The following is a 57,671-nucleotide window of genomic DNA, read 5'->3' as shown; positions in this document are numbered from 1 at the left end:
CGTGAAAATGTATTCTTTAAAAATCTTTGGCAGATCGATATCAGCCAATATTAGTTTTGAGTCGGTTTAGATTAAGGGGCCGTTTTAGGCGTTAAAATGGCTTTAGTCGTCACTAGCGCACGTTCGAGTGCCGCTGGGCTGTGGCCTAATTTATTCATTAAGCTGGCGCCTAACCACATGTGATACAACATTTCCGCGGTCGATTGCGGATCTTGCAGGGCGATTGATCTATCGGTTATGCCCGCTTGAACACAAGTCGTTAACCTGTCGATTATGCCGGCGGAACCTTTAAGTAAGGCAACACGCATGGCTTCGGATAAATCGGCCACTTCGGCACTGAGCTTTACGACGAGGCACTTTTGATCTACGCAGCCATCGGCTTGCACGTGCAACCATTGTTGCCAGTACTGCATCAAGCGTTGATAGCCCGTCAGCGTCGAGTCATTGAATAATGCGTCTAACTCTAACTGATATTTTTCAAAATAATCGGTTATGAGCGCTTCACCAAATTGTTCTTTGGATTTGAAGTAATGATAAAACGAGCCTTTAGGCACTTCGGCCGCCTGCAGCAGTAGGGATAAGCCGACGCTGGAGAAGCCTTTGCGTACGATCAGCTTATAGCCGATGTCGAGAATGTGCTGGCGAGTGGATTGAGTTTCAATTTTCATGGGGCGTAGCATAAATCAAATTAGACCGGTCGTCTAGTGTTGGTTTTATCGGCGACGTTAACACACTCGATTAGTCTGCTTTATTTTGTGAGTTTTAAGTCAGCCTATTTTGTTGAATAAAATAGCTGCTGAGCAAAACAGTTACAGACTAAAACAGCCAGATGGATAAAAATCAGACGGATAAAGCACTCGAATAGCCGGGTGGGACAACATACTCACAGTGCTGAGAAAATCTTCACTGTGAGCGTTCGATTAACCTGTGGTATTGAAACTTCCACTCAATCGAGATGATTAGAGGTAACTGCAGCAATATTCGGCAATGGCTGTATTGCGGATTTTGAAGCTGACATTGGCGGCAAGCTCAAATTGAGTGCCTGCTTCGAAGGTTTCCCAGGTCGAAGCCCCTGGAAGCAGGACTTCAAATGCACCACTGGTGACTTCCATAATTTCGCCCTGAGAAGTCGAGAATTCATATTCTCCAGGCAAGACCACACCCAATGTTTGTTTGCTACCATCGGCAAAAAATACGCTGCGGCTGGCAACTTTACCCTCAAAGTAGATATTAGCTTTTTTAGCGACTGATACTTGTTCAATTAAACCCATGAGTATTCCCCTATAAATGACTTAGATGTGAATTTATATGCATATTCGGTAAATTTCCATACATTATTTTCGGCGCAAGGGTTGGATAAGGTTTGCCCGTTCCATTGGTTAATTTACCTGTTGTCATTCTGTTTAACTGTTAGGGAGATTAACGAGATAGCGCAAAAAAATATGATTGTAAATTATATGGTTATATTAGGTTTGGCTGCAGTAATATTAAAATAAATTGTTTCGTTTTGTTTAGCGTAAATTCTTATCCTATAGTAAATCAAAATGGAATTTGTTATGACAAGGAGTCGTCCCATGGGTTTTACTCGTAAGATTCAGCTGATCAGCTTGTTAATTGTGCTATTGCCTCTGATAGTGGCGACAGCAATCGTCACTTACCTCGCTCGAAATGAGCTATTTACCGAAGCTCAATCGCGGCTTATCGCAGTGCGTGAGATAAAGCAGCGGCAGATTAGCGACATGTTTCAAGACTTCTCTTATAACTTACAGTCGGTGAGTGCCATTATTGCGAGTCAGCCAAATCTTGACTCCGTATCTGGGTTAGATCCAACCCTAAAATCCCTTAATAAACTTCTTGGTTTCTATGATCTTTTTATTATTAGGGACGATGGCAGCGTATTTTATACCGTAGCAAAGGAGCCGGATTATGGGACTAATTTGCGGACTGGCCCCTATCGTACTTCTGGATTGGCGCAATTATTTGAGCGGGCATTAGCCTCATCTGAGGTTGTGTTGCTGCAGGATTTTTCCGCGTATGCACCTTCAAATGGGCAGCCGGCGGCATTTATAGGTCAAGCGATTCAGTACAATCAACAGCGGCTAGTGGTTGCTGCACAGGTCTCTATCGAGCGAATTAATCGAGTCATGCAAATTCGAGAGGGTATGGGTGACACTGGTGAAACCTACCTTATCGGCCCAGATAATCGCATGCGTTCCGACTCGTTTCTTGATCCTGTTAAACGGACAGTTACAGCATCATTTGCAGGTTCTGTTGCCCATAATGGAGTCGATACTCTAGCTGTAAAAGCGGCATTGGCCGGTGAAAAAGGCGTAATGCAGCTATATGATTATAATGGTCATTTAGTAGTGTCGGCCTATTCTCCAGTGATAGAGATGGGGCTAAAGTGGGGGCTGATGGCCGAGATCGATGTCAGCGAGATAGCTGCGCCAGCTTATCGTATGCTGTACATAGGTTTAACTATCTGTGTGTTGTCCATAGTGCTTGCCATTGCTGCGGCTAAGTGTGTTACCCGCTTTGTGCTTACCCCCTTAGGCGGTGAGCCCGAGGATATGTGCCAGTTGACCAGTATGATCGCCTCTGGTGATTTGACCCATAGTTTGCCCCACGGGCATTCGGATAATCATCTTATGAGCTGGTTGGCGCGGATGCAGACTAAGCTCAAAGAAATTATCAGTCAGCTGGTGGGCGTTGGCCATGAACTCGAATCGGCAGCGGAGCAAAATTCTGCCGCCATGACCCAAGCCGATTGCAGTATTCAAATGCAGGCGAAAGAGACGGATATGCTCGCAACCGCAGTCGAAGAAATGAGTTATGCTGCGGCGGAAATTAGCGCTAACACCATGAAATCCTCCGATGAAGTGTCCGCCTGCACTCATTCGAGTGGCATTCTCTCGCAAAACCTGGCGAGTACCCGCCAAAGTTTGAAAATCACCTTAGACAGCTTCGCCACTATCCATCAACAGGTGGGCAGTCTGGAGGCTGATAGCCAAAAAATCGGCTCAGTATTGGCGGTGATTAATGCCATTGCCGAACAAACGAATCTGCTATCACTTAATGCGGCGATTGAGGCCGCGCGTGCGGGGGAGCATGGCCGTGGCTTTGCTGTGGTGGCCGATGAGGTGCGCCAATTAGCGGTTAAGGTTCAATTGGCGACTCAGGATATTGGCCAAGTGTTAAAAGGCATTCAGCAACAGTCTGGCGTGTTGGCGCAGCATAGTGTGACTTGTACAACCGAGGCATCCAAAACCGCGGAAGATGCCGATGGTATGCAAACCGCTGTGGATGATATCGCCCAACGCCTCGATACCTTAAGGGCTTTAATGATCCAAACGGCCACCGCTGCGGAGGAGCAAACAACAGTGTCGGCTACAATAGCGCAGGGGATCGCAGGCTTGAGTGTGGCGGCGGAGGAAAACAGTGCGGCGATCAGTCAAGTGGCTGCGAGTACGCGCAGTTTATTGGGTTTGGCCAACCAACTTGGTTTAACAACAGCGCAGTTTAAGGTGTAGGTTAGCTCTATACTCTATTTGCAGTGTTCTCACCATTTTGGTGCTGTAAATGTGACTGAGCTTGATGTTATATCCGCCAGAAATGGATTTCTGGCGGATATTTTTATCAGAACTTCAGTTGGTTATCCCATGAGTGATAATTAACGTTTACGCCAAATGGTCATTTCTGAAATGGAGTGCTGGAATTTACGTTTAGTTTCGCGGATCACAAAGGGAATCTCCTTCACCGCAACCAGCTCAAATTGGCCGATTAAGGTTTCGGTTAAGCCATCTAAGGTCGTAAAATTCTCACCTTTGATTTTAATACCTCCAAGCCATTTCTCCTTCGGGGTATAGTCCTCGAGCCAAGTGTATGGCGATGCGATGACCAGATAGCCTCCTTGATTTATCCTCTGGCCAATACTACCGAGAAAATGCTTAGGATCTTGTAATCTATCAATAAGATTCGAGGCATAAACTAAATCGTAACCTGTGTAGATTGGCTTTAGATTACAGGCATCTCCCTGCATAAAATTGACTTTTTTAGCCTCATTCTGGTAACCCAGTTTAGCTAGACTCGCACTCTTAAACTCCTGCAAGTCACCCTCTGTGCGAATGGTGTAGCGCTTCTCACCCTGTTCGGTCAGTGCGTAGGCCTGTTGAATAAAACGTGCCGAGAAGTCGATACCATCCACATGATCGAACACTTTTGCCAGCTCAAAACTGGCGCGTCCAACGGAGCAGCCAATATCGAGGGCTTTAGCTGTATGGCTGAGTTGAATTTCACTCAGGGCTTGCTGCACGCCATTCACGCAGAAGTTAGCGACACCGAAATATTCGGCGCCATAGTGAAATTCAAGGTATTGGGAAATCAGTTCATCGGTTTCGTACACGTTGACCTCGGCCATTTGGGCAGGATTTTGTAAGGACTCCACATAGCGAAAGCCCGCATGTTGATAGAAGTGACGCCGGAATGCATAGCGTGAGGAGGCAATCGCTTCATTCCCGGTGGAAATCCAAGAGCCGCCTTTGATGAGATTATGTTTACCGTCGAATGTCGGGGTCGAGAAATCGTCGTACAGCGGATGCACGGCAAAGCCGTTAAAGCCATCGATTGCGGTTTCAGTCCATTGCCAGACGTTGCCAATAATGTCGAAAAAACCATTATGTTCGAATCGATTGGTTGGGCAGGAGGAGGCGTAATAAGCCAAAGCAATATTGCCCGGCACTTCATGCCAATCGGGCGCATCGACGGGAATATTTTGCCGAAGAATGTACCATTCAGCCTCGGTGAGTAAACGAATGTTGCTTTGATTTTGCTGGGATTTCCAATTACAAAATGCCTTAGCTTCGAGCTGATTCACCTCCACAGGCCAATTTAAGGGGAGAGGCATTTCTGTTGTCAAATTGCGTTGCCACCATTTGCCCTCCCGCAGGCGCCAAAAGCGAGGCATGGTCGCCTGTGTATAGGCGAGCCAAGCTTGGCCTTCTTCACTCCAAAAATGCGCCGTTTGATATCCACCCGCCATAACGAAGGCGAGGTATTCTTGATTGGTGACTAAATACTTTGATGCCTTAAAATCGGCGACCTTAAAGGTTTTATTACCGTATTCGTTATCCCAACCATAGGTTTGATCCGATTCCTTTTTCCCTAGGGTGATTTTTTGCCCTGCCACGGCAATGAGCTGATTGGGTTCGGCTACGCCCGAGTCATGGCATTCTGGCCAGAGTGGGGTGGGAGCAACGTACTCGAGTGGCAGTTGACGTATGATGACGGAGGAGGTTTCTAAATGGATACGTTCATGCTCAATCCCCATCAAAATTATCCAGGCAGGACTCTCCTGAGTGATAGGTAATGGCAGTGGCATAGTGTCTATGACCCTGTTAACCACGTCTTTTACCTGTTGGCGGTATTGGCGAACATCCGACACGCTGGGCCACTGGTAATGGGTGTCATTTAAATCATCCCAGGACATCTCATCGACACCTATGGCAAACATCGACTCAAAGTGGTCATTAACTCGGACATCGAGGTATTTGCCGAGCATGAGTTTATTGATGTAAAACGTGGCCGTATGGCCAAAATAAAAGATCAGTGGATGGCGTAGCGGTTCGGCTTTTAGGTAGTAGGCGTCATCCTGCTGGATAAGATCAAACAGTGATTCGTACAGTGCCCAGGTCTGGTTAAAATATTGCTTTAGTGTTTGGCGTTTTTGCGCCTCATTATCACCCGTGAGTTTGAGGGATTGGGTGTTTTGCATGTTCGGCTTTTCCATAGGGCAAGCAAACTCCATATTTGTAGGCCTGCGATGCAAGCGTGGTAATGGCTGAATATACGCTCAAGCGAGATCTAGGATCACTGCACTAACCGCTGGCATTGTTTTATTGATGCGTTTTTCCAAACTAACAGAAAGAGCACGGGAGTCCAATGTTAGCGTCCGAGGTTGTGGCCTGAAGATATGACCTTGTTGTGCGGTCTTTTATTGCAATGTCAGAGGGCATAATTCGGGGCTCGGTATGGTAAAAATTATTTTATCCTTTAACAGTATTTTCTCTCTCTAGGTTAAGGCAGAATGATCCCGTCCGTAACATTATTATGCAGGATATAACGGGATGACAATGAACGCATTATGGATACCCGCCTGGTATGAACTTGATCCGTCGCTCGTAGTGGGCGTGACTGAGGAGTTTATATTTCATAAACCCGCGACTAACGAGGTATTAAGATTTTACAGCGGAGCTAAGGGTAACCCAGCCGTAAAGGCGACTGGGACAATTTCGGCCATACATCATAATGTCTTGGGGGACATAGAGAGTGTTGATGCACAGGGGCTTGATTATACGCTAGTTTTAAAGGATGGTCGCCGTCTGTTAGTGAATGCAGAGGAAGATCCTGGACTCATTTACGAGTGGGTTGATGAGAGTTGGCAACCCTCTGATATGGTGGTCGACGATTGGCAGTTAGCCGTAAAATTGACCTCCCTATCAGCATTGACGCCGATAGGTTAACTGGGTTGTCATTTTAAGGGGCAGTTAGGTTCCTCCACTGGGGTCTGCTGCTCCACCCGCTCCTTCAATAATAGCTATTCCCTTTTTATTGGCTCTACCTCAGCGTTATAAAACTCTAACGTATTCATGCTTCTTGGCAGAGCCGATATCGCCTTACCCCTCTATCCTCATCCTGATATGGCATTTCCTCTTAGCCCCGGATTGTCCCTTGGGGGATTTTGGTCTAGATTGAGAGCACTTCTTGTTTCTGAACTGGCGCTTTTTCTTTCCGCCCTCTGGAGCCGCGTAATGGCGAATATTTTGTTGGTTGCCAATCTTAACTGTGATCGGATCTTGTTACTTGATAAACCATTAAAAACAGGGGGTCGCTTCCATTATCAAGATGGTGGACAAAGGCTGGGCGGTGGCGGCGCCAATACCGGGCTTGGTCTAGTGTGGGCGGGTCATAGGGTCGCACTGGTTAGTCAGGTAGGTCGGGACAAAATGGGGGACTGGGTCATTGCCGAGGCGAGTACTCAGGGGCTCGATTGTCGTTTGGTGCAGCGCCGTCCGGGTAGTACCTGTGAAATGCTGCTCGTGATGACGCCCGACGGTGAGCGCACTATTATTCGCCCCCAAAGACCGATATTTGAATTATCAGTACCACCTAAATGGCAGCAGTGGGATGCACTGTATTTTAATACCTCGGCCGAGGGGACTGTCAGCTGGGCAAAAACGGCATTAGATCATTGCCTCGTCGTGGCGCAATTAGCTAAGGACGATAGGCCAAGGCCTTGCCATGTGCTATTGGCATCTGCGAGTGATATGCAGGGACGATGTGAGGCCGCATTTTGGGACTATGGTGTGAGTATTGCTGGAGATTCACTCCGTTACTTTGTGGTTACCGACGGCATTAATGGGGCCAAGGTATATACCCAAGATCAAGTGCAGCATGTCCCCGCCGTTCCCGCTAAGGTCGTCGATACCACAGGTGCCGGAGATGCCTATGCGGCAGGATTAATACATAGCTTGTGTCTGGGGCAGACGATTACCCAAGCCATGGCCGAAGGTGCTATCTGGGCAGCGTTTGCGGTGGCGACCGACAGCTCCATTCCCGGGGATGCACTGAAGCAATATTTAGAGACAAAAGACTCGGCTTAATATTTAAGGCTTGAGTCATCTTTCTGTCATTTAGGCTTGGTAGATTACCCTTAGTGACGAACAGCTTTGTCCTTTAACATTTTCAGTTTTACTCCCATTTTGTTGTTTCGCATGTTTTGCCCCGTTTCCTCAACGGGGCATTTTTTTACCCCAAAAAAGTGATCTCCCCCAATAACGCCAGTGTTGCTGAAATTCTGTGCGGCACTGACATAATTGCGTTAACATTTGTTCGGCTTAACTACTTAAAACAGTCAGCGGTTCAAAGTCGGGGCTTAGTTGCAAGTGTGTTGAAGCATTATCGTGCGTATGCCTTGTCGGCCATTGAAAAGGGAGTTACCTATGTTGTTGGTAAGCAAGTTATCTGGATTGTATTCAGGGTTAAATATCCAAGAGATTGAAGGGGTTTCGACAGGGATTAAGGGTAAGCAAGCAACAGAACAACTGATAGTGCATCTCGATCATGTCGAAGGTGATACCCAGGCCGATCCTAAACACCATGGTGGACTCGACCGCGTGCTGCATCATTTCCCCCGTGAACACTATGGTCAGTACCGCCGTTGGGATTTAATTACTCGGCTCGAAGATGCCCCCAGTATGGGGGAAAACATCAGCACAGTTGGGCTCAATGAAACCCAAGTGAATATTGGTGATGTCCTGCAGATTGGTCAGGTAAGAGTACAGGTCACTCAGCCCCGTTCACCCTGTTTTAAGTTAAACCTGCAGTTTGGCCACGGGGATTTTGCCTTGGCCATGCAGCAAAGCCAATTATGCGGCTGGTTCTATCGGGTACTCACTCCTGGGGTTGTTCAACTAGAGGATAAAATTGAATTGCTTGAGCGTCGAACCGATATCTGTGTGGCCGAGGCTATGTCTCTCTATTTCTCCCCCCACTTTGATGCCAGCGCCTATGATCGTCTCGCCTCCTGCGAAGGGTTAGCACAGAGCTGGGTTAATAGTCTGCAGCGCCGTTTAGCAACCCAAAGTGTCGAAGATTGGCAAATGCGTTTATATGGGCCAAGTGGTAAATAAGTATTTATATTCAAATGATAAAACAGGGATGACGTTATGATTGAACCCGTGACAAAGAGCGATAGAGATTTTGGATTACTCGTTTATGCATCGAGTTTTATGGGTTACTTAGTGCCGCTGGGCTCCATTTTGGGACCACTGATCATTTGGCTGATGAAACGCGAAGAGTCGGCATTTGTCGACCGATGTGGTCGCAGTTGTGTGAACTTTAAGCTGAGTTTGCTGATCTATGTGATTATCAGTATCGTGCTAGCGTTTATCGGCATTGGGTTTATCTTATTAATTGCGCTCGCTATTTTGGATCTTGTGTGCACAGTGCTTGGGATCATTAAAGCCAGTGAAGGGCAAGTGTATCGCTATCCATTCACCATTAAATTTATTTCCATGGATTAAGTATTAGTGAAAATAAAGAAAACGCCTTAGATGTCTCCATCTAAGGCGTTTTTTATGGGGTGGAATAAAGTGTTACACCTTAAACTTAGCCACTAAGGTATCTAAGCGGTGGGCTAACTGATTTAGGGCGAGACTCGCCTGTGCTGCGGCTTGGGCCGTGTTAGCCGTGCGTTGGGTGATATCGTTAATTTCAGTCACGTTACGGTTGATATCCTCCACCACAGTCGATTGCTCTTCCGTTGCGGCGGCCACTTGAATATTCATATCGCTGATTAACCCTATGCGGTCACTGATACCGACTAGGGATTGACTGGCTTCATCGACGGCTGCAACCCCTTCATGGGAACGGGTCCGGCTCTGGGCCATTGCCGCTACGGCGCGACTCGCCTCAGACTGCAGTTTGTTGATCATTCCTTGCACTTCGTTGGTGGAAGCCGCAGTACGCGATGCTAAATTGCGCACTTCATCGGCTACGACGGCAAAACCGCGTCCCGCTTCACCGGCACGGGCCGCTTCAATCGCAGCATTTAGCGCCAACAGATTCGTTTGCTCGGAAATGGCGCGGATCACATCTAAAATCCCCCCAATGGACTTAGTGTGAGTCGCAAGGGATTCGATCACTTCACCGACCTGCTCCACATCCTTAGACAGTTGATTAATGGTATCCCGTGCACGGGTGACGACCACTTGTCCGCTGCTGGATTCGGTATCGGCATCTTTAGCGGCAACGGCGGCTTGGGCGGCATTGCTGGCGATTTCATTCACCGTCGCTCCCATCTCATTGATAGCCGTGACCACCATCATAGTGCGATCTTTCTGCTCGTGGCTGTCTTCTAAGGTTTGCTGCGCCTGATTTGACACATCCTTAGCCGAAAAACCGAGTTGTTCGCTGGTTTGGGCAACTTCAATCACCGACTCTTGGATCTTGCTGATAAAGCTATTAAATCCTTGAGCTAACTGTGCAATTTCATCTTCGCCATTGACGGGCAAGCGTTGACGTAAATCACCTTCACCTTCACCAATATCACGGAACATGGTAGCGACTTGGGCAATAGGGCGGCTGACCGAACCTGCGACCACAATCGCCAGCATAATAAAGCCTGCGGCAATGATCAGGGTCCAAATAAGGATTTGGTAGGCGGCTTCTTGGAGTAGCGCAAATACCTCAGCCTCAGGGACTTGGGCGACCAAGTACCAGTCCATCGAAGGAATATAGCTACTGGCCACGAAGGTGTTTTCGCCATTGACTTCAATATCGATTAAATTGAAATCACTACGATTTAACAATGAACTTGAGTTAGCACCTGAGTACAAATTGTTGAGGCTGCTGTTACCAATCTGCTTTGGGTCTGGGTGAAGTTTCACTTCGCCCTTAGCATCGACCAAGTAAACAAACCCCGTATCTTCAATTTTAAAAGAACCGAGTAAGCGCACCATATCATCGAGGGATTTGGCTAGACCGACTAAGCCACGTCCATTGGGTTGCTGATAATTGATAAAGAGTTTTACCTCACCGTTAGCCTCGGTAAAGACGTTTAACATGCGTTCTTGACCACTGTCTCGATAGCCAAAAAACCAGCCGTCCTGTGCGGGGGTGAGCACGCGCAGAAATCCATCTTGGGTGTAATAAGCCGCAGTTTGTCTATCGGCGTAGGAAGCTTGGGCCAATTTATATTGACGGGTGATGTCCTTTAACTGTGCAACCACTTGGGGTTCTTGCTCCTGCGGGCGACCATTTTCGAGCCATTGCAGCAGCATACGGCTGTTAGCGAGTTGCTCTGCCGCATTCATTAAGCTGGAGATATCCAACTCAATTTTATTGCGTATTTGCATCATTAAGCTGGGCATTTCCGACCCGAGCATACGTTGTTGTACGACACTTTTAGCGCTACGTTGGCTCAATACGCCGACGAGTATGGTCGACAGTAGCACTGCAAATGTCACTGTCAGCAGGATCTTCTGCTTGATGGTGAGGTTATTCAATATCATAAATATCAATATGCCTGTGTTGGACGTTTGGAAATATCGGTCGACGCACTCTTGTACAATAGTGGTTATCGGACAGGAATGTTAAAAGTTGACCTTAGTCTAGGTCGATTGCCGAATAAAACAGCGTATCAAGATATTTATTTGGCCTAACCTGTTGGTCTTGCGGTAGATCTAATTATGTAGAGTATAGATGGAAATGAGTTGCTGATTGAACGCATGTGATTTTTATGGCGCAATTGTGACCAAAACGTGTCTTTTAAGCAAGCAAAAGTAAGGCGCTCATTTGAGCGCCTTGTTGATTACATATTGGGATAGTTTGGTCCGCCGCCGCCCTCGGGGGTAACCCAAGTGATGTTTTGGCTCGGATCTTTAATGTCGCAGGTTTTGCAGTGAATGCAGTTTTGCGCATTGATCACAAATTTAGGTTGGCCCGCTTCTTCGACGATCTCATACACGCCGGCTGGGCAGTAGCGCTGTGCCGGCTCATTAAACTGAGTCAGGTTTATGCCCAGTGGAATGCTGTTGTCTTTGAGGCGCAAATGGCAGGGCTGATCTTCCTCATGGAAAGTGCTCGACAGATAGACTGAAGACAGTTTGTCAAAGCTTAACTTGCCATCGGGTTTAGGATAATCAATCTTGCTGTATGCACTCACCGGCGCCATCTGCGCGTAATCTGGGTGTTCATCACGTAATGTGATAGGGAACTTACCCCCAAACCAGTTTTGATCTATGTAGTTGAAGGCGCCACCGAGGAAAGTGCCGAACTTGTGCATTGCGGGGCCAAAGTTGCGGGATTTATGCAATTCTTCGTATAGCCAGCTTTCTTCAAGGTGGGTTTGGTAACAGTCGAGATCTTTACCGCCTTCAACCCCTGCCATCATGGCTTTACCTAAGGTTTCTGCTGCAACGATACCGCTCTTCATCGCAGTGTGGGTGCCTTTGATTTTGGCGAAGTTTAAGGTGCCCGCATTGCAACCTATGATAAGACCGCCGGGGAAACTCATTTTAGGTAATGAGTTTAAGCCGCCCTTAGTAATAGCGCGGGCGCCATAGCTTAAACGCTCTCCACCGGTCAGATATTTCGCGATCACAGGGTGGGTTTTATAGCGCTGGAATTCATCGAAGGGGCTTAAGTGTGGATTTTTATAATTCAAATCAATAATCAGCCCGACCGCAATTTGGTTGTCTTCCATATGGTAGAGGAAACCACCGCCGGAGGCGCCATCGGTTAACGGCCAACCACCGGTATGCACGACTTTGCCTTGCTCGTGCTGCTCGGCGGGGACTTTCCAAATTTCTTTGAAGCCAAGACCGTAATGTTGCGGGGTTTTACCGTTATCTAGATGATATTTTTGAATAAGTTGTTTGCCTAAGTGGCCACGGCAACCCTCGGAAAATACGGTATATTTAGCGTGCAGTTCCATGCCAGGCATGTAACTGTCCTTAGGCTCACCATCGGCGCCGACGCCCATATCGCCAATTAAGATGCCTTTAACGCTATTATCGTCGTTAAATAGCAGTTCGCTCGCGGCAAAGCCGGGGAAAATTTCGACACCCAGTTCTTCGGCGCGATTAGCAAGCCAACGGGACAAATTGCCAACGCTGATAATGTAATTGCCTTCGTTGTGCATGGTTTTTGGCACAAGGGCATTCGGCATGGCTCGGCCTTCTGTGGCGGAGCTGAGCAGGTAGATTTCATCCTGGGTGACAGCGGTTTTCACTGGGGCATCTTTTTCACGCCAGTCGCTGAATAGTTCATCTAGCACCTTAGGTTCGAAGACTGCGCCCGATAGAATATGCGCGCCCACTTCGGAGCCTTTTTCTACCACACAGACAGTGATTTCTTTACCTGAATCCTGTGATATTTGCATTAATCGACACGCAGTAGCCAAGCCAGCAGGCCCTGCACCGACGATAACAACATCGAATTCCATTGATTCGCGTTCCATCAGTTCACCTCTTCCTTCGCGTTTCCCCGATTTTTATCGGGTGTTGTAGTTTGTAAACGGGCGTTTTATTGCTAATACCCACCTTACCTGAAAATAGGCCAAGGGCACAGTGGATAAACCTACTGTTTAGTCTAAATGAATACAAAACTTTGGGTGAGCACTGTCACAGATTATTCACGCCAAGGGGAACTCGGCTAATAAATACCTGTTTAGGGGTATAGCTAGGGACAACTTTCGGCCTATAATCACGGCTGACGGTTCTCCGAGCTTGCCGGCCTAAGTCAATTGATATGGCGGTGTAGCCGTGGTAATAATGCCACCGGGGTGAGTAAAGAAATGCTCTCACCTCCCACACTTGGAAAGGTGATCATGTCTCAATTACAAGACAGCTTTGGTCGAAAATTTCACTATTTACGGATGTCGGTTACTGACGTCTGCAACTTTAAATGTAGCTATTGCCTCCCCGATGGTTACCACCCCAATGGTAAGCCACACTTCTTATCTCTCAATGAGATAGAAAACTTAGTTTCCGCATTTAGCCAAGTGGGCACCCAAAAAATCCGCATTACCGGTGGCGAGCCTACGCTGCGCAAAGACTTTACCGACATTATTCGTGTCGTCGCTGATAATCCGCTCATTCATACCATTGCGACGACCACCAACGGCTATAGACTCGAAAAACATGCCAAAGAGTGGTTTGATGCCGGGTTACGACGTATCAATGTCTCGGTGGATAGCTTAGATCCTAAGATGTTTTATCAAATCACCGGTGAGAACAAGTTTGATGAAGTGATGCGGGGCATTGATGCCGCATTGTCGGCGGGTTTTGAGCGGGTAAAAATCAATGCAGTACTGCTTAAAGGTTTAAACGATAAAGATTTGCCGCGCTTTTTACATTGGATTAAACACACGCCAATCGACCTGCGGTTTATTGAATTGATGGAGACAGGTTTAGGCCGCGAGTATTTTCAGGCCCACCATCTAGCGGGTGCCGATATCAAGGCGCAGTTATTGGCGGACGGTTGGCAATTCGATGCCCCAAGCGCCTCCGATGGTCCTGCCCAAAATTTCAGCCACAGTGATTATAAGGGCCGCATTGGTTTGATCATGCCCTATGCCAATAATTTCTGTGCTACCTGTAATCGTTTGCGTGTATCGGCAAAGGGCAAATTGCATTTATGCCTCTTTACCGAGTCCGGTGTCGATTTGCGTGATCTACTGCAACATCCTGATCAACAAGCGGAATTAATTGAGCGCTTACACGGTCAGTTAGCCCAGAAGAAAGAAACCCATTATCTGCACCAAGGCATTACTGGGGTGACCCAACATCTTGCCTCTATTGGTGGCTAGGCGGATTTGCCCGCCTTAGCAATAATGTTGGCTTGAGCACTGCTAGTTGCCCCTTTCCCCGTGCCTTGATTAGGCTTCATTTTAAAGGAACGCTTTAATGAGCAATGTATTTACCCATATCAATGCCGATGGCAACGCCCATATGGTCGATGTGACCGAAAAGGCCGTCACCGAGCGTGAAGCCCACGCTGAAGCTTTTATCGAGATGGCGAGCACGACACTCGAGATGATCATGAGTGGTAGCCACCACAAGGGTGATGTGTTTGCGACCGCGCGGATCGCGGGAATTCAAGCGGCGAAAAAGACCTCAGATCTGATCCCTTTATGCCATCCACTGATGTTGACTAAGGTCGAGGTCGATTTAGAGGCGCAGCCCGAACATAACCGCGTGCGGATCACTAGCTTATGTAAATTATCCGGCAAAACCGGGGTTGAAATGGAGGCCCTCACTGCGGCCTCAGTGGCGGCACTTACTATTTACGATATGTGCAAAGCCGTGCAAAAAGATATGGTGATTTCCCAGGTTCGCCTGTTGGAAAAGCGCGGCGGTAAGTCTGGGCATTTTAAGGTTTAGCGGATCAAAAACGAGGGAAGATTATGATTAACGTGTTGTTTTTTGCCCAAGTTCGAGAGTTGTTGGGCACGGCCAAGTTAAGCATTGAGGCTAATGAGCAGATGCAAACCGCCGAAACATTACGCGCTGCGCTAGCGGCAACCGATGAAAAATGGGCCAAGGTATTAACCTCAGATAAGTTGCTGGTCGCGGTCAACCAAACCATTAGCCAATGGGATGCGCCCGTTAAAGACGGTGATGAAGTGGCCTTTTTCCCACCCGTTACAGGGGGTTGATATGCGTCTGTTACCCGCAGTTCGAGTGCAAGAGGTCGATTTTAGTGTTTCTGACGAATATCGCCAGTTAGCCCAAGACGATAGCGATGGTGCCGTCGTGACCTTTGTTGGCAAAGTGCGTGATTTTAACGATGGTGCCACAGTCACCGATCTCACCCTAGAGCATTATCCCGGCATGACCGAAGCTGTGCTGGAGCAAATCGTCACCGAGGCGCGTAGCCGCTGGCCGCTTAACAAAGTCACTGTCATCCACCGTGTCGGCACTATGGCCCTGGGTGAGCAAATTGTGTTTATTGGGGTGACGAGCGCCCATCGCAAAGCCGCCTTTGCCGCCTGTGAGTTTTTAATCGACTTTTTAAAAACCAAGGCGCCATTCTGGAAACTAGAAGCGGGTGAGCAAGGTAAAAATTGGGTTGAAGCAAAGGATGCCGATGAACAGGCGGCTAAGTTGTGGCAACACAAAGGCTAAATAACTGTTCTTAATTATGCTACATCGCAGGGTATCGCACGCAGGCACGCCATTAACTCTTCCCTGAGGGTTCCACCGCGCCATTCATGGCGCAGAGTGCCGGCTTGCCGATACCGTGCTTGTCACTATGAAGTGACTTACGATTCAAAACGGCCATTTAGCCGTGCGATAACGATACTCGTAGTAGCAACTAGCCAGTTCACAAACCGCGCGAATATTGCACTAAGGTGACCCAATGTCGAGTTTGACCCGTTTTTTCCATACCTTTGGTTTTGCAGTACTGTTTTGCTTAGCTGTCCTGCCATTGTCCAGTCGCGCGGCGGAGAAGTCCGCTGTTCCTGCCATTGCCGCCGCCTCGGATTTGCGTTTTGCCTTAGATGACATTAGCCAAAAATTTACCCATGATACTGGGCTAAAAGTAAAAATTTCCTATGGGTCATCGGGCAACTTTGCCACGCAAATCCAAAATGGTGCCCCCTATGAATTGTTTTTATCCGCGGATGAAAAATATATTCAGCAGCTACATAAAGCGGGTGTCGCCCGTGATGCTGGCGTGCTTTACGCCCAAGGGCAACTCGCCATTGTTGCACCTAAGGCGAGTAGTCTATCGCTTGACCCTGAGTTAAAGGGATTAGCACAAGCACTTATGGCTGGGGAAATCAGCCGTTTTGCCATCGCCAATCCTGACCATGCTCCCTATGGTGAGAGAGCGAAGGAAGCGTTGCAGTCAGTGCAGTTGTGGGATGCGATTCAGCCTAAACTGATCCTCGGGGAAAACGTGTCCCAAGCGGGTCAGTTTGCGATCAGCGGTTCAACCCAGGGCGGGATTATTGCGCTGTCTTTAGCTATGTCTCCTCAGTTTGCGAGCCATAGCCGATACGCGATAGTGCCAGCCACAATGCACAGCCCATTGTTTCAGCGTATGGTGTTAATGGTGAGTGCGGGTGACACCGCCGAGCGTTTCTATGACTATTTACAAACAGATAATGCTCGCCATATTTTGGCCGATTATGGTTTTTCACTGCCAGAGCAACCATGATGGATTGGCAGGCACTCTGGTTATCGGTCAAGCTGAGTGGGATTACGGTGTTAGTGCTGATCCCCTTAGCCATTCTCGCCGGGCGAGCCTTGGCCTATCGTCAGTTTGTCGGTAAGTCTTGGGTCGAGGCGCTGATTATGGTGCCCTTAGTGTTACCGCCGACCGTGATTGGTTATTACCTGCTGGTGGGGCTGGGTAGCCAGAGTTGGCTTGGCCAATGGATTGAGCAAGTCATTGGTCAGCAACTTGTGTTTCACTTTTCCGGGCTGGTTATCGCCTCCGTTTTAGTCAATATCCCCTTTGCGGTGCAGCCTATTCAGCGAGCCTTTGAAACTGTCCCCCACGATGTTCGTGACGCTGCCGCATGTTGTGGCATGAGTCGAATTAAAATTCTGCTTAAAATTGAATTGCCTATGGTGTGGCCGGGCGTGTTGACCGCGCTAGTCTTGTGCTTCTCCCATGTGCTTGGGGAATTTGGCGTAGTACTGATGATGGGCGGCAATATTGCGGGTGAGACTAAGACGATTTCAATTGCAATTTATGACAGTGTGCAGTCATTTGATTTTAATGCCGCTGGGACTATGTCATTAGTATTATTATTGTTTGCCGTTACAGCCTTGGCATTGACGACCAGTTTGTCCCGACGTTTAGGAGGTCAGCGTGGCACAAATCATCGCTGATCTGCATTGCCAGATCAAAAACGATAACCACATAAAACTCAATGCCGATTTTTGCTGCAAGGCGGGGGAGGTGCTTGCCGTCGTGGGGCCTTCTGGTGGCGGAAAAACTACGTTGCTGAGGATGATCGCCGGGCTAAACCATCCGGATGCGGGCCGCATAGTATTTGGGGATACACCTTGGTTTGAAGCTCAGTCGGGAATCGCTTTAACGCCGCAGCAGCGCCATATAGGTTACATGCCGCAGCATTTTGGGCTATTCCCCAATCTGACTGCCCTAGAAAATGTGGTCGCTGGGCTCGATCATATTCCTAAGTCTGAGCGGGTTGCGCGGGCTAAGGATTGGTTAGAGCGAGTGAATTTGCATGGATTACCCGATAGGTTGCCGGCGCATTTATCGGGCGGTCAGCGCCAACGGGTTGCACTGGCGAGGGCGTTGGCCCGCGAACCGTCTGTTTTACTGTTGGATGAGCCATTTTCCGCGGTAGATAGGGAAACCCGTGAGCGTTTATACCTCGAGTTGGCTCGCCTTAAAGAGCAGTTACTCTGCCCCGTGATTATGGTCACCCACGATTTAAATGAGGCCCTATTACTGGCGGATACTATGATGTTGATCAGCCAAGGGCAGATGTTACAGCAGGGTGCACCCTTTGAGGTGTTATCGCGCCCACGTAATGAGGCCGTGGCACGGCAGATGGGGCTGAGGAATATTTTCGATGGCGAAGTGGTGTTTCAAGACAGCACAAAGGACCTCACTTGGCTTAAGTTTGGCGAGCAGTTGATCGCCTGTGACTATGGCAAAGGTCGCCCCGTAGGATCTCAGGTTCGTTGGGTGATCCCCAATCAAGGTATACGATTTAATTCGATTTCTAATGGCCGTTTATGCCGTAGTTTTAATAAGTTAGATATCACCATCGATTCTCTTCTCGTGATGGGAGAATCGGTACGACTCATCTGTTATGTTACTGGCACTCAGTTACAACTTAACACTGAAGTCTCGCTGCACCTCGCCCAAAAACTGACCCTGAAAAAGGGGATGCAGACCACTGTTGCCCTCAAATCCGAACAAATCCATATTTTAGAATCCCCCAGATGATCAAAGCTTAATCTTGTTTCCATCGGTGTTTCAGTTGGTATTAGGTAGACTTAACACATTGGCGACAAAACGATTGAGTGTTTGGTTTGGAATCGCGCACAGGGACAATAGGTTACATCGACATCTAATTGATTGTCTCATAAGATACAAACATAGCTGATTTATATGGAGGAGCCATGAGACTATGGTTGCTAGGACTCATTTTGGTATCTGGGGTGGCATCCGCTGCCCAGAGCCTGTATTCGATGTTAGCCAGTGGGGATTATCGGCCACCGCTGAGTGTTATGCAGCAGGTTGAAAAGGATTTTCAAGGGGTGATCACCGAGTTTGAAATGGAAATGCAAGAGGGCGAGTTAGTCTACAAGCTTGAGTTAATTAATCCGCTAGCCAACGCTATCACTCGATTTGAATACCGTGCCAGTGATGGTAAGTTATTGAAGCAAAAAGCGGCTAAAGTGACCGTGGATGAGCTAAGTGAAGTCGAGGCCACACGATTTATTTCGGCTCAGCATCAAACATTTTCAGGCCTTATTGCGATGGCGACTAAGGATCACAATGGTTTTTTGACCGATGCAAAATTAGATCACGACTTAGGCATCAGTTACTTAGAACTTAAGTTGTTGGATGATACTGGCAAGTATAAATTGGCCTTCGATGTGGAAAATTTACGGCAGCTACCTTTACTCAAGTGGGATTGAAGCTTGTAGAGCCAAGGACTAAGTGAAGATTGAGGAGCGCAGCGTATAAATGAAAATACTTTTAGTTGAAGATGATGCGACAACGATTGATTACATCGTCAAAGGGTTTATCGAGCAGGGACATAATATTGAAACCGCCAGCGATGGCCATCAAGGGCTGTTGCAGGCTACAAGCAGTCAATACGATTTACTGATCCTCGACCGTATGTTGCCGCAGCTCGACGGCTTAAAACTGCTCGCCGCCTTGAGGGCAACGGGGGACCAGACTCCTGTGCTGATTTTATCGGCATTGGCACATGTGGACGAGCGGGTGAAGGGCTTGCGTGCCGGGGGCGATGACTATATGACTAAGCCATTTGCCTTCTCCGAGTTATTGGTGCGCGCCGAGAAATTAATGCAACGTGGCCAATCGACCCCAGTCACGACGGATTTAGTCGTTGGCGGTTTAAGGATGGAGTTGCTGACACGCAATGTCACCTTAGATGGGCAGGAGCTGATGTTGCAGCCAAAGGAGTTCCAGTTACTTAAGTATTTGATGGAACACGCGAACCAAGTGATTAGCCGTACCTTATTGTTTGAGGCGGTATGGGATTATCACTTCGATCCTCGCACTAATGTCATCGATGTGCATATCGCCAAATTACGCCGAAAATTTGAAGAGCTAGGCCACGGTGAACTCATTGAGACCGTGAGGGGGGCGGGTTATCGCTTACGCCAAAGGCATTAAGCCTTACCAGAGTAGCGCCTGGCGCATCACCATTGTGTTTTCTACCTTAGTGACTGTGATCATAGGCGCTTTGCTATTTGTCCTATACCGTCAGTTGATTATTGAGCAACAATATCAAGTGACTCAATATCTTGAGTCAGAAACGCAACGCTATCAACACCTCGCACGCACGGTTGATCGGCGCAGTTTCGCCGCCCAGATCCGTGCCGCCGATCCCCAAACCGCCCTCATTGCTTGGCGCAATAGTTACGATATGGTCGGCGCCCTGAGTTTTATGCCCGAAGGCATGCCTATGTTGCCACAGACCCGGGATTTCCCGATTTTAACGGGTGGGCCAGATAAGCTGCATATTCTGACGGGTGGCCTAGTGATGACGCGTTACGGCCCAGTGCTGATCGCCACCAGAACCGACAACCTAGCGACATTGATCGATAAGTTTATCAGCGCCGCGGCAACCGCAGTGATGTTGACTATTATCTTGACCTTAGCGCTCGGCTATTTGTTTTCTAAGGCGATTCTGCGCAGGTTAGTACAGTACAACCGCTTGAGTGAGCAAATTGAGCGTGGTCACTACGATACGCGTTTACCCTTAAGTTGGCGTCAGGATGAATTCGATATGCTGGCACTGCAATTTAATAACGTGCTGGATATCCTCGAAAATAACCTGATGGCGGTGCGCGGTGCGACCGATAATATCGCCCATGATTTACGAACGCCGCTATCCCATATCCGCATTGGTCTCGAGCAGCTAGCCTCGAAATCCACCGACGAGGTCAGTGAAGAGTGTGCGATCTTGACCGAGGAGTTAGACCACTGTTTGGCGACCTTCGATGCCATGTTATCCCTGACTCGAATCGAGGAGGGGCAGCAAACCTTAGATCTACAGGAATTGAGTTTGGCTCAACTCTGCACCGATCTATTGGAAATGGCCGATGCCGTCGCGGAGTCCAATGGACAAACCCTGAGCCTGTCCCTGCTAAGTGATCACATTGTTCATGGCGATAAACACTTATTATTCCAAGCGTTATATAATCTTGTGGATAATGCGATGAAGTATTCTGGGCCGGGTGCGCGGATTGATATCATTCAGTCTGGCCCGCAAATCAAGATCTGCGATAATGGCCCTGGTATTCCCGATGAGAGTAAGGAGAGAGTGTTCGAACGCTTAGTGCGGCTCGATCCTAGTCGCCATCTTCAAGGTACGGGATTGGGATTATCTATGGTCAAAGCGATTCTCTCGCGGCACAATGCGCAAATTACGCTTTCGGATAATGTCCTTAGCGATCAGCATACAGGCTTAATTGTGACTATTAAGTTTAGGGCCTAGTTAGTTTTAAAAGCATGGGAATTTCATGTATCGAATCATAGCCGATGAGGCTGATTTTCTAGTTATTTCTAAATCAGCCCAAGTGCATTTCCACAGTCAGGATGGCACTGCTGGGGTCGTGGCGCAGGTTGAGCAAGATCTGGGGATAAAGCTTTTTGCCGTGCATAGACTCGATACGCCAACCTCGGGTCTGTTGATTTTGGCTAAGAACGTCGCCGCAGCCCAGCAATTTACCGAGTTATTTACCGCCCATAAAGTGCAAAAGTTCTACCTCGCCTTAGCGAAAGGTAAGCCGAAGAAGAAACAGGGCTGGGTGATTGGCGATATGGCAAAGTCGCGGCGTAGCATGTTTAAGTTACTGCGCACGAAAGAGAATCCCGCTATTACGCAGTTCTTTTCTCAAAGTGTGGGTGACGGATTACGTCTCTATCTGCTTAAACCCCATTCAGGTAAAACCCATCAGTTAAGGGTTGCTCTGGCAAGTTTAGCTGTGCCCATTTTAGGTGACGACCTCTATGGCGGTGAAAGTGCCGACCGTTGTTATCTGCACGCCTACAGTTTGCATTTTAGCTACTGTGGCGCCAGTGGTGAACGGCGGGATTATGCTTACCTCGATATGCCTTTGCAGGGAGCACTATTTAGCAGTGAGCCTGTGACAGCGGCGCTCGAGGCGTGGCGAGATCCTAATACCTTAGCTTGGCCCGATAGATAATCATTTATTCAATGATATCGGCTTGGCAGATACGGTCACGTCCCGCCGATTTAGCGAGGTACATGGCCTGAACGGCTTGAATGAGTAGCTGATCTGGTTGGCATCCATGGTAGATGGTGGCGTAACCTAAACTGGCGTAAAGATTGATCACTTTGCCTTGCCAGTGGAATGGATTTCCCCTGAGAATTTTATGTAACTTGTCGGCAACCACCCTGGCCGATGGCGCATCGGTTGCGGGTAATAGCACTAAAAACTCTTCTCCACCATGGCGGCAGAGGGCATCGTTTTCCCTCAATACTGTTTCAAATAATCTGGCCGCTGTAAGCAGGGCGAGATCCCCAGCATCGTGGCCGTATTGGTCATTTATATCTTTAAAATGGTCTAGGTCTAATAGGATCATGCTGTAAGGCTCATTGGTCTTAAGCCAGCGCTGGTGAATGTTTTTCAACATTTTTTGCATTGCCCGTCGATTCCACAGACCCGTCAGTTGGTCGCGCTCGGCCAGAATTCGGATCTTGCTGACTAGGCGCGTTAGCGCGTTGCCTATCATCACTATATTGATCACAAGGGCGAGGAATACGTAAAACCAGAGTACGGGAATGGCTTCTTGGGTGTACATAGCAATAAATATCGGGGCTTCTTCAGGTGATAGCACTGCGATAAAAAAGCGGATGATAAAAACCACTGCCATGGCAATTAAAGGCAACACCATCGCGGTTGCGACTCTATTTCCCGTATCACGCTTAGTGGCAATGTAATTATCCTTAGTTAGCAGGGTAAAGGAGAGTGCCGCATTGGCAGAGAATAAGCTGGCGAGGACTCGCTCTGAGCTAGCGTCAGGGGGGACGAGTAGCATCAATATTGCTGTGATGGTGAGGGCCGTGAGATCAAATTTTGTACTGTGTTGCAGCCGAAAGAGATGCTGTGTCCCCCAGCGCAACATGAAAAATCCCAATAGCACCAGAATATCAGAGCCAAACCAGAATAAATAACTCGCCGCTTGTGTGCGTTGGGTGCTGAGTATTATGCCCAGTAAGACAAAGAGGTTACCGAGTGAAAAACGCATGCTGGCTTTGGGGGCTATTTTTAACGGATGCGCCATAAGCCCCCAAGCAATGGCCGAGGTGCCTGTGAGCAGACAAATAAACTTGATCAGTAAGAGGGCCTGGGGGTCAAATATCATTTAGGGTCATTCGATTTTTCTTTAACTATAGATGGCTTTTGAGTTCTCGGTTGAGATTAGCATGATGGATCATATAGGGGGAAAACTCGCTCTGGCCCGCCCATTTCCCTAAAGTATTTGCAAATGTAGGGTCTTCCTGCGAAGTTATATCCTGTTGATTTGCTAATAGTCCCCGTTTAAGGATGCTCGGTTATGGATACAAATAAATTACTCTTAGTTATTATTGCGATTTTACTCCCTCCAGTTGCGGTATTTTTGAAGGCGGGTGCGGGTAAAGATTTATTAATAAACATAGTGTTATGTTTACTCTTCTGGTTCCCTGGTTTGTTACATGCACTTTGGGTGGTGACCAAAGCATAATTTTGATTTATCTGCCGAGAATGAAAAAAGCGCAAACTAATGCGCTTTTTTTGGCTTCAAAAATGCCCTTTACTTAAAAGGGGATGCTGTAACCTATAGTTGCAGTACGCCCCATCCCTTTGAAATAACGATCATTTGTACCCATGGTTTGTGAGTAGTAGTTGAAATAATCCTTATTAAACAGGTTTTGTACACCTAGGCTTAGAGTGCCAGTGTAGAGTGGCATAGCGAAGGATGCATCGACAGTAGTGTAACCCTCAAACTCGGCGTATTTTTCCCCCGCGGCGTCTTCAAAATCGCGGTCCATGAAGTAGTTAGCTTGAACGCGGGTCGACATTTCATTATCGAAATTGTGAGTCCAGAACAGGTTGATACGATTTGGTGAAATGTTGGCACCATCGAGATCGGTATCTGTTTTGTTGTCATCGTTAGAGTCGTATTCACCCCGCTGGATGGCGATATTCATGCCCAGATCATCGTTGCTCGACAGGTAAGCGGTCACGTTAGCCTCGATACCATCGATAACACTCTTTTCCCGTTTTACATCGTAAAATCCATCGCTGTTTAAGGCTAAGCGTGAACCATAGTCTGTGGCTGAGCGGTAGTAGGCAATCTTAGCACTCAAGTATTTACCTTGATAATCGGCACCCAATTCAACGTTATCAGTCACAATAGGGGCGAGGGAGAGTGAGTCTTCTATGCTGGGGTTATCGCCGGGGAAGCTATTGCCGTCACGCAGAATACGGCCAATGTCCGGCATGCCAAAACCTTGGTTAAAGCTAGTGTAAAGGCGGATATCTGGGGTGATTTTGTAGGAGACGCCGATATTAAATAGGGTCTCATCGAAGCTCACTTCTCCCCCTTCAATTTGTTTATTGCCTGCACCGTAAAGGGTTTTATAGTCATCAACATTTAGGGTAGCGTGTTCGTAACGCACACCGGTTGATAGGGTTAAATCGGTAATTAAATCATAATCTAATTGTAAGTATGGCGCGAAGTTGTCATAGGTACTTTCGGGCACCCATGAAAGGCCAGTTTGCACTAGATCTTGTTCAGTGGTATCACGGAACAGGTCGAGACCATAGGCGGCATCTATGCCAGTATCGGCAATATTTTTGGCAATTAATGAGGTCTTTAAGCCCCATTTGACCGAAGAGTTGCGGGATTGCTCGTAATACCAGTTCTCACCCTTAGGGCCTTCACATTGCACGAGTTGGTCGTCATTGGCAAACGCAGGATCGAAGAAGGTCTTGTTGCAGCCACCGCCATATACGGCTTGGAAATCCTGATTAAAGAGTTGTACGTTCAGCTGTTGGCCAGCAATATTTTCGTGGCTGTAGGTCAAACTAGAGGTTGTGACTTGGTTATTGGCGGCCTCCCAAGGCTGTTTTTCTTCCACCGCGCCCGTTGGTATGCCATTGGCGATATCGCCTTTTACGGGCATCCAATCGCCGTTGTTTTCCATATTGTAATGGTTAACCATTAGCTCTAGTCGTGACTCTGCAAAGTTGTGACCAAGTTTGATAAAGAAATCAGCACTTTGGCTATCCATTGACTCGCCTTGAGTCGTATCGACGCCAATCACATCGTGGTTAGCATCATAGTAAACCCCATTATTGCGATAGCTGACGGAGCCTAGCATGTCGATCAATTCAGACTCACCGGAAAACGCATAACTGGCACCAAAACTCACGCCATTAGATTCAAGCGAATCCGGCACTGTGACATCGAAACTTGCTTGGTGCTCGTTATCGCCGGATGGTTTTTTAGTGATGTAGTTGATGATCCCACCCTGGGCGCCTAAACCATGCATAGCATTGGCGCCATGAATGATTTCAATCCGTTCTATCATGGCAGGATCGATAGTCTGACCCGAGCGGCCACCGCTGCGCAGTGGGTTAGATTGGGGTACACCGTCGATCATGATCAGTGGTGGACGGCCGCGTAGGGTTTCACCCGTGTTGCTCATCTTCTGGCGGCTTGGCGAAAAACTCGGTGCTAAGTTGCCAATAATGGTGGATAAATCCTTAGTGGTGCGAAACTGCTCTTCTAATTGGATTCGGTCGATAATAGTGACAGTATTGGGGATCGAGCTTGGAGACTTATCCATACGGCTTGCGGTGACAGTGATTTTTTCGATTTCTTTATTTTTGTTGATACTGTCAGGGGCATCCTGTGCCGCTGCTGATTGGGTCAGTGCCGTGAGCACGGCTAGGGCAACAAACGAGGTTTTGAACGTCATATAACTTCCTGCATAGGTCGAGTAAGTGTGTTACACCGAATTCCTTGGCATCAGCACATTCCGTTAAATAGCATTGCAAATGATAACGATTTTTATTAAATGTGAATTCTATGGGAGTGCATATCGATTGTCTAGCCGTTATATCGGTGAAATTGCTTGGTAAGGCGTCAATATCTGGAAGTTGTGATTTGTCTTACAGTGAGAGGTGTATTTAAATTGAGGATTAACCCCAAAACCTAGATAAGCTATTATGTCGGCCAAATCACAGTCAGTTGCTGCCAATAAGCTGATCCAGAGTGGGATACGAATGTACGTTTGAGGTGGCTGGCGGCTATTTGGTGCTCTAATGAACCGTAAAAAGAAGATTAATCAAACCCTAAAAAGCAAGGCGAAAAAAGCCAATGCTAAACTGCGGACCAATAATAAACCCAAATACATAGCTAAGGCCGACAGAGAAGCCTTAGCCGCTCAAACCGAAATTGTGCCACTGGAAACTGCGCCCCCTGCCTGAGGTATCCGAATTAACTCATTGATTAGGTCAGTAGGTGACGCTAACTAACTCCATGTAACTCTTCATAATATAAGCTTATTGATTGTTAAGATATTCGATAGGATTTTGATATACGGCTTTTTTATAGCCCTGAGTCGAAGTATCTATCAGCCAAGGTTTAGGTAATAAACTTAAAATCGAATAGTGCAAATGCGCCGGTTTGCCCTGGGCATTCCCCGTATCACCTACAGCGCCAAGGGTATCTCCCTTCATTGCAATCAACCCGGTATCGGCTGCAATTGTCGCCAAATGGGCAAAATAGTGGATCTGCCATTTAGGGCCAAGGCCAACTACGACCTTACCTCCCTGGAAGAAGTCGCCTCGATAAATAATCAGCATAGGTGTGGGCGCTATCACGGCGGTATTTTTGGGGGCAAAAATATCTATGCCTTTATGCACGCCCGATGCGCCCCAGGGCTCATACCAAAAGGTTTGACTGTTCCAGTCTTTGCTGCTCGCCCCCTTGACGGGAATAAGCGGTGTTTCAGGGATAAGGCAGCCGCCAAGGATTACCAGCAACATGGTGATGCCAATGTGGGTTAATCGCATATTTATTCCTTTAAATTTAATTGGTTGCTATTAGTGATAATCACTAAACTCTTGCCAATTTTCGGGATACTGCAGGCGCTCAACATCCGATAGCGATAACCAATAGGGCCGCCAAAAATAGCTGCACCAAAAATCGATATTGCCTTGCAGGCTACCTAAAGTGTCGGGATCGAGTTCGGCAAAGCTTTCCCATGGATTGGGTGGCGCGGATTTGAAGTTGACTAATGCCGCCAGCAAGGTGCTGTTATTGGTCACTAAATTTATACAAATACCAGCAAAATCAATATATTGATTTAAAAATATACGGGTATCGTTGGTTGCATGCTCGATAACACCACTAAAAGGATCCGCTACCGCGGGCAAGGCCATAAAACCCGCCTCGCGCAATAGTGTGTCTAACGTCTCCTTGCCTTGATAGGTAAGTAAACAATGCATTTGATAGCCAAAAATATGATCCTTGGCCAGAGAGACTATAGGCGGGTAGGCTTGCCTGTCCGGCACACTGAGACTCGGCATCAGGGATTGAGGGAAAACGGTATGCAATTCAACCTGTGGTTTTGTTCGGCCTAGGCGGGGAATATCGCGTTGGAGACGTTGTTTAAGCCAAGCTAACACTACACTATCTCTCTTACTTTGGGCTAGGTATTTTATGCCCTGAAGAATAGCAGCGTCTAGGCATAGCGCAGAAATTGAGGCAGGTTACTACTTTCGTTGTGTTTTAAAGCACAGGTTAGAATAGCTCAAAGGCCGAATATTCGGCCTTTGAGCTGCTCAGTGACGTTAGAGCAAGGTTGTCGCCAGTAAATAACCTAGGGTAGATGCCGTAGCGACACCAATAAAGCCTGGCATGATAAAGCTGTGGTTAATGATGAACTTACCTATTTTAGTTGTCCCTGAACGGTCGAAGCCAATACAGGCTAAATCGCTGGGATAGGTCGGCAGTACAAAGTAGCCATAGCTCGCGGGGAGAAAGGCGATCAAGAGTTTTGGATCGACACCTAAGGCAAGCCCCATAGGTGCTATGGCCGTTAACGCCGCCGCTTGGCTATTGACCAACTTAGAAATTAAAAACAGCACTAGGGCATAGGTCCAAGGTTGATTTTGCACTACATGTGATAGGTTTTCCTTCAGCACATCCATATGGCTAATAAAGTAAGTATCACTCATCCAAGCCACACCAAAGACAGAGAAAATGGCCACCATGCCCGCTTTAAATACTGGGCCATTGGCAATTTCAGTAGGTTTCACTTTACAGCTCATTAAGATAAATGCCCCGGCAATCAGCATCATCATCTGGATCACTAAGTTCATCGATAGGAGCGTGTTTTTACCTTTCACCTCAAAGGCGGGGCGTAACTCGCTAAAGGAGCCTAATAGCACTACGGCGGCAATGGCGGTAAAAAATATTCCTGTGGCCCAATAGGCTTCCTTAGGGAAGCGCTGGTTGAGTAGGGTTTCGCTCTTGTCGTAGATAAAGGCTCTTTGTGTTGGATCCTTAAGGCGCTCTTGGAACTCTTCATCTTTATCTAAATCTTTGCCGCGACGTAGGCTCCAAAGGGCCGCCGCCATTACACCACCAAGCGAAGCGGGAACCGAGACCATTAAAATTTCCAGCATGCTATAGGCGTGACCAACCCCTTGCTGGGCGGCGAGTATGGACACCATGGAAACCACAGCCACTGAAACCGGAGAAGCACAAATGGCCATTTGGGATGCCACTGAGGCAACCGCCATCGGGCGTTCTGGACGAATGTTTTTCTTCAGTGCGATATCGGAAATAATGGGGAACATGGTATAGACCACATGGCCCGTGCCACAGAGGAAGGTCAATGTCCAAGTCGTTAATGGCGCTAAGATCGTAATGTATTGTGGATGACGGCGCAGTAAACGTTCGGCAAATTGCATCATCACATTGAGGCCACCTGCGGTCTGCAATACGGCGGCGCAGCCAATCACGGCGAGTATGGTTAGCATCACTTGGACCGGAGGTTGTCCCGGCGCTAAACCAAACACAAAGGTGAGTAAAAATAAGCCGATACCGCTGATAAGTCCAAGTCCCATGCCGCCGTAGCGGGTACCTAGCAGTAAGCAGCCTAGGACTACTATAAATTCCATCAAAATCATTTGAATTACCCCTGTATAGCTTGCTGCTATGGATAGGTTGAAAACCGTTTGTGGGTATTTTGCTTGGGGATGGGGTTAGATAATTTGCGCTGGCGCAAGGTGTAAATAAAAAGTGGCATTAGATTTTTCACAAATTTGACCTAACGCTAGAATCACAGCGCAATAAGTAGCATTCTTGTTAACTTGGACCTGAGCAATACACCCGATCAATACACCTACGGTCGGCATGCATCGCGTCCTTTAGAACGTGCACCTATTAAAATAATGATAACAACAACCAAGGATGCCCTAGTGAAACCTGCAACCTTTAATACCCAAGCCTTCGATGAGTGGATCCGCACTCGTTTCGTCGAGCTAAACTCCGAGCTTGAACAGCTTTATTACCAGCAAACGGATCGGGCCAATGTGCTCAATATCGGCGATGAAGCGAAACAGCGGCTCGAATCTGAAGGGCGAGAACTGATAAAAACCTTGCTCGATGAAGGCAATACCGATGAAGGTTTCGATAGTGCCTTCGATTTACTCGGTAACGTAGGGCTGTATATGGCCGCCTGTCGACGCCATGAAATTACCGAACCCTCACGGGAAACCACTTCGCCACTGGCCGAAGCCTCGGCACTGGCGATGCACATCGGTGCCTCCATTGGGGTCACGCCGCGCTTTGCTACCGCGCATCTGACAACCCATAACCGCGCCCATAATGGCATTTATAAGCGTTTTACCGATTTGCCCGATGAAAAACTGTTTGTGGATTACAACACTAAGGGGATCTTGGCCTATAAACGTGCCGCCGATGCCTTGTTAAAAATTCAGCCCTTAGGCATTTCTCACCCCATAAGCCATGATTTATTGCGGGTTGCCAAGCAAGCCTTGCAGGATGTTATCGATTCAAATACGCAGTTATTCAATCGTTTAGATACTGACCGCTTCTTTTATTGTGTGCGGCCATACTATAAACCCTATCGGGTCGGTTCTGTGGTTTACCGTGGCGCCAATGCAGGTGACTTTGCCGGGATTAACGTTATCGATTTAACCCTAGGTTTATGTTTTGCCAACGAATCGGCTTACTCGCAGATGCTAGTGGATAAGTTTTTATACATGATGCCGGAGGATCAGCAGATCCTGCGGGAATGTATGCGTAGACCTAATTTGATGGATGATTTTTTACAGTCAATGGGTCACTCGAGCCAAGAATGGTATCAAGCGAATCTACAACTCTTTATCGAAGTCTGTGAATTACATGGCGAGACGGCGATTCAACACCATAATGAGTTAGTGACTAAATATATTGCCGAGCCCTCGACAAGCATGGAGCAGCAGCATTTAGCCAAAGTGACCGCGAGTGGCCCACCGTTACATGTATTGCTCGCCTCCCTAGAAAAATTGCGTGATAGACGCGCCGCCGCCCAGCGTGCTGATATCCGCACTCGATACTCCGATCTGAAAAAGCTCAAAGAGAGTTTGAGGTAATACCATGTTTAGCGATTTTAAAAAGGATTTTTGCCTCTCAGGCCCGGGATATCTGTTGAATCACTCCGTTGGCCGGCCGCTTAAATCGACAGAACAAGTGTTTAAGGAGGCTTTTTTTGCTCCTTGGCAGGACTCTGGACGCGAACCTTGGGGCCAATGGTTGGCTGTGATTGATGATTTTACCTTCGCCCTATCTAAGCTGTTTAATGGCCAGCAACAGGATTTTTGCCCTCAGGTGAATCTCTCTAGTGCACTCACTAAAATCGTGATGTCGCTCGACCGATTAAACCGTGAACACGCGGTTGTATTGATGAGTGAGCAAGATTTCCCCAGCATGGGATTTGCCCTTAAAAAAGCGTTGCCAAGCAGTTGCGAGGTGCGCTTTATTCCTAAGGGCTTAGACATTACCGATCCTAATGTGTGGGCTAGCCATATGAGTGCCGATGTGGATCTGGTGTTTGTCAGCCATGCCTATTCCAACACTGGGCAACAGGCGCCACTGGCACAGATTTTCACGCTGGCACGGGAGCGAGGTTGTTTAAGCTTGGTGGATGTGGCGCAATCGGCGGGGATTATTCCGCTAAATTTGGCCCAGTTACAGCCTGATTTCCTCATCGGCTCGAGTGTCAAATGGCTCTGTGCTGGCCCTGGCGCCGCCTATCTGTGGGTGAATCCTAACATCTTGCAGAGTTGCCAACCTAAGGATGTGGGCTGGTTTAGCCATGAAAATCCCTTCGAGTTCGATATCCACGATTTTCGTTATCATCCAACGGCGCTGCGCTTTTGGGGGGGGACGCCTTCTATCGCACCCTATGCCATTGCCGCCCACAGCATGCATTACTTTGCCGATATTGGCTCAGAGCAGCTGCGTAAGTGCAATCAGTTACTGCTTGATTTAATTATGGATGAGTTAGATCAAGAGCTAGTGTCGCCCCGGGAATCGGATAAGCGCAGTGGTACTTTGATATTGCAGTTTGGCGAGCATCAAGGGCAAGTGATGGCCGCCCTTGCTAAGGCGAATATCAGCGTCGATGCCCGCAGTATGGGGATCCGAGTATCGCCGCATATCTATAACGATAAGGCCGATATTCAACAGTTATTGGCGGTGATAAAAGCCAATCGATAACGGATTCAGCATGGCTTACTAGAACTATACTGTTTAATTGCCACGAACTGGATGCTAACCGCGACCATAATGCTCCCATATGTCGTTTTAACTCAACGCCTTACTGGTGGCTGTGTTTAGGGGTGAGGTACTCGGTTGGGTGCCTCATCCTTAAATCTTGTAGTCATAGCGGCAGACCATAGGTCGCGGGGTATGGAGCTCGGGATTACTGGGCGTGATCGCTAAATCAACGGGTAGCATCACGGTATCGACGATGAGTGAACTGCCCATATCAACGAGTGTCAGCGGGACGGTAAACAGCAGCAAGGGCGGGGCAGAAAACGCGGAAAGAATCATACACTCCTCGCCATTATCGACAGCCGTTTGAACACTGGAGAAAGAGTGACCCCAAGTTGAATCTTCTCCCATCCTCGATGTTATCGTCGCACATCCCGTGAGAGACCAACACACGACCAACCAAACCAACCAACGCATCATAACCACTCCATTGTTTATATGTGACTGTTTATATGTGAAAAACGGCATTGCTTTCGGTGTAACCTACTCGCTTGATCAACTTCGAGCCTTAGCGGTGTGAAACCAGAGCGGATTTTATTCGACGCCGATGCATTCGGTTTTAACAAGTCGGCATTCTAACCATATGATTATACCTGTCAAATATTCAGCAACAGTAACGAGATATAACTAACCTCAATAACCTAGTTGTTAATAGCGACTATGTTTTGGATAAGCATTAAACAAGGAGATTTTTATGCTGCCCCCTTGCCGGGCGATCTTTTTAAAATCGGCCATGATTACTATTTTGCAATTCAGTTGCTCATAGTGAACTTTTCTGTTTATAAAGAGTGTGTCGCTATGATGATTTGGGTGTGGTAATAGCGGCAGTTATTGAAATTGAGCTAAATCATGATAATAAAATCACTGTGACAGGTTATTGATATAAATATTTAATTGAATAGAAAATTAATTAGATAACGCTTAACTCGTGCAACAAAACAAGGATATGAGTGATAAAAATTAGCAAATAGGAGAGTTGATTAAATTTTGTGATATCACCCCAGTAAAATGATTCTGATCGGAAGTAAGATGCGCCCTGCATTTGGTTAATGTTTGGTTAAATTCTGGTTAATATTGATGAGGGTGAATAAGATGCGCCATATAAGTCTACTTCCACTACTAATACCAACAATACTCCTTAGCGCTTGTGGCGGTTCAGATAGTTCAAACGACCCCATCGCAGACACTAAATTCGGTACTGTTAATATTGCAATTTCAGACTCTCCGATGAGCGAGATCAGTAAGGTCGATTTGGTACTCGATCAACTGGTAATGACCGATGAACATAACAAAGTACATACCTATAAAATGGGGTTGCATAGATTTAACCTGCTCGATTATCAGGGCATGACAAGTCGTAGAGTGATTAGCGACTTACAATTACCCGCAGGTCATTACCATGATGTGCACTTTACTTTAGTCAATGGTGATGAAGCGGATGGTTGTGCGATTGAAAATGGCCATGGACGATTGCCATTAATGGTTGAAGACGGCCACCTTCCGCTGCATGATTTTGTTCTCAATGAGCACGACAATTTGTCTCTTACCATGGAGATAGATCTGTATCGATCAATGCACTTTAGCAATAACCAATACCAGCTTAGTCATAGTGGGATCTACTCGGTCGATGATCGATATATGGGTCACCTGAATGGCGAAATGGACTCGCAATGGATCGCAGACTGCGAAATAACTCACGCAGCTAAAGCGCCAGTTAGCGGTCAGTTTTATCATATGGCTTATCTTTACCCAAGCAATGCCACCAACATTGAGCAGATGGCAGATATACGCCCTGATAAAACCGATGGAAAATTCTCACCTGTTGCCGTTTCTCCAATCCACCAAGACAGGAATGGCGACTGGTCCTTTGCTATAGGGCATCTACCTGTGGGTGACTATCGTGTCGGCTATACCTGCCTAGGTCATTTGGATAATCCCGCTCAAGACGATATTAATCAGAGTCAATTTAGCCTATTTAAGGATGCAGGTTCCGTTACCATAAAGGAAGGAGGACAAGCAACGACTCATCGATGTGGTAATGGACATGGTGGTCGCGGTTAGCTAAAAACTATCTTTGGTTCAGTGTCTTAGCGTGACACTGATGAAACTAAAAGGTAGTGAGTCACTGGGGAAACGATGACAATAAAGATGTATAAGGCATAAAAAAGCCCCGATGATTCGGGGCTTGATTATTTACGGGTAAAGCTTACAGGCTGTAGTACATTTCAAACTCTAGTGGGTGAGTTGTACGTGCTACACGCTCGGCTTCAGCCGTTTTCAGTACGATATAAGATTGGATGAAATCTTCACTGAACACACCACCACGAGTTAAGAACTCGTGGTCAGCTTGCAGATGTTCAAGGGCGTTTTCTAATGAAGTGGCCACTTGTGGGATTTCAGCCGCTTCTTCCGCTGGCAGATCGTACAAGTCTTTGTCCATCGCTTCGCCTGGGTGGATCTTGTTTTGGATACCGTCAAGACCAGCCATTAATAGCGCAGCAAAACCTAAGTATGGGTTTGCATGTGGATCTGGGAAACGCGCTTCGATACGACGGCCTTTAGGGCTTGGTACCACTGGAATACGGATTGATGCAGAGCGGTTACGGGCAGAGTAAGCCAACATAACAGGTGCTTCAAAATGTGGTACTAAACGCTTGTAAGAGTTAGTGCTTGGGTTAGTGAAAGCGTTCAGCGCGCGGGCGTGCTTGATGATACCACCGATATAGTACAGAGCGGTTTCACTCAGGCCAGCGTATTTGTCACCTGCGAACAGGTTAACGCCATCTTTAGATAAAGATTGGTGAACGTGCATGCCGCTACCGTTGTCGCCAACGATTGGCTTAGGCATGAAAGTCGCTGTCTTGCCGTAGGCGTGTGCCATGTTGTGCACTACGTACTTCAGAATTTGGATTTCGTCCGCTTTTTTAGTCAGGGTGTTGAAGCGAGTGGCGATTTCGTTTTGACCAGCCGTTGCCACTTCATGGTGATGCGCTTCAACCACTTGGCCCATTTCTTCGAGCACTAAACACATAGCGCTACGTAGGTCCTGTGATGAGTCAACGGGTGCAACTGGGAAGTAACCGCCTTTCACGAATGGACGGTGACCTGTGTTACCGCCTTCGTAGCTAGTGCCTGAGTTCCAAGCCGCTTCTTTAGCGTCGATCTTAACGAAACAACCTGACATGTCAGTACCGAAACGGACATCGTCAAATAGGAAGAATTCGGGTTCTGGGCCAATCAATACAGTGTCAGCGATACCGGTAGAGCGTAGGTATTCTTCCGCTTTTTTAGCGATAGAACGTGGGTCACGGTCGTAACCTGTCATTGTGCCTGGCTCGAGAATGTCACAGCGGATCAGTGCAGTGGTTTCTTCGGTGAATGGGTCCAATACAAAGGTGGTTGGATCTGGCATCAGCACCATGTCTGATTCGTTAATGCCTTTCCAGCCAGCGATTGAAGAGCCATCAAACATTTTGCCGTCTTCGAAGAAATCAGCATCTACCTGATGAGAAGGAATAGATACGTGCTGCTCTTTACCTTTAGTGTCGGTAAAACGTAAATCAACAAACTTAACTTCTAATTCTTCAAGTTGCTTTAAAACTGATTCAACTGACATTCTCAAGTCTCCGGTAGGGTAAAGGGATGCCCCTCTTATAATCTTTTAGCCCAAGTGCATTTTCCTGAGCCAAACTTACGAGCTATATAGCGATATCTATGCCAACAATTTAACGTATTGATAATTAATGGGTATAAACTTTGTCGCACTCAATTGATGTTATGCTTGCACTTATATGGTGCGTTTATCTGTTGCATTTTGGTGCAGCAATCCATTTTGGTGCGCGCTTCAATTTGAGCATCAATTCTGTGCGTGCCTATTTTATTGGATAGCCTTGTAGTTAACGTCACCAGATGGCATTAAATTGACCCACTAGCGGCCGCCAGCCTAGATAAAGCACAATGAATCTAGCATATAAGGAACGCCCTTGAGTGGTTAATTTTTATCTTTTAGGAAAAAGTGTATGGCGCTAATACTGTCATAAAACAGTGCGAATTTAAGGTGCTATGGTCACGGATCCTGACATAGCTATCCCATATCAATCCCGTTTGAGTTTGGTGATTGAATCGCAATGGGTGGCTTATTGGTGCGTAAACGCTGCGTCAAGGCAAATTGTTTTATAAGTGTTCAAAAATAATCCTGTGCGCCAAGGCCGCTCTGGAGTAGAATGGCACGCTTTTTTATGGCGACTCAACGTAGATTGCTATAACGAATATTGTAATATCCCTATTTTTGTTTGATGGTAAGAGGTTTATCCGTGCTAGAGAATTTACGTAACATCGCCATTATTGCACACGTTGACCATGGCAAAACGACCCTGGTAGACAAGTTGCTGTCGCAATCAGGAACCCTTGCAACCCGGGGAGAAGCTACTGAGCGGGTGATGGACTCCAACGATCTTGAGAAGGAACGTGGGATCACGATTCTGGCAAAGAATACTGCCATCAAGTGGAACGATTACCGTATCAACATCGTTGATACCCCAGGCCACGCCGACTTCGGTGGTGAGGTTGAGCGTGTTCTATCTATGGTTGACTCAGTATTATTGCTGGTTGACGCCGTTGATGGTCCAATGCCACAAACTCGCTTCGTAACCAAAAAAGCGTTCGCCCAAGGCCTAAAGCCAATCGTTGTTATTAACAAGATTGACCGTCCAGGTGCGCGCCCTGATTGGGTTATCGACCAAGTATTCGACCTGTTCGACAACTTAGGTGCGACCGACGAGCAATTAGATTTCCCAATCGTTTACGCTTCTGCGTTAAACGGTTTTGCAACCTTAGATCCAGATGTCGTCAGCGAAGATATGACGCCACTGTTCCAAACTATCGTTGAAAAAGTTTCTTTCCCAGATGCTGACGCCGATGGCGCATTCCAGATGCAAATCTCTCAACTCGATTACAACTCCTATGTAGGTGTTATCGGTGTGGGTCGCATCAACCGTGGTAGCATCAAAACTAACCAACAAGTGACTATCATCGGTGCCGATGGTAAGACGCGTAACGGTAAAATGGGCCAAGTATTAGGTTACATGGGTCTTGAGCGTACCGAAGTTGAAGTTGCTAACGCAGGTGATATCGTTGCGATTACAGGTTTAGGTGAGCTTAAGATTTCTGACACTGTGTGTGCAGCGGGTAGTGTTGAAGCCATGCCACCCCTGTCAGTTGATGAACCAACTCTGACCATGACTTTCCAAGTCAACACTTCACCTTTCGCGGGTAAAGAAGGTAAGTATGTGACTTCACGTAATATTCTTGAGCGTCTGCAACAGGAATTAGTCCACAACGTGGCACTGCGTGTTGAAGAAACTGACAGCCCAGATCGCTTCCGCGTATCGGGCCGTGGTGAACTGCATTTATCAATTTTGATTGAAAACATGCGTCGCGAAGGCTATGAGTTAGCGGTTTCTCGTCCAGAAGTTATTCTGAAAACCATCGATGGCGAACTGTGTGAGCCATTCGAAACATTAACTGTTGACGTTGAAGAAGAACATCAAGGTACAGTGATCGAGAAGCTGGGTACCCGTAAAGCTGAAATGAAAGATATGCAGCTTGATGGTAAAGGTCGTGTACGTATCGACTTCATCATCCCAAGCCGTGGTTTAATCGGTTTCCAAACTGAGTTCTTAACTGCAACTTCAGGTACAGGTTTAATCTACCACTCGTTCGACCATTACGGTCCACATAAAGGTGGCGATATTGGTCAACGCGCTAACGGCGTATTGATCTCTAACGCAACGGGTAAGGCACTGACCTTCGCACTGTTCGGTCTACAGGACCGAGGTCGTCTCTTTATCGGCCACGCCGCTGAAGTATACGAAGGCCAAGTGGTTGGTATTCACGCTCGCTCAAACGATCTGACAGTTAACTGTTTGAAAGGTAAGCAGCTGACCAACATGCGTGCCTCTGGTACTGACGAAGCGCAAGTACTGACTACGCCAATCACAATGACGCTTGAGCAAGCGCTTGAGTTCATCGATGATGACGAATTAGTCGAAGTCACGCCTAAGAGCATCCGTGTACGTAAGAGACACTTAACTGAAAACGATCGTAAGCGCAATAACCGCGGTTAATGATGGTTGCGGCTGAAATATCAGCCGCTCTGTTAATAAAAAAGCCCCGCTGAGGAAACTCAGCGGGGCTTTTTGTTGCCTTCTTACTGGGTGATAGGCAGAGCTCGATTAAAAGCGACCCTGTGTCACTAATCTCAAAAACAGATTGGTGCAAACTATAAAACTCGCTTTAGATGATAGTTAAAAGTGATTAGTCTACATTTTGTACTCTATTGATGCGCGTTTATTGCGCCCATCATTAACCCGGTAAAGGAATATGTCATGGACAACATTCACAGCTCTAAAGGTAAATGCCCAGTGATGCACGGTGGTAACACAGCGGTTGCGACCAACAATATGGATTGGTGGCCTAAGGCATTAAATCTCGATATTTTGCACCAGCACGACACCAAGACAGATCCTATGGATCCCAACTTTAATTACCGTGAAGCCTTTAAAAGCCTGGATCTTGCCGCGGTGAAGCAGGATTTACAGACCTTGATGACAGATAGCCAAGATTGGTGGCCCGCAGATTGGGGACATTATGGCGGCCTGATGATCCGTATGGCATGGCATTCTGCTGGGACTTACCGCATTGCCGACGGCCGCGGCGGTGCAGGTACGGGCAACCAACGTTTTGCGCCCCTCAATAGCTGGCCCGATAACGCCAACCTCGATAAAGCCCGCCGTTTACTGTGGCCGATTAAGAAAAAGTACGGCAATAAACTCTCATGGGCCGATTTAATTATTCTTGCGGGCAATGTCGCCTATGAATCCATGGGATTGAAAACCTATGGTTTTGCTGGTGGCCGTGCGGATATTTGGCATCCTGAAAAAGACATTTACTGGGGCTCTGAAAAACAATGGTTAGCCCCGAGTGATAATCCCAATAGTCGATATTCCGGGGAGCGCGATCTCGAAAATCCCCTCGCTGCGGTAATGATGGGACTGATTTATGTGAATCCTGAAGGGGTGGATGGTAAGCCTGATCCACTGCGAACAGCAAAAGATGTCAGGGTGACATTCGCCCGTATGGCGATGGATGATGAGGAAACGGTCGCCTTAACCGCCGGTGGCCATACTGTGGGTAAAGCTCACGGTAACGGTAAGGCGCAGGATCTTGGCCCAGATCCCGAAGCTGAGGATGTTGAAGCCCAAGGTTTAGGTTGGCTCAATAAGCACGGCCGAGGCGTTGGTCGCAATACCGTCACTAGCGGTATTGAAGGGGCTTGGACTACCCATCCGACTCAGTGGGACAATGGCTATTTCAAACTGTTACTCGGTTATGATTGGGAACTGAAAAAGAGTCCCGCCGGCGCTTGGCAATGGGAGCCGATTAACATTAAGGAAGAAGATAAACCTGTCGATGTAGAAGATCCTTCCATTCGCTATAACCCGATAATGACAGATGCGGATATGGCGATGAAAATGGATCCTGAGTATCGCAAAATATCCGAGAAGTTTTATCAAGATCCCGCTTATTTCTCCGACGTGTTCGCAAGGGCTTGGTTCAAATTAACTCACCGCGATCTAGGGCCTAAGAGCCGTTATTTAGGGCCAGAAGTCCCCGCCGAAGACTTAATTTGGCAAGATCCTATTCCTCAAGTAAATCAAAGCTTAACTGCGGCGGACATTAGCGAGCTTAAGGCAAAAATATTAGCCACTGGGCTGAGTGTGGCCGAGCTTGTAGCGACCGCTTGGGATAGCGCCCGTACCTTCCGAGGCTCAGATTATCGGGGTGGGGCAAACGGCGGCCGTATTCGTTTAGCACCGCAAAAGGATTGGGAGGGCAATGAGCCCGCTCGCCTGCAAAAAGTGCTAAATGCCTTAATGGGCATTCAGGCGGGTTTTGCTAAAAACGTCACCATGGCGGACCTGATCGTATTGGCTGGAACCGCCGCCGTTGAAAAAGCCGCCCAAGCCGCTGGGGTCAATATCACAGTGCCCTTTGCCCCAGGCCGTGGAGACGCTTCGCAGGAGATGACGGATGTTAAATCATTCGCCGTGCTCGAGCCTCTGCATGATGCCTACCGCAATTGGCAGAAAAAGGACTATGTAGTGCAACCCGAAGAGCTGATGCTCGATCGCACTCAACTGATGGGGTTAAGTGCCCATGAAATGACAGTGCTGATTGGCGGTATGAGGGTATTGGGCACTAACTACGGTGGCAGTGCCCACGGCGTATTTACCGATAGGGTTGGTGTCTTGACCAATGACTTCTTTGTGAATCTGACCGATATGGCGTACAGCTGGAAGCCTGCGGGTGCAAATCTTTACCAGATAGTCGATCGTAAAACGGGTGTGGTGAAATGGACCGCGACTCGGGTTGACCTCGTCTTTGGCTCTAACTCAGTGTTACGTTCCTATGCTGAGGTATACGCCCAGGACGATGCCAAGGAAAAGTTTGTGAAGGACTTTATTAACGCTTGGACAAAAGTGATGAATGCAGATCGCTTTGATCTTGCGTAAGTATGTTTAATTCAAGGGAAAGATATTTCTTCCCTCGTTAACAAGGTGCAGCGTTAAGCTGCACCTTGTTTGTTTTTAGAGGGATAGATAAACAGTTTTTACCCCGTTAATTAAGTTAACTCTCGTTGATCCGCTTAATCGCTCTAAATCTAAACCTAAGCCTTAAATCTAAGCTAAGAGGCGCAAATAGCGGTGCTTTTTATGCTAATGGCCAACTCTATCAATCACTTGAATAAGCTCCATTCGAATACTGTCCGGTGTTTGGCTATGCCAGAATCCACCTAAATAACTGATCAGTGGCAGGGCAAATAGCGCTAGTAATAACAAGACTAACAACCCTTTATGGCTAACTCTGTGGCCAGATTTAAGGCCTAGGCCCAGCGCGGCAGATTTAGGGCAAGCAGCAACGCAGCGCATACAGGCCTGGCATTCATCGCTGCGAACCGTGGTTTGGGTGTGCACAATAATGTTCGCAGGACAGGCGCGGGTGCATTTGTCGCACTTCATCCCTTTCGCTTCGATCAAGCAGTGCTGAGTATTGCGGCGGATTTTAAGTGGGCTGGCAAAGCTTAGCAGCCCGAGCATGGCGCCATAGGGGCACAAATAGCGGCAAAAACCTTGGCGTCGCCATGCTGATAAGGCGAGGATAAGGCCAAAGCACACTAAGGTAATCAATCCTGGGGTGACAAAGAATAACGCCATCTTCAAGTCGGCAATCTTGTGATAATTGCCTTGCAGATAATAGGGAATGGACTCGCTCGGCATGCCGATAACAATATAACAAAGTGCGAGGAGTAACAGATATTTAAGCATGCGAAGCGGCCAATCTACCCAAGCTGGCGGCGCTAATTCTGCCTTGATAAAACGCTTTCTTAGGGCATATAAATATTCCCCAGCCAGGCCTAAAGGGCAGGCCCAGCCGCAAAAGGCTCGCTTGCAGAGTAAACCTATGAGTAATACTGCTGCGAGCATAACCGCCGCCGCGGGATGGGTTTGATCCCATAAGTTCAGGCTAATAATGGCTTTTAATTCAATACCACCCGCGATGGGCAAAAAAGCATCGCCCACATCGGGACGCATTAACCAAGGTGTTACTCCTTGCTTAAGCTGTATGGCGTTGATGCTGTATTGGATAGCGACTAAAAAGAGTGAAAGCGCGAGCAGATGCTGGCAGGCCTCGCGTAGGGTATTGATTTTTATATCGGCTTTAAATTCCTCCGGCGCTAATTTATGGGCAATGAGGCTGAGAGGCAGGGCAATTATCAGGGCGAGTGCCAAGGGCCAGTAGAGGCTAATTGCCACTGCTGCGAAACTCAGTAGTAAAGTGGCCAGCGCCCCCCACTTTTTACCGCTCCAATAGCTAAGGGAAGCGATGTACATCAGGGCTAGCATTAGGGTAAGGGATTCAATAAAGGTCATGTTAATACTGCAAATAGAATACACGTATTCAATCTGAGCTCTCTTTGCGGGATAAGTTTTTGAGCCTAAAGTGAATTTGTGCGGTAGATCCAAGATTTATACGATTGAGAAACCAAAGCGCGCCTTAGCTCACAAAGCCAAATATCTTAGCCTTGCACAAAAGAAACAGAGAATGCAGGGAGGAGGAATAAACCGCAAAACCACCATCGCGGCTTATTAACAGCCTGATTAAATGGGCGTTAAGTATTAGGGCTAAGCTGTTAATTCAGATTTGAACGGCCAAATTAACAGCTTTTGTGAGTCGACTAAACAGGATTAACCCTTTGAGTTCTCTAGGGCTTCGATAAACTTATTCGACTCACTAATCGATTTATTCATCTCTTGGATAAGGCCCGAGATATCCGTCTGTAGACTCGCAAATTCGCCTTTGATCGCGCCAATGGCTTGGGCGTTCAAGTTATGCTTTAAATACAGCATATTGTCTTTCATGGCGGTGAGGATTGGCGGCATTTTTGATTCGGCGCGGCGCATGCTTTTTATCAGTTGCTGGTAGGCTCGGCGGGTTTCCTTCAATTTAGTTTCGCTATTCCTACGCAGGTTAGCTTTGCTGATCTCGCCGATTTCGGCCTGCCATTCGTCAAATAAGGCTTCGGCGACATCTTCCACTTTGTTAATGCGGTTGCTGACATTATCGGCGGCGCTTTGGGCCGATTCATACTCATCTTTGGCCTTATTGTAGGCCTTTTCGAGGCTGCCACCATCGTGGTTGAGTAGCGCTTGCATCTCTTCGAGGGCCGAGCTGAACTCTTCTTGGGCGTCCTCTTGGGATTCTTTAGCGTCCTTGACTCTGTCGACCATAATGTCGCGTTTATGGTAACCGACTTTTTCCATGGCGCCGTAATAGGCCGTTTGACAGCCCGTGAGTAAAAGGCTTACGGCAATTAGGCTAGAGGTGAGCAATCTTTTCATTTGGGGTTCCGTTGCTGAGTGAAATGATATTAATCGGCTTTAAACCGCGCCGCATCGATAATGCTCCACAGATGAAAAATCGCCCCTATTACGGCGGGAACAATCAACCACCAGAGGGCATAACCGACCACGGTAATCACAAAAAATAGCAGTGCTGCCATGATTCTGCCCTGCAGCAGTTGGCCTAATCCTGGAAAAAATAGACTGGCGATAGCGGCGATAACATTGCCAGCGGATCCTTGTTGCGACATCAATTCACTCCTTAGACTTGTAAATTAAGTGTTTATTGTACGAAGATAACGAGTCTATACCAACAGAATCAAGAGAAACCCGTGACTAAGAAGATAGAACTGGCACAAATTCGCGTCCTATTCCTCGGGATCTGGCACTTCCTGCTGCATTTAAGACAAAGATTAGTCGAGGATCAAATCAATATCCGTGCCGGACACTTAGCCTATGTCACGCTATTGTCACTCGTGCCTCTGGTCGCGGTGACTATGTCTATGTTATCGGCATTTCCGGTATTTGAGGGTATTCGTGGCCAGATAGAAGGGTTTGTATACGAAAACTTTTTGCCCGCCGCCGGCGATACAGTACAAGTCTATATCAATGAATTTGTTGGCAATGCATCGAAGGGCACGGCAGTTGGTATTGCGGCGCTTGTGGTTGTGGCGATTATGCTGATTTCTGCGATTGATAAGTCCCTCAATAATATCTGGCGCACCAAAGAGAAGCGCTCCGTGGTAGTCGCATTCTCCATGTATTGGATGGTGATCACCTTAGGCCCGGTATTGGTGGGCGCCAGTTTGGTGGCGACGTCCTACGTCGTATCCTTAAAGGTCTTTGAAGATGAGGCCCTGTCGGGGATGGTGCCCATTTTTATTGAGCGTCTCCCTCTGCTGTTTTCCGTGGCGGCTTTTCTGCTGTTATATATGGTGGTGCCTAATCAGAAGGTGAAGTTTTTGCACGCACTCTTAGGGGCGGTCGTGGCGGCGTTGCTATTTGAATTAGGTAAAAAAGCCTTTGCCTTGTATGTGACTCAATTTCCAAGCTATGAGGCCATTTATGGCGCCTTGGCCACGATTCCTATCGTGTTTGTATGGGTGTATTTATCGTGGATGATAGTGTTACTCGGCGCTGAAATTACCGCGGCTATGCCCGAATATCTGGATTATGAATCGAGTTCGGATGCGAAGGAGACAAACTTGGATGGCCAACCTTTAGCTGGCGCGGAGCAGGTTAATGAAACAGACTCTACTACACTGAATAAACAGCAAATTAGCGACAATACCGGCGTAAAACCGGAATGATCTCAGCGGTACAGACTAGGCTATGACCCATCACTCCCACGCTTTTCCGCCTTTTATTCACCGTGATTGGTTTGATGTAGGCGATGGCCAACGGCTGCATTTAGCACAATACGGGGATCCCAATGGGATCCCCTTGCTATATCTACACGGTGGTCCAGGTGCGGGAGTCGATGCCAGCGAACTCGCTTTATTTAATGGCGAACACTATTGGATTTTATCGTTAGATCAACGTGGTGCAGGGCAATCTTTGCCTGCGGGCGAACTACAGCATAACCACCTCAATGGGCTTATCCGTGATATAGAAACGATTCGAATGGCCCTCAATATTGAACGTTGGTGTTTAGTCGGTGGCTCATTTGGTGCCACACTCGCCCTCATTTACAGCGGCTTGTTTCCTCAAAGGGTTATCGCACAGGTGCTATGGGCGCTTTTTATCCCATCGACGGCAGGGATTGACTGGCTCTACGGTGGTTCTGGTGCCGCCCGTTTACACCCCCAGGCCTATCGGGATTTTTGTGATAACGCCTCGTTGGAACAGCCTATTTTTGAGCACTATCGACAGGGGTTTACTGCCGCCGATAAAGCGGTGCGCCATCAGTTTGCACGCCGTTGGATCCACTGGGAACTGACGCTCGCAGGCGTAAAGAGTGTATTGCCCCAACGCTTATCCCCTGAGTTATTAGCACTCGCGAAAATTGAGTTACACTATGCGATAAATAATTACTTCAATACGCTCAGTATGTTGCAACGGGTGACATCTAAGGTCACTGCGCGTACTCTGCTATTACAAGGTACGCAGGATGCGGTGTGTCCCGCTATGCTCTTAAATGAGTTTTTGGCCGAGGTGGGAGAGCATAACATCGAAATTCGCACTATTGTCGAGGGAGGACATTCGCTCAATAGTGAGATTTTATCCCTCGCCGTCACACTCGAAATCCAGGCCATGTGGTCGTGGATAAACCGACAGGAGTTAGCATGAAATCATTATTTATCATCATAGGTGTTTTGGGGTTAAGTGCCTGCAGTGCCGCGCCTTCGGCATCGGCAGTGCAGACTCAACCCATTGAAACTAAACAGCTTGAAGAGCATGCGCCAGTGGCGCCTAAGGTTGTACGCTTGGCGGGACTGAGCAACGATTTGGCCGCAGATGCCTTGTATTATACGTTACTCAATGCAAATTATTTGGCGACCAAGGTGGCATCGGATAAGGTAGCTGTCCAATTCGGTGATAACCAGTTTATGCTGGAGCCGAGCATGAATGCCGCGGGGATAGACCGTATTTTAATGAACCGTTTCTATGCGGTGCACCCACAATTACAGGCCAGCCAAGAATTACCCGCAATAATAGGCGAGCTTAACGCCAAGCTTAATTTTGCTAAATTTATTTTGCTCGAGCAGGGCGCTGTTATCCAAGTCCAGGGCGTAGTCACCTTCGCCGACAGTGTTGAGATCGAGGAGCTGCGCCGCTTTATGCTGTGGACTAACTCGGGTCTAACACAAATTGCTATGTCTCTCCCCGAAGGTATAGATCAATATATTCGCCCCATTCCACTCATTCAGCCTGATAAGTCTTAATCTAAAAGGAAACCCAGTGATCGCCCTAATTCAAAGAGTGAGCCGCGCCAGCGTGGTTGTCGATAACCAAACCATAGGCGCAATCGATAAAGGCTTATTAGTCCTTCTTGGTGTCGAACGTGAAGATACCCGGGAGAAAATGGAAAAACTGGCGACTAAGGTGATGAGCTATCGCGTGTTTAGTGATGAAAATGGCAAGATGAACCTCAATTTAGCGCAAGCGGGAGGTTCCTTACTCGTGGTATCACAATTTACTTTAGCCGCGGATACGGGGCGTGGCCTTAGGCCGAGCTTCTCCGGCGCTGGCACACCAGAACAAGCCTTAGGCTTGTATGAAGAGTTTGTCGCCTTTTGTCGTGCCAAGGGCGTGGTAACCGAAACAGGGCAGTTTGGTGCCGATATGCAAGTTGAGCTAGTCAATGATGGCCCAGTGACCTTTAACCTGCAGGTATAATTTGAGTTAAGATGCTGTAAGTTAAGACTAATATTTAATCCTCTTAATCTATGGGCAAAGCATATTGAATGGGGAAGTGGCTGTAATGGAAGAATATATGGATGAATTACTGACTAAATTGTGCCAAACATGGCACAGCACTATTCCGGTCAGCGAGTTTATGCAGATAAGGCCGCTCAATTTTTCCGCGGGCGAGTTTTCTACCACGGCACCTATAGCGCCTAATATTAACCTGCATCAAACCATGTTCGCCGGCAGTATTTATACCCTAATGACACTGACGGGCTGGGGCATGGTGTGGCTGCAACAGCAAATGCTCAGTGTTGAGGGTGACATAGTATTAGCGGATGCTCATATCCGTTATATGGCACCCGTGACCCAGTCACCCGAGGTTAAAGTGCGCTGGCCCGATACCGATTTGAGCCCATTACAGCGGGGGAGAAGGGTGAAAGTGAGGCTTGAGGTTCAACTATTTTGCGAGGCCAAACTCTGTGCTGTCTTTGAGGGCCTCTACGTTAGCACCCCGAAAATGTAAAACATTTCTAAAAAATCGAATGTAATCTCAAATTTTATCCGCTTTTTTTCTTTTTTATGGGCTAATAAACTAGTGCCATAGAGTCGAGAACATTCATCTGACTCTCAGTCATTAATTATTGTCGGAGCAGATTATGTCTAAAGTCTTAGTGTTAAAATCCAGTATTCTTGGCGGTTATTCACAATCTGCCTTATTAGTTGACCACTTAGTTAGCCAATGGGAAAACCAAGGTGCGGCCATCACAGTCCGCGACTTAGGCGGTAAAGATGTGCTGCCTATGGTTGATGGTGAAATTGCTTCTGGTTTGCGTGGCGGTGCCGATTTAACTCCACGCCAGCAAGAGATGCTCGATCTTTCTAACGCCTTAGTGGAAGAGCTAAAAGCGAACGACACTATTGTGATCACCGCGCCTATGTATAACTTCAACATTCCGACCCAACTTAAAAACTGGATCGACTTTGTGGCCCGTGCCGGCGTGACTTTCACCTATACCGAAAATGGTCCAAAGGGATTAGTAGAAGGTAAGCGTGTGGTATTGATTACTACCCGTGGCGGCGCCCATAAAAACAGCCCAACGGACCATATAGTGCCTTATTTAAAAACTTTCTTGGCCTTTATTGGTATTACCGAAGTTGAAGTGATTTACGCTGAAGCATTGAATATGGGGCCAGAGGCCAATCAAAAGGGCATGCGCGAAGCGAAAGAAAGCATCGATTTATTAACGGCTTAATATTTAAAGCGTTCAACAAAAATGCCAGCTAAGATGCTGGCATTTTTTTATGCTTGTTAGCGGAGTTGCTCGCTATCGGGTTGGCTGGCAGCAAACAAGATCGTTTAGCGAGCCGCCATTGATAACGCATTCAAAGCCATTGGCCTTGAGGATATCGCAACCCTTTTGGGCGCGAATACCTGCGCCGCAGTAGAGCACAAAGGGATGCTGTTTATTTTCGACTTGGTGCAACCATTGGTCGAGCGTTGGCAGCGGTACATTAATGGCTTGGGGAAGATGCCCCGAGGCAAATTCCTCCGGTGAACGCACATCTATCACCTGCGCACCTTGCTCAATCAATTGCCAGCATTTCTCGCCCGAGTGACTGCCGGATAATTTTGCCAGTAAAGATTGAAACATAGCCTAGCCCCTGCCATTAGAAAAATTTCAATAAGTTTATTCTAATGGATTGGTGAGTGCAAGTGCTGCAGATTATCGGCAGTGAATGCTTTGGTTTTTGGTATTGCAGGCGCTAGAAAAGCCGTTAGAGGCTAGACACATTCGCTCGTTGGTAGTGAATTAAGTCGTGGAAGACCACGGCTTGGTCGTTGAGATTTCGATAGCCATGGGGTTTGTCGGCCGCAAATCGTACCGCTTCACCTTGCTTGAGCGTTTGCCACTGCCCATCGACTAACACTTCCATAGTGCCGCTCAAGACAATCACATGCTCAGTCACACCCGCTTCATGGGGCTCAGAAAGCCGCTCATAGTTTGGCAGCAGGGTGAGTTCAAACATCTCAAAACCGAAGCGATCTTCAAAGGGAAAGAGTGAGGCGACTAGCATGCCGTCGGTGGCGGGTTGTTGGCGTAACTCGTCGGGCTTACGGAATACTGCGCCTTGGCTCTGGGGCGTGGGTTCGAGAAAGGTCGACAGCGAGATATTGAATCCACTGGCAATTTTCCACAGCGTCGCAATGGTTGGGCTTGATTCACCGCGCTCGATTTGCCCTATCATGGCCTTGCTGACGCCCGTCTCTTGGGCGGCTTTATCTAAACTCCATCCCTTTTGGTTGCGAATTGCTTTGAGCGTGGTGGCGAGATAGCTGTTTATCGTCTGCACAATGGCCCCATCATTTTTATGAAAATTTAGTATGTACGTTATAACGCACAGGTGCTATCTTGTCCATCTCGTGCGTTATAGCGCACAAAGGCTGTCTTGTTCATTTTATAGGTTATAGCGCACAAAGCGGTGGCGACAGCAATTGCAAATAAAGGGAGTGGATATGTGGCGAGAGGCAGGGAGTTTATCAAAAATATCAGCGGGTTTTATTGCGGTATTAGTGGGTTATAGCAGCTCGGCGGTGATCATCTTTCAAGCGGCACAGGCTGTGGGGGCGACACCGGCACAGATCAGTTCCTGGCTGTGGGCTTTAGGTGTGGGCATGGGCGTGACCAGCATAGGGTTATCGCTTTACTACAAGAATCCTATTCTAACGGCTTGGTCTACACCGGGCGCAGCGCTAATGGTGACAAGCCTTGCGGGGTTGAGCGTCAACCAAGCCATAGGCGCGTTTCTGGTGAGTTCGATGTTAATCACCCTTTGCGGCGTGGCGGGCTGGATGGATAAGCTGATTCGTATCATGCCGCAGTCGGTCGCTTCAGCCATGTTGGCGGGGATTCTGCTGCAATTTGGGCTCGGGCTATTTCAGGCGATGCAAACCCAGCTGAGCCTGATATTAATCATGCTGTTAGTGTTTGTTGTCCTTAAGCCTTTTGCGCCGCGTTACATTATCTTGCTGACCTTGTTGGTGGGCATAGGCATGAGTTTTCAATTAGATTTGCTCAAGCTAGATGCTGTTCAGTTGCAACTGGCGATGCCAGTGTGGACGACACCTGAGTTTTCGCTGGCGAGTGTGATTGGCGTGGCGCTGCCGCTGTTTGTGGTGACTATGGCCTCGCAAAATATGCCGGGCGTCGCCGCGTTGCATGGTAATGGTTACAGGCCGCCCATTTCACCTTTGATCACCAGCACAGGGCTAATCGGGGTCATTCTGGCGCCCTTTGGCGGTTTTGCCTTTAACTTATCCGCCATTACAGCGGCGATTTGTATGGGTAAAGAAGCTGATCCGAATCCCGCGACTCGTTACTGGGCGGCGGTGTGGGGCGGGGTATTTTACTTTATCACTGGGTTACTCGGTGCCACTGTGGTTGGCCTATTTTCCGCTTTCCCGAAGGAATTAGTCCTAGCCATCGCCGGATTAGCCTTGCTCGGCACTATTGCCAATAGTCTGACCGCTGCATTGGCTAAAACGGAAGATCGCGAAGTCGCGGTAATCACCTTCTTGGTCACGGCATCGGGTTTTAGTGTGCTTGGCATCGGCAGCGCATTTTGGGGATTGTTACTTGGGTTTATTATCCACTGGTGGAGTGGACTTAGAGCTGCAGCCGTGGTGAAGCGAGCGAATACTTAACTGCAGCACAGCGCCTTAGAGATTAATTTCAAAGACTAAGGCGCATGTGTTTTAGATTTTCTTCGTCATAAACACACTATTGGGATCGAGTCGATAATCGGCAAAGGGGCCACAGATTTCAAAGCCAAATTTGCTGTAGAGCAGGCGGGCAGGATTGAAGAAGGCCATCGAATCTGTCTCTAGACTCAGGCGTTTGACACCAGCACTTTTGGCATCGTTGATCAAGTGCTGCAATATTTTAGACGCTATGCCTTGCTGTTTATAGGGCGCGGCGGTGCGCATGGATTTGATCTCCGCGTGCTCGGCATCTAACCATTTTAGTGCACCGCAGCCCGCGAGATTATTGCCATCCCATAGCGTCCAAAAGCGAATATTGGGCTGACGCAGGCCATCAAGATCTAATGCGTGAACGCTTTCAGGCGGAGAGGTTGCCCGCATATCGTCGAGGTGTTCCTGCAGTAAAGCCGCAATCTCTGGCCCTTTAAGGTCATCTAAGGTGATTTTCATCGTGGCTTTCATGGTGAGTCTTATGGTGGATTTCATGGCAGATCGGGTGCTCCCTATTATTGTGGCTTATCCATAATGGCGTCATCGCTTTGTCATCTGTTTGCTAATGCGCCGCAGTGGATAAGCAAATGCTAGGCCAAGCGTTTTTAGCTTTAGCTAAAGCTAAACGCAGAATCAAAGTCAAAGTCGTGGGGCTTCACCCCCTGATTTTTAATCAAGAGTCGACCAAGGAGGACTGCTCGTCCTATCAAAAACGTCCATGTTAAACTGCCAGCTCGATATCCCTATCTCGCGCTCAAAGCGGCCGCTGGCCTTCGCCCTTGGATGCTCCAAGACGCCCCTAACGGAGTTGAAAGCCCCTTGTGCTCATTGCCAAATTTGCTATCGCTTCCGAAGGATGCGCTTTACATTCATGTAAAGCACCCCAGTTCGGCAATCCTTGCCTCTCGCTCATAAGTGCGAAAATCATCGATTTTCATTCGCCCCTGCACCTGCGAAAGCTAGCTCGCCATCCATGGCGAGACTCACGCAATTTGTCTATTCGCCCTGCGGCAACTCCGAGGGGGTGGTGTATTCCTTAGGCTATAGCGTGGTTGGTCAATTGTTAAGGAGTAAAAGTTATGTCCGATCTTATTTTGCCGTTGCTTGTGGGATCACAAGTGAAGGCTCATGGCGGAGCTCGACTCTTGTTAAAATCTTTGACCAGCAATACAGCAAGCACTGAGTGATGCAAAGCTTGAAGTAAGAGTTAAGAAAGCAGGATTGTATTCACTGAGATATGGATGGATTGCAGTTCACTCTCGAAACAAGAAGCTAACCAGAAAGTGAGTTAGGCGTTCTAAATGAACCGCCCTCGGCTCTGGCATCCTGCTTCGCCCTACCTCCTAAATCCATTTAGTCGTGTGCGGAGCCGCATGCAGGGTGGTGTGGGGGCTGGAGGCTAGATACCTCCGGCTACCCGATTATGTTTATACTAACTCACTAATTTCATTAGGATCTTTCAAATAGACTTGGATAGTTTCATAGTTATCTAAGCCACTATTACTTAGACCAATATCACTTCTCAAAGCTCTAAGTAACCGATCAATAGATCTAAACATTCTCTCGGTTCCATGTTCGGCCTCTCTACGGTAATTGAGATACGCAGCAATCACCTCAGGACCTCCCCACAGTAATATTCCATTTGTAAATTTTTCAGCTTCATCCAATACTTTTTGTTTATTCGGAGGTTTCTTATTATTCTCAGAATTCCCGCCCTGCATAAATGATGAAATTAATTGGATAAAGCCATTATATATTTCTACCTTTTTTTGTCTATGTGACTCATCTATTTCTCTTTCCCGTATTTTTTGCTGAACTTCCAGCTCTCGTTCACTAATTTTCTCTTGTATAACAAGTTCCCGCTCTTTTATTCGGGAGTGGTTGATTATCGCAACGATGATTCCCGTTGTTATCGTTCCGAAAATTGAAACTACTGCTACTACAATTTTTACATCAGCATTCTTTAGTGAATCGAAAAACAGCTCAAATAACGACCACAAAAAAACACCAATTAGCACCCCGATAATGTAAGGGATTGACTTAATCAATAATGTTTTAATTCTATAAAACATCGAAGCTCCTTAAACATAACGCCGCGCTCTGCGGCAAATTTGGAGCGCAGCGGAAAATTGTCCGACAGCAGCGCCTTGTTAGTTGCCCAGTTCACGTTCAGCTTGTTCATATGTTGCATACAACTTACTGGCTTTACCGAATAATTTCATTCCGCCTTTCGTAGCCCTATCGGTCCAATAGTGCCCCTCAAGCTCTTCCACTGGAGAACCATGAACTTCGAGCGCAAATGAACCGTGGTGAATTTCGCTCCTAACACCTTGGAGTTCGATTTTAGGCTCGTTTCTATAAACTCCCACTAGCTTGAATAAATCGTCATCTTCTTGTTGCTCGATACTGTGTGCAACAAGAACTGATCGGGACTCTTTAGTCATTAGCCTTAGACTTAGGTTTGTAAGAGATTGCCGAATAACAGCGTATCCATAAATTGGATCAATGCCTTCACCAGTTTTAGGATTAATCCAGCTACTTTTCAATTCGACCTTCCATGTTCCTCTTAAATCTGGTCGCTTAACGTACCATCCTTTAAATATCTTCCAAGACCACAAGTATTTATTAAACACGGTAACAAAGAGAGTTATGACACCTACAACAGTACCAAATGGTTTTACAAAATCGGCACTTAGCACAGGCATCCCTTGTACCCAAAGAGCTAACAGCCAAACTGCTATAGTTAGGCCAATGAATGACGATATATGAAGTCTCGTTAGCATTATTCGTACCCTATGTAATCCCAAGCATCACTCAAAAACTGATGTGCACCTTGTCGAGTCCAGGGTTGTGAACTTCTGAATAGATATTTAAGTTCACTGACTTCACCCCATTCGGAACATTTTTCATCGGTAATGGTGTTATTAAAAAGTTCAGCTAAAACAGCACGAACCATTTGTTTATAAGTTGAATGGTTAAAGCAGGAATTTGAAGCGTTAAAAACCAAGCACTCAACCAGAAAACTGGGGGCTTCTTTCGCAGATTGAATTCCATTGGCGGACATTTCATTAGATAGGGTTTTTAATATTCTAACTACGCGTTTAAATCTCCTAGAAGTAGCATCATTCTTAGTAACACCATTTGAGTAGTGCTGTTCGGGCCAATTCCTAACCATCAGCGGCTTATAATCGTCAGGAATCATTTCAACACCAGAGTGTAGTGGTCAACTAAATTTGGCCACAGCTTTAGAATCTTCCCAAAATCGTCGCTCTGATTCATTTGGGCTCAATCCTGCATTGTAATGATGTGGCCTGACTTCACAGTAATAACCAATGATGTAATCGGTCACATCTTGTTTAGCTTCGCTAAAACTCTTATAGCCTTGTGTCGGGATCCATTCCGTTTTTAAACTCCTGAAAAATCGCTCCATTGGCGCATTATCCCAGCAGTTACCGCGACGGCTCATGCTTTGGGTGATTTGATATTTCCACAACCGTTGACGGTATTTCAGGCTGGTATAATGGCAGCCTTGGTCTGAGTGGAATATCAGGTTTTTAGGCTTTCCTCTTGATTCAAATGCCATTTCTAACGCTTTTACCGTTAACTCTGTATCCGGTGAAAATGACATTGCCCAACCAATGGCCTTTCTCGAAAATAAATCCAGTACAACCGCTAAATAGCACCAACGATTACCCGCCCAAATATACGTCACATCGCCACACCAAACGGTGTTAGGTTCGACAACTGCAAATTGCCGTTTGAGTGCATTAGGGATAGTCACATGCTCATTTTCAGCCTTTTTATAACGGTGTTTGGGTTGTTGGCAACTCACTAATCCGAGCTTTTTCATTAACCGCGTTGCCCGATAACGACTTAATGCAAAGCCACGTTCAGAGGCAATTGTGGCGATACTTCGCGCACCCGCAGACTGTTTGCTTTCAGCATGTATCGCTTTGATTTCACATTCTAAAAGCCGCTGTTCAGGTGTTACACAAAGCTCACGGCTCATCCAATAACGGTAACTGCTCCGGTTCACGTTGAATACGTGGCATAACACTGAAATAGGGTATTTGTTGCTCTGATTGAGTTTCTCGATTATCGAGAATTGTTCAGCGAGTCCGACATCAATAGAGCAGTAGCCTTTTTTAAGATTTCTTTCTCGAGATTTATGCGCTCAATTTCACGTTTAAGTGCCCTGATTTCAATCTGCTCAGGTGTCATGGGTGAGGCTTTAGGCGCAAGCCCTTGGCGCTCGATTTGAAGCTGTGTTACCCACTTACTGACCGTCGATTTACCCACGTTCATGGCTTTCGCCGCCGCTTCTTGTGTGTAACCTTGATCAATGACTAATTGAGCGGTTTCTAGCTTAATGGCAGCGCTATATCGTGCACGTTTACTTTTATTCATGTTGTCACCTAAATGGGTTATGAGTGAGATCATAACATTTCTTATTAGGTGGCCAAATTCACTATGCCACTACACCGTTTTCATAGAGCAACACAGAGTCAAAATGAAGACGTATAGTATTTCTCAAAGACTCCGTAGCAATCTTATTCAGCTTGTACTTTGAGATTCCGTCTTCTTTCTTCACTGATACTCCGTTTCAGAAACTAACAGTGTATTACCCGCACTTCTAATGAAACCCAAACCATAATGGACTCGAAGTTTGAGAAATAAGAGTAAATAATTCAAATGTGCCAGTAAGTTAGCATCCATTACGGTGAGTTTCCAATCTTTTTCCATGCAGAAAAAGCGAGACTTTATATACCAAAAAGTATTTTGGCGCGGTATGTAAATCAGAAAACATGAAAAGACTAATATTTTCAGTTTCTTAATTTTTTTTGAAAATAAAAAACGATACTCCTTTGGCTCGTTTTCCCCGAGGGTTGTCACTTTTCTATTATACCTGTACTTATACAGTCATAAGCGGGACGTAAATTGTATTTTTAAACAACTGAGAAAATCGAAAGCGGTAAAATGATAAGAAATTCTAAGGCTCTCAAAACAAGATTTCAGTGTTGTTATGTGATCAAAAGACAGGACTGTCGCATATTTGCGTAATTTTGTTTACGTCTAAGATATATCTGCTGAGATGGCTAGCTTGGTTTAGGTATTGTACTCTTGGCAGCATTGATTATATGTTCAGGCTCGCAGAATACGATTTAGCTAACGGAATTAAGCACTATCATGGAAGTGACCGTTGGCGGCATGGATGCCGCCGTCGAGCCCTCAAGGACGAGTTCATGGCGTGTCACTATAATGATAGTGCTTAATCTCAATCGCTGAAGGTTTTATAGCCCTTAATACCAGTCCTTGAAATGAACTCTGCATAAAGATTGAACTAATAATGCTTGAATGGCTATTTCAGATGATTTTGGAGTAGTTGTGGCTGAGCTAACTTACTCAGTTTATAGCGTTTATTTTTCATGTAAGTTGCTACAGGGCGTTAAGAAAATCTTCGCCATCAACGACATTAGCTTTCGCTAAGTCTTCTTTAGCAGCGTTGAAGCAGTGTTTAAGGTAATCCGCTTTCATCGCCTCAAGCTGTTCGAAGTCGTGGATAGACATGACCACAACCGCATCTTTACTGTTTTTGCTGATCTTGATGGGTTCGCGTTGAGCGTTTAGCAGTAACTCACCGAAATTTCGTTTGGCGTCATTGGCTGTTAATGTTTGCACGATTAAGCCCTCTTATTTGGAAATACCGTGGCAGTATAGTGCATTGTGCGAAACGCACAAAACGATTAAATCGTGCGATTTAAGTTCAACGCAAATGAGAAGCCAATTTAACAAATCACCATTCATGGCAAATTGCACTAGCCTTTTAAACCTACAGATGACACAAGTACTCGAAAGGCAAACCGTGGTGATTGGCGAGACGACCGTCCGCCCCATGGACGGGGCGGTCGAGCATCCAAGGATGGACTGGCTGCGTGTCGTCGAACCAGTACCATGGTTGGCCTCACTATGAACAATATCTATGTTTAACTGCCTCTTCGCCTTTCTTAGCTCTCGTTCATAAACTTAGAAACTATTCACAGTGTCGTGAGTGAATGCCATGGCAAGCCTGTATAGGCGAATATCAGCAAACGCTAAGGCCAACCGTAAATTTTCTTTTAATTTAAAAAGTGATCCAAACGGATATAAAAATGGCCGGGGATAAGCTCGGCCATGATTTGCTCGATTAAGCGTAAAACGGGCAGGTTTAATAGAATTTCTTCAGGTAGCTAGCCGCGTATTTTTGCAGTTTTTTGTTAGAACTTGTGGTTGCAATATTTTCAATGACTTCCCGATATTGCGGGTTGCCAGAAGCAGCTAGCGCTTTCGCCATATTGGCATAGGTATCGATGGCGAGCTTGTCATCGGCCAGTAAGCGCGGCGTTTTCAATTCATTACTGAGAGTGGTGAGGATAAAGTCATCATAGTTGCGATCATCCATGATTCTTTTGGCGGCGACACGCATAAGCTCTAAATCATCACAGCGAAGGGCATTGGCAAAGGCATTGTTTCGTGGACTTTGGTCTGCGGCATATTGGCTCTTATCCCCTAATATGGCGTTCCATTTGCGGTATTTATCTAGGTTTTCTAAGGCTTGATTAGCGTATTTTTTGAGCTTTTTGTGATAGTTACCCTGAACAATATTATTCATTGTCCCACTGTATTTTTCGTTACCTGAATAACCTAATCCTTTGACTAACCAAGCGCTGTAATCGATAGCATTATTTTCTGTCGCTAAGGGCAGTGATTCTATGAGTTTTGCTTCGAGCGTGTCGTAAATAACAGGGTCGGATAGGCCTGCGAGGATCAGTGATTCAATGGCTTGTTTTTGCTGGGATTGATTATCACCCTTGAAAATTTCTTGATAGATTTCAACTGTGTAATCTTGGGCAAATGTAGGTGAACAGAAAAGGCCTATGCTAAGCAAAATACCTGCAAATAGTGGTTTCATGGGTATGTCCTTATAGGGTTGTATCTGCTGTTAATCTTTCCAGCGTTTAAAAATCAGTGAGGTATTAATGCCGCCAAAGGCGAAATTATTACTCATCACATAATCTGTATCGATTGGGCGCAAATCGCTGCGGATATAGTCCAAATCGGCGCATTCTGGGTCGATATTCTCAAGGTTGAGCGTCGGCGCAAACCAGCCTGCATTCATCATCTCAATACTCACCCAAGCCTCTAACGCACCGCAGGCGCCTAAGGTGTGGCCCGTGTAGCTTTTAAGGGATGAAATCGGCATACCAGAGCCAAATACCGCGTGGGTCGCGTGACTTTCGGCAATATCACCGCGATCCGTTGCTGTGCCGTGGGCATTCACATAACCTATGGCGCTAGGCTCAAGCTGCGCATCCTTAAGCGCTAATCTGATAGCGATTTCCATGGTTTGGGCGTTCGGTTGGGTGACATGCAGGCCATCGGAATTAGTGCCAAAACCGATTAGTTCGGCATAAATTTTTGCGCCCCGCGCCTTGGCGTGTTCGAGCTCTTCGAGCACCAGTGTACAAGCGCCTTCGCCGATGACTAAGCCATCACGGCTCGCATCGAAGGGGCGCGGCGTGAGTTCGGGTGTGGAGTTTTTAGTGCTGGTGGCAAACAGGGTATCGAACACGACTGCCTCTGTGGGGCAGAGTTCTTCGCCGCCACCCGCCAACATTAAGGTTTGCTGACCGTATTTGATCGCTTCATAGGCGTAACCTATGCCTTGGCTGCCAGAGGTACAGGCGCTGCTGGTGGTATGAATCCGGCCCTTTAAGCCGAAAAACACCCCGACATTCACCGCTGTGGTGTGCGCCATCATACGGATATAACTTGTGGCGGTAACGCCCGACATATCGCCGGTTTTCAGCATCTCGCCAAAGGCGGCAATAGGATCTGTGCTGCCCGTGGAGGAGCCATAGGCGATCCCCATTTCACCCGAGGACACGATAGGGTCGTCCAGTAACCCCGCATCAATTAAAGCAAGTTCACTGGCGCGGGTCGCCATA

Annotated in this window: 55 protein-coding genes and 1 riboswitch (1 of these 56 running past the window's edge); of the genes, 30 read left to right on the top strand and 25 right to left on the bottom strand. The window is 47.2% G+C overall.

Features of this window, described 5'->3' with window-relative positions; all coding sequences use genetic code 11:
* Nucleotides 1-71 precede the first annotated feature (71 nt).
* Together JFT56_RS18225 and JFT56_RS18220 are read right to left on the bottom strand one after the other, a co-directional pair.
* Entirely contained in the window at nucleotides 72-668 is a 597-nt protein-coding gene (locus JFT56_RS18225; protein ID WP_198781384.1) for a TetR/AcrR family transcriptional regulator, read from the bottom strand.
* Nucleotides 669-959: 291 nt separating this feature from the next.
* A complete protein-coding gene (locus JFT56_RS18220; RefSeq protein ID WP_198781383.1) occupies nucleotides 960-1,271 on the bottom strand; it encodes a pyrimidine/purine nucleoside phosphorylase in 312 nt (103 codons plus the stop codon).
* Nucleotides 1,272-1,574: 303 nt separating this feature from the next.
* On the opposite strand from JFT56_RS18220, the gene JFT56_RS18215 reads away from it, so the two are divergent.
* Nucleotides 1,575-3,530 carry a methyl-accepting chemotaxis protein gene (locus tag JFT56_RS18215; protein ID WP_198781382.1) on the top strand — a complete coding sequence of 652 codons (1,956 nt, stop codon included), beginning with the start codon at nucleotides 1,575-1,577 and terminating at the stop codon, nucleotides 3,528-3,530.
* Between the two features lie 140 nt (nucleotides 3,531-3,670).
* Here JFT56_RS18215 and ovoA read toward each other — a convergent pair whose 3' ends face one another.
* Nucleotides 3,671-5,785: a 5-histidylcysteine sulfoxide synthase gene (ovoA, locus tag JFT56_RS18210; RefSeq protein ID WP_198781381.1), complete on the bottom strand. Its 2,115-nt coding sequence runs from the start codon at nucleotides 5,783-5,785 to the stop codon at nucleotides 3,671-3,673.
* Between the two features lie 337 nt (nucleotides 5,786-6,122).
* On the opposite strand from ovoA, the gene JFT56_RS18205 reads away from it, so the two are divergent.
* The 4 genes from JFT56_RS18205 to JFT56_RS18190 all read left to right on the top strand — a co-directional run bounded on the left by JFT56_RS18205 (nucleotide 6,123) and on the right by JFT56_RS18190 (nucleotide 9,080).
* Complete coding sequence (locus tag JFT56_RS18205; protein ID WP_198781380.1) at nucleotides 6,123-6,518, top strand: hypothetical protein; 396 nt, start codon at nucleotides 6,123-6,125, stop codon at nucleotides 6,516-6,518.
* 288 nt (nucleotides 6,519-6,806) lie between these two features.
* Entirely contained in the window at nucleotides 6,807-7,658 is an 852-nt protein-coding gene (locus tag JFT56_RS18200; protein ID WP_198781379.1) for a PfkB family carbohydrate kinase, read from the top strand.
* Nucleotides 7,659-7,997: 339 nt separating this feature from the next.
* The gene (locus JFT56_RS18195) at nucleotides 7,998-8,687 is read left to right on the top strand and encodes an MOSC domain-containing protein (protein ID WP_198781378.1); all 690 of its coding nucleotides are present in this window, start codon (nucleotides 7,998-8,000) and stop codon (nucleotides 8,685-8,687) included.
* A 36-nt stretch (nucleotides 8,688-8,723) separates the two neighbouring features.
* Nucleotides 8,724-9,080, top strand: a complete 357-nt coding sequence (locus tag JFT56_RS18190; protein ID WP_198781377.1) for a DUF4870 domain-containing protein — start codon at nucleotides 8,724-8,726, stop codon at nucleotides 9,078-9,080.
* A gap of 72 nt (nucleotides 9,081-9,152) precedes the next feature.
* Here the strand turns inward: JFT56_RS18190 and JFT56_RS18185 are convergent, their stop codons facing one another.
* Nucleotides 9,153-11,069: a methyl-accepting chemotaxis protein gene (locus tag JFT56_RS18185; protein ID WP_198781376.1), complete on the bottom strand. Its 1,917-nt coding sequence runs from the start codon at nucleotides 11,067-11,069 to the stop codon at nucleotides 9,153-9,155.
* A 299-nt stretch (nucleotides 11,070-11,368) separates the two neighbouring features.
* Entirely contained in the window at nucleotides 11,369-13,018 is a 1,650-nt protein-coding gene (locus tag JFT56_RS18180; protein WP_198781375.1) for an electron transfer flavoprotein-ubiquinone oxidoreductase, read from the bottom strand.
* Between the two features lie 248 nt (nucleotides 13,019-13,266).
* Nucleotides 13,267-13,400, top strand: a riboswitch (molybdenum cofactor riboswitch).
* On the opposite strand from JFT56_RS18180, the gene moaA reads away from it, so the two are divergent.
* The 11 genes from moaA to JFT56_RS18125 all read left to right on the top strand — a co-directional run bounded on the left by moaA (nucleotide 13,388) and on the right by JFT56_RS18125 (nucleotide 21,962).
* Nucleotides 13,388-14,368: a GTP 3',8-cyclase MoaA gene (moaA, locus tag JFT56_RS18175; RefSeq protein WP_198781374.1), complete on the top strand. Its 981-nt coding sequence runs from the start codon at nucleotides 13,388-13,390 to the stop codon at nucleotides 14,366-14,368. It overlaps the preceding riboswitch by 13 nt.
* A 97-nt stretch (nucleotides 14,369-14,465) precedes the next feature.
* The gene (moaC, locus tag JFT56_RS18170; protein WP_198781373.1) at nucleotides 14,466-14,942 is read left to right on the top strand and encodes a cyclic pyranopterin monophosphate synthase MoaC; all 477 of its coding nucleotides are present in this window, start codon (nucleotides 14,466-14,468) and stop codon (nucleotides 14,940-14,942) included.
* A gap of 23 nt (nucleotides 14,943-14,965) precedes the next feature.
* Nucleotides 14,966-15,217 carry a molybdopterin synthase sulfur carrier subunit gene (gene moaD, locus JFT56_RS18165; RefSeq protein ID WP_198781372.1) on the top strand — a complete coding sequence of 84 codons (252 nt, stop codon included), beginning with the start codon at nucleotides 14,966-14,968 and terminating at the stop codon, nucleotides 15,215-15,217.
* A 1-nt stretch (nucleotide 15,218) separates the two neighbouring features.
* Nucleotides 15,219-15,686 carry a molybdopterin synthase catalytic subunit MoaE gene (gene moaE, locus JFT56_RS18160; protein ID WP_198781371.1) on the top strand — a complete coding sequence of 156 codons (468 nt, stop codon included), beginning with the start codon at nucleotides 15,219-15,221 and terminating at the stop codon, nucleotides 15,684-15,686.
* Nucleotides 15,687-15,921: 235 nt separating this feature from the next.
* A complete protein-coding gene (gene modA, locus JFT56_RS18155) occupies nucleotides 15,922-16,725 on the top strand; it encodes a molybdate ABC transporter substrate-binding protein (RefSeq protein ID WP_198781370.1) in 804 nt (267 codons plus the stop codon).
* On the top strand, nucleotides 16,725-17,405 hold the full coding sequence (modB, locus tag JFT56_RS18150; RefSeq protein WP_198783636.1) for a molybdate ABC transporter permease subunit: 681 nt from the start codon (nucleotides 16,725-16,727) through the stop codon (nucleotides 17,403-17,405). The genes modA and modB overlap by 1 nt, the downstream gene beginning before the upstream one ends.
* Complete coding sequence (locus JFT56_RS18145) at nucleotides 17,386-18,498, top strand: ABC transporter ATP-binding protein (protein ID WP_198781369.1); 1,113 nt, start codon at nucleotides 17,386-17,388, stop codon at nucleotides 18,496-18,498. Before modB ends, JFT56_RS18145 begins: the two co-directional genes overlap by 20 nt.
* A 176-nt stretch (nucleotides 18,499-18,674) precedes the next feature.
* Nucleotides 18,675-19,196, top strand: coding sequence for a hypothetical protein (locus JFT56_RS18140; RefSeq protein WP_198781368.1), 522 nt, complete (start codon nucleotides 18,675-18,677; stop codon nucleotides 19,194-19,196).
* A gap of 49 nt (nucleotides 19,197-19,245) precedes the next feature.
* Complete coding sequence (locus tag JFT56_RS18135; protein WP_198781367.1) at nucleotides 19,246-19,923, top strand: response regulator transcription factor; 678 nt, start codon at nucleotides 19,246-19,248, stop codon at nucleotides 19,921-19,923.
* 49 nt (nucleotides 19,924-19,972) lie between these two features.
* A complete protein-coding gene (locus JFT56_RS18130; RefSeq protein WP_198783635.1) occupies nucleotides 19,973-21,250 on the top strand; it encodes a sensor histidine kinase in 1,278 nt (425 codons plus the stop codon).
* Between the two features lie 25 nt (nucleotides 21,251-21,275).
* Nucleotides 21,276-21,962 carry a TIGR01621 family pseudouridine synthase gene (locus tag JFT56_RS18125; RefSeq protein WP_198781366.1) on the top strand — a complete coding sequence of 229 codons (687 nt, stop codon included), beginning with the start codon at nucleotides 21,276-21,278 and terminating at the stop codon, nucleotides 21,960-21,962.
* A 4-nt stretch (nucleotides 21,963-21,966) separates the two neighbouring features.
* Here the strand turns inward: JFT56_RS18125 and JFT56_RS18120 are convergent, their stop codons facing one another.
* Nucleotides 21,967-23,145: a GGDEF domain-containing protein gene (locus JFT56_RS18120; RefSeq protein WP_198781365.1), complete on the bottom strand. Its 1,179-nt coding sequence runs from the start codon at nucleotides 23,143-23,145 to the stop codon at nucleotides 21,967-21,969.
* A gap of 192 nt (nucleotides 23,146-23,337) precedes the next feature.
* On the opposite strand from JFT56_RS18120, the gene JFT56_RS18115 reads away from it, so the two are divergent.
* Nucleotides 23,338-23,505 (top strand): YqaE/Pmp3 family membrane protein, encoded by a 168-nt coding sequence (locus tag JFT56_RS18115; RefSeq protein WP_006079767.1) that lies wholly within the window; start codon nucleotides 23,338-23,340, stop codon nucleotides 23,503-23,505.
* Nucleotides 23,506-23,578: 73 nt separating this feature from the next.
* Here the strand turns inward: JFT56_RS18115 and JFT56_RS18110 are convergent, their stop codons facing one another.
* Nucleotides 23,579-25,747, bottom strand: coding sequence for a TonB-dependent receptor (locus tag JFT56_RS18110; protein WP_198781364.1), 2,169 nt, complete (start codon nucleotides 25,745-25,747; stop codon nucleotides 23,579-23,581).
* 346 nt (nucleotides 25,748-26,093) lie between these two features.
* Here JFT56_RS18110 and JFT56_RS18105 point away from each other — a divergent pair, with 346 nt between their 5' ends.
* Entirely contained in the window at nucleotides 26,094-26,258 is a 165-nt protein-coding gene (locus tag JFT56_RS18105) for a DUF2986 domain-containing protein (RefSeq protein WP_198781363.1), read from the top strand.
* 75 nt (nucleotides 26,259-26,333) lie between these two features.
* Here JFT56_RS18105 and JFT56_RS18100 read toward each other — a convergent pair whose 3' ends face one another.
* The 3 genes from JFT56_RS18100 to JFT56_RS18090 all read right to left on the bottom strand — a co-directional run bounded on the left by JFT56_RS18100 (nucleotide 26,334) and on the right by JFT56_RS18090 (nucleotide 28,970).
* Nucleotides 26,334-26,846 carry a M23 family metallopeptidase gene (locus tag JFT56_RS18100; RefSeq protein ID WP_198781362.1) on the bottom strand — a complete coding sequence of 171 codons (513 nt, stop codon included), beginning with the start codon at nucleotides 26,844-26,846 and terminating at the stop codon, nucleotides 26,334-26,336.
* A gap of 30 nt (nucleotides 26,847-26,876) precedes the next feature.
* Nucleotides 26,877-27,461: a hypothetical protein gene (locus JFT56_RS18095; RefSeq protein ID WP_198781361.1), complete on the bottom strand. Its 585-nt coding sequence runs from the start codon at nucleotides 27,459-27,461 to the stop codon at nucleotides 26,877-26,879.
* Nucleotides 27,462-27,626: 165 nt separating this feature from the next.
* The gene (locus tag JFT56_RS18090) at nucleotides 27,627-28,970 is read right to left on the bottom strand and encodes an anaerobic C4-dicarboxylate transporter (protein WP_198781360.1); all 1,344 of its coding nucleotides are present in this window, start codon (nucleotides 28,968-28,970) and stop codon (nucleotides 27,627-27,629) included.
* A 291-nt stretch (nucleotides 28,971-29,261) separates the two neighbouring features.
* Between JFT56_RS18090 and JFT56_RS18085 the strand changes: the two genes are divergently transcribed.
* Nucleotides 29,262-30,440 carry a PrnB family protein gene (locus JFT56_RS18085; RefSeq protein WP_198781359.1) on the top strand — a complete coding sequence of 393 codons (1,179 nt, stop codon included), beginning with the start codon at nucleotides 29,262-29,264 and terminating at the stop codon, nucleotides 30,438-30,440.
* A gap of 4 nt (nucleotides 30,441-30,444) precedes the next feature.
* Entirely contained in the window at nucleotides 30,445-31,566 is a 1,122-nt protein-coding gene (locus JFT56_RS18080; RefSeq protein ID WP_198781358.1) for an aminotransferase class V-fold PLP-dependent enzyme, read from the top strand.
* A gap of 150 nt (nucleotides 31,567-31,716) precedes the next feature.
* Here JFT56_RS18080 and JFT56_RS19965 read toward each other — a convergent pair whose 3' ends face one another.
* Nucleotides 31,717-31,902, bottom strand: a complete 186-nt coding sequence (locus JFT56_RS19965) for a YceK/YidQ family lipoprotein (protein ID WP_233095543.1) — start codon at nucleotides 31,900-31,902, stop codon at nucleotides 31,717-31,719.
* A 948-nt stretch (nucleotides 31,903-32,850) separates the two neighbouring features.
* Between JFT56_RS19965 and JFT56_RS18070 the strand changes: the two genes are divergently transcribed.
* Nucleotides 32,851-33,684, top strand: a complete 834-nt coding sequence (locus JFT56_RS18070; RefSeq protein WP_233095542.1) for a DUF4382 domain-containing protein — start codon at nucleotides 32,851-32,853, stop codon at nucleotides 33,682-33,684.
* Between the two features lie 145 nt (nucleotides 33,685-33,829).
* On the opposite strand, the gene glnA is transcribed toward JFT56_RS18070, so the two are convergent.
* A complete protein-coding gene (gene glnA / locus JFT56_RS18065) occupies nucleotides 33,830-35,239 on the bottom strand; it encodes a glutamate--ammonia ligase (RefSeq protein ID WP_198781356.1) in 1,410 nt (469 codons plus the stop codon).
* Nucleotides 35,240-35,936: 697 nt separating this feature from the next.
* Here glnA and typA point away from each other — a divergent pair.
* Nucleotides 35,937-37,748: a translational GTPase TypA gene (gene typA / locus JFT56_RS18060; RefSeq protein WP_198781355.1), complete on the top strand. Its 1,812-nt coding sequence runs from the start codon at nucleotides 35,937-35,939 to the stop codon at nucleotides 37,746-37,748.
* Between the two features lie 261 nt (nucleotides 37,749-38,009).
* Nucleotides 38,010-40,196, top strand: coding sequence for a catalase/peroxidase HPI (katG, locus tag JFT56_RS18055; protein WP_198781354.1), 2,187 nt, complete (start codon nucleotides 38,010-38,012; stop codon nucleotides 40,194-40,196).
* 204 nt (nucleotides 40,197-40,400) lie between these two features.
* On the opposite strand, the gene JFT56_RS18050 is transcribed toward katG, so the two are convergent.
* The 3 genes from JFT56_RS18050 to JFT56_RS18040 form a co-directional block, all read right to left on the bottom strand.
* The gene (locus tag JFT56_RS18050; RefSeq protein WP_198781353.1) at nucleotides 40,401-41,615 is read right to left on the bottom strand and encodes a 4Fe-4S binding protein; all 1,215 of its coding nucleotides are present in this window, start codon (nucleotides 41,613-41,615) and stop codon (nucleotides 40,401-40,403) included.
* Nucleotides 41,616-41,930: 315 nt separating this feature from the next.
* Nucleotides 41,931-42,584, bottom strand: coding sequence for a DUF2959 domain-containing protein (locus JFT56_RS18045; RefSeq protein WP_198781352.1), 654 nt, complete (start codon nucleotides 42,582-42,584; stop codon nucleotides 41,931-41,933).
* A gap of 29 nt (nucleotides 42,585-42,613) precedes the next feature.
* The gene (locus tag JFT56_RS18040; protein ID WP_198781351.1) at nucleotides 42,614-42,835 is read right to left on the bottom strand and encodes a hypothetical protein; all 222 of its coding nucleotides are present in this window, start codon (nucleotides 42,833-42,835) and stop codon (nucleotides 42,614-42,616) included.
* Nucleotides 42,836-42,916: 81 nt separating this feature from the next.
* Between JFT56_RS18040 and JFT56_RS18035 the strand changes: the two genes are divergently transcribed.
* The 6 genes from JFT56_RS18035 to azoR all read left to right on the top strand — a co-directional run bounded on the left by JFT56_RS18035 (nucleotide 42,917) and on the right by azoR (nucleotide 47,188).
* Nucleotides 42,917-43,894 (top strand): virulence factor BrkB family protein, encoded by a 978-nt coding sequence (locus JFT56_RS18035; protein ID WP_233095541.1) that lies wholly within the window; start codon nucleotides 42,917-42,919, stop codon nucleotides 43,892-43,894.
* A 22-nt stretch (nucleotides 43,895-43,916) separates the two neighbouring features.
* Nucleotides 43,917-44,873 carry an alpha/beta fold hydrolase gene (locus tag JFT56_RS18030; protein ID WP_198781350.1) on the top strand — a complete coding sequence of 319 codons (957 nt, stop codon included), beginning with the start codon at nucleotides 43,917-43,919 and terminating at the stop codon, nucleotides 44,871-44,873.
* On the top strand, nucleotides 44,870-45,469 hold the full coding sequence (locus JFT56_RS18025) for a hypothetical protein (RefSeq protein WP_198781349.1): 600 nt from the start codon (nucleotides 44,870-44,872) through the stop codon (nucleotides 45,467-45,469). The genes JFT56_RS18030 and JFT56_RS18025 overlap by 4 nt, the downstream gene beginning before the upstream one ends.
* A gap of 16 nt (nucleotides 45,470-45,485) precedes the next feature.
* A complete protein-coding gene (dtd, locus tag JFT56_RS18020; protein ID WP_198781348.1) occupies nucleotides 45,486-45,923 on the top strand; it encodes a D-aminoacyl-tRNA deacylase in 438 nt (145 codons plus the stop codon).
* A gap of 97 nt (nucleotides 45,924-46,020) precedes the next feature.
* Nucleotides 46,021-46,458 (top strand): thioesterase domain-containing protein, encoded by a 438-nt coding sequence (locus JFT56_RS18015; protein ID WP_420136032.1) that lies wholly within the window; start codon nucleotides 46,021-46,023, stop codon nucleotides 46,456-46,458.
* 133 nt (nucleotides 46,459-46,591) lie between these two features.
* Entirely contained in the window at nucleotides 46,592-47,188 is a 597-nt protein-coding gene (azoR, locus tag JFT56_RS18010; protein ID WP_198781346.1) for an FMN-dependent NADH-azoreductase, read from the top strand.
* A 72-nt stretch (nucleotides 47,189-47,260) separates the two neighbouring features.
* Here the strand turns inward: azoR and JFT56_RS18005 are convergent, their stop codons facing one another.
* Both JFT56_RS18005 and JFT56_RS18000 read right to left on the bottom strand, forming a co-directional pair.
* On the bottom strand, nucleotides 47,261-47,587 hold the full coding sequence (locus tag JFT56_RS18005; RefSeq protein ID WP_198781345.1) for a rhodanese-like domain-containing protein: 327 nt from the start codon (nucleotides 47,585-47,587) through the stop codon (nucleotides 47,261-47,263).
* Between the two features lie 124 nt (nucleotides 47,588-47,711).
* Complete coding sequence (locus JFT56_RS18000) at nucleotides 47,712-48,287, bottom strand: helix-turn-helix domain-containing protein (protein ID WP_198781344.1); 576 nt, start codon at nucleotides 48,285-48,287, stop codon at nucleotides 47,712-47,714.
* A gap of 163 nt (nucleotides 48,288-48,450) precedes the next feature.
* Here JFT56_RS18000 and JFT56_RS17995 point away from each other — a divergent pair, with 163 nt between their 5' ends.
* Entirely contained in the window at nucleotides 48,451-49,638 is a 1,188-nt protein-coding gene (locus JFT56_RS17995; RefSeq protein ID WP_198781343.1) for a benzoate/H(+) symporter BenE family transporter, read from the top strand.
* A 51-nt stretch (nucleotides 49,639-49,689) separates the two neighbouring features.
* Here the strand turns inward: JFT56_RS17995 and JFT56_RS17990 are convergent, their stop codons facing one another.
* From JFT56_RS17990 to JFT56_RS17955, 8 genes are all read right to left on the bottom strand, one after another.
* Nucleotides 49,690-50,181, bottom strand: a complete 492-nt coding sequence (locus JFT56_RS17990) for a GNAT family N-acetyltransferase (RefSeq protein ID WP_198781342.1) — start codon at nucleotides 50,179-50,181, stop codon at nucleotides 49,690-49,692.
* 932 nt (nucleotides 50,182-51,113) lie between these two features.
* Nucleotides 51,114-51,758, bottom strand: coding sequence for a hypothetical protein (locus tag JFT56_RS17985; RefSeq protein WP_198781341.1), 645 nt, complete (start codon nucleotides 51,756-51,758; stop codon nucleotides 51,114-51,116).
* Nucleotides 51,759-51,836: 78 nt separating this feature from the next.
* Nucleotides 51,837-52,391, bottom strand: a complete 555-nt coding sequence (locus JFT56_RS17980; protein ID WP_233095616.1) for a hypothetical protein — start codon at nucleotides 52,389-52,391, stop codon at nucleotides 51,837-51,839.
* A gap of 77 nt (nucleotides 52,392-52,468) precedes the next feature.
* On the bottom strand, nucleotides 52,469-52,888 hold the full coding sequence (locus JFT56_RS17975; protein WP_233095540.1) for a hypothetical protein: 420 nt from the start codon (nucleotides 52,886-52,888) through the stop codon (nucleotides 52,469-52,471).
* Nucleotides 52,889-52,909: 21 nt separating this feature from the next.
* Nucleotides 52,910-54,093, bottom strand: a protein-coding gene (locus tag JFT56_RS17970) for an IS3 family transposase (RefSeq protein ID WP_198780377.1) whose coding sequence is annotated in 2 segments (ribosomal slippage) — nucleotides 52,910-53,838 and nucleotides 53,838-54,093 — 1,185 coding nt in all. Because the reading frame shifts where the segments join, the coding sequence is not laid out codon by codon here.
* A gap of 1,029 nt (nucleotides 54,094-55,122) precedes the next feature.
* On the bottom strand, nucleotides 55,123-55,365 hold the full coding sequence (locus JFT56_RS17965; protein ID WP_107949614.1) for a type II toxin-antitoxin system Phd/YefM family antitoxin: 243 nt from the start codon (nucleotides 55,363-55,365) through the stop codon (nucleotides 55,123-55,125).
* Nucleotides 55,366-55,891: 526 nt separating this feature from the next.
* On the bottom strand, nucleotides 55,892-56,635 hold the full coding sequence (locus JFT56_RS17960; RefSeq protein ID WP_198781339.1) for a hypothetical protein: 744 nt from the start codon (nucleotides 56,633-56,635) through the stop codon (nucleotides 55,892-55,894).
* Nucleotides 56,636-56,665: 30 nt separating this feature from the next.
* A protein-coding gene (locus JFT56_RS17955) for a beta-ketoacyl-ACP synthase (protein WP_198781338.1) crosses the window boundary here: on the bottom strand, nucleotides 56,666-57,671 show its 3' portion. Its footprint extends 254 nt past the window's final position; only the last 1,006 of its 1,260 coding nucleotides appear in the window; the start codon falls outside the window, past its right edge — the gene reads right to left on this strand; the stop codon is at nucleotides 56,666-56,668.

The sequence above is a fragment of the Shewanella putrefaciens genome (assembly GCF_016406305.1).
Taxonomy (GTDB): domain Bacteria; phylum Pseudomonadota; class Gammaproteobacteria; order Enterobacterales; family Shewanellaceae; genus Shewanella; species Shewanella putrefaciens_C.
This window is presented reverse-complemented; position numbering and strand designations above follow the sequence as displayed.

Bases quoted from the DNA above. Each gene is read 5' to 3' on its own strand.
- JFT56_RS18115 (WP_006079767.1), top strand. From the start codon at position 23,338: ATGGATACAAATAAATTACTCTTAGTTATTATTGCGATTTTACTCCCT.
- JFT56_RS18200 (WP_198781379.1), top strand. From the start codon at position 6,807: ATGGCGAATATTTTGTTGGTTGCCAATCTTAACTGTGATCGGATCTTG.
- moaC (WP_198781373.1), top strand. From the start codon at position 14,466: ATGAGCAATGTATTTACCCATATCAATGCCGATGGCAACGCCCATATG.
- modA (WP_198781370.1), top strand. From the start codon at position 15,922: ATGTCGAGTTTGACCCGTTTTTTCCATACCTTTGGTTTTGCAGTACTG.
- JFT56_RS18220 (WP_198781383.1), bottom strand. From the start codon at position 1,271: ATGGGTTTAATTGAACAAGTATCAGTCGCTAAAAAAGCTAATATCTAC.
- JFT56_RS18030 (WP_198781350.1), top strand. From the start codon at position 43,917: ATGACCCATCACTCCCACGCTTTTCCGCCTTTTATTCACCGTGATTGG.
- JFT56_RS18120 (WP_198781365.1), bottom strand. From the start codon at position 23,145: ATGATATTTGACCCCCAGGCCCTCTTACTGATCAAGTTTATTTGTCTG.
- JFT56_RS18050 (WP_198781353.1), bottom strand. From the start codon at position 41,615: ATGACCTTTATTGAATCCCTTACCCTAATGCTAGCCCTGATGTACATC.
- JFT56_RS18140 (WP_198781368.1), top strand. From the start codon at position 18,675: ATGAGACTATGGTTGCTAGGACTCATTTTGGTATCTGGGGTGGCATCC.
- JFT56_RS18225 (WP_198781384.1), bottom strand. From the start codon at position 668: ATGAAAATTGAAACTCAATCCACTCGCCAGCACATTCTCGACATCGGC.
- modB (WP_198783636.1), top strand. From the start codon at position 16,725: ATGGATTGGCAGGCACTCTGGTTATCGGTCAAGCTGAGTGGGATTACG.
- moaA (WP_198781374.1), top strand. From the start codon at position 13,388: ATGTCTCAATTACAAGACAGCTTTGGTCGAAAATTTCACTATTTACGG.
- JFT56_RS17990 (WP_198781342.1), bottom strand. From the start codon at position 50,181: ATGAAATCCACCATAAGACTCACCATGAAAGCCACGATGAAAATCACC.
- JFT56_RS18190 (WP_198781377.1), top strand. From the start codon at position 8,724: ATGATTGAACCCGTGACAAAGAGCGATAGAGATTTTGGATTACTCGTT.
- JFT56_RS18005 (WP_198781345.1), bottom strand. From the start codon at position 47,587: ATGTTTCAATCTTTACTGGCAAAATTATCCGGCAGTCACTCGGGCGAG.
- JFT56_RS17980 (WP_233095616.1), bottom strand. From the start codon at position 52,391: ATGCCTGTGCTAAGTGCCGATTTTGTAAAACCATTTGGTACTGTTGTA.
- JFT56_RS18045 (WP_198781352.1), bottom strand. From the start codon at position 42,584: ATGAAAAGATTGCTCACCTCTAGCCTAATTGCCGTAAGCCTTTTACTC.
- JFT56_RS18040 (WP_198781351.1), bottom strand. From the start codon at position 42,835: ATGTCGCAACAAGGATCCGCTGGCAATGTTATCGCCGCTATCGCCAGT.
- katG (WP_198781354.1), top strand. From the start codon at position 38,010: ATGGACAACATTCACAGCTCTAAAGGTAAATGCCCAGTGATGCACGGT.
- JFT56_RS18125 (WP_198781366.1), top strand. From the start codon at position 21,276: ATGTATCGAATCATAGCCGATGAGGCTGATTTTCTAGTTATTTCTAAA.
- JFT56_RS17995 (WP_198781343.1), top strand. From the start codon at position 48,451: ATGTGGCGAGAGGCAGGGAGTTTATCAAAAATATCAGCGGGTTTTATT.
- JFT56_RS18185 (WP_198781376.1), bottom strand. From the start codon at position 11,069: ATGATATTGAATAACCTCACCATCAAGCAGAAGATCCTGCTGACAGTG.
- JFT56_RS18070 (WP_233095542.1), top strand. From the start codon at position 32,851: ATGAGCGAGATCAGTAAGGTCGATTTGGTACTCGATCAACTGGTAATG.
- JFT56_RS18105 (WP_198781363.1), top strand. From the start codon at position 26,094: ATGAACCGTAAAAAGAAGATTAATCAAACCCTAAAAAGCAAGGCGAAA.
- azoR (WP_198781346.1), top strand. From the start codon at position 46,592: ATGTCTAAAGTCTTAGTGTTAAAATCCAGTATTCTTGGCGGTTATTCA.
- moaE (WP_198781371.1), top strand. From the start codon at position 15,219: ATGCGTCTGTTACCCGCAGTTCGAGTGCAAGAGGTCGATTTTAGTGTT.
- JFT56_RS17975 (WP_233095540.1), bottom strand. From the start codon at position 52,888: ATGATTCCTGACGATTATAAGCCGCTGATGGTTAGGAATTGGCCCGAA.
- JFT56_RS18015 (WP_420136032.1), top strand. From the start codon at position 46,021: ATGGATGAATTACTGACTAAATTGTGCCAAACATGGCACAGCACTATT.
- glnA (WP_198781356.1), bottom strand. From the start codon at position 35,239: ATGTCAGTTGAATCAGTTTTAAAGCAACTTGAAGAATTAGAAGTTAAG.
- JFT56_RS19965 (WP_233095543.1), bottom strand. From the start codon at position 31,902: ATGATTCTTTCCGCGTTTTCTGCCCCGCCCTTGCTGCTGTTTACCGTC.
- ovoA (WP_198781381.1), bottom strand. From the start codon at position 5,785: ATGGAAAAGCCGAACATGCAAAACACCCAATCCCTCAAACTCACGGGT.
- JFT56_RS18025 (WP_198781349.1), top strand. From the start codon at position 44,870: ATGAAATCATTATTTATCATCATAGGTGTTTTGGGGTTAAGTGCCTGC.
- JFT56_RS18195 (WP_198781378.1), top strand. From the start codon at position 7,998: ATGTTGTTGGTAAGCAAGTTATCTGGATTGTATTCAGGGTTAAATATC.
- JFT56_RS18080 (WP_198781358.1), top strand. From the start codon at position 30,445: ATGTTTAGCGATTTTAAAAAGGATTTTTGCCTCTCAGGCCCGGGATAT.
- JFT56_RS18100 (WP_198781362.1), bottom strand. From the start codon at position 26,846: ATGCGATTAACCCACATTGGCATCACCATGTTGCTGGTAATCCTTGGC.
- JFT56_RS18135 (WP_198781367.1), top strand. From the start codon at position 19,246: ATGAAAATACTTTTAGTTGAAGATGATGCGACAACGATTGATTACATC.
- JFT56_RS18215 (WP_198781382.1), top strand. From the start codon at position 1,575: ATGGGTTTTACTCGTAAGATTCAGCTGATCAGCTTGTTAATTGTGCTA.
- JFT56_RS18090 (WP_198781360.1), bottom strand. From the start codon at position 28,970: ATGATTTTGATGGAATTTATAGTAGTCCTAGGCTGCTTACTGCTAGGT.
- JFT56_RS18110 (WP_198781364.1), bottom strand. From the start codon at position 25,747: ATGACGTTCAAAACCTCGTTTGTTGCCCTAGCCGTGCTCACGGCACTG.
- JFT56_RS18205 (WP_198781380.1), top strand. From the start codon at position 6,123: ATGACAATGAACGCATTATGGATACCCGCCTGGTATGAACTTGATCCG.
- JFT56_RS17985 (WP_198781341.1), bottom strand. From the start codon at position 51,758: ATGTTTTATAGAATTAAAACATTATTGATTAAGTCAATCCCTTACATT.
- JFT56_RS17960 (WP_198781339.1), bottom strand. From the start codon at position 56,635: ATGAAACCACTATTTGCAGGTATTTTGCTTAGCATAGGCCTTTTCTGT.
- moaD (WP_198781372.1), top strand. From the start codon at position 14,966: ATGATTAACGTGTTGTTTTTTGCCCAAGTTCGAGAGTTGTTGGGCACG.
- JFT56_RS18180 (WP_198781375.1), bottom strand. From the start codon at position 13,018: ATGGAACGCGAATCAATGGAATTCGATGTTGTTATCGTCGGTGCAGGG.